The sequence below is a fragment of the Streptomyces coacervatus genome, from assembly GCF_029223485.1.
GTDB classification, from domain to species: Bacteria; Actinomycetota; Actinomycetes; order Streptomycetales; family Streptomycetaceae; genus Streptomyces; species Streptomyces coacervatus.
This window is the reverse complement of the sequence record NZ_JARHTP010000004.1, coordinates 394267-451417: the sequence shown is the minus strand read 5'-3', so window position 1 is coordinate 451417 and position 57151 is coordinate 394267. Positions and strand designations below refer to the sequence as shown.

General features: G+C 69.2%; 47 protein-coding genes and 6 pseudogenes (2 of these 53 running past the window's edge). 33 read left to right on the top strand and 20 right to left on the bottom strand.

Annotated elements, in window-relative coordinates; all coding sequences use genetic code 11:
* A protein-coding gene (locus tag P2Q00_RS12950; protein ID WP_275772501.1) for a helix-turn-helix transcriptional regulator crosses the window boundary here: on the bottom strand, positions 1 to 261 show its beginning. Its footprint begins 666 nt before the window's first position; 261 of the gene's 927 nt are visible here — the first part of the coding sequence; it begins with the start codon at positions 259 to 261; its stop codon lies beyond the left edge, outside the window.
* 146 nt (positions 262 to 407) lie between these two features.
* On the opposite strand from P2Q00_RS12950, the gene P2Q00_RS12945 reads away from it, so the two are divergent.
* A complete protein-coding gene (locus P2Q00_RS12945) occupies positions 408 to 1289 on the top strand; it encodes an aldo/keto reductase (RefSeq protein WP_275772499.1) in 882 nt (293 codons plus the stop codon).
* 238 nt (positions 1290 to 1527) lie between these two features.
* Here the strand turns inward: P2Q00_RS12945 and P2Q00_RS12940 are convergent, their stop codons facing one another.
* Together P2Q00_RS12940 and P2Q00_RS12935 are read right to left on the bottom strand one after the other, a co-directional pair.
* Positions 1528 to 2505: an aldo/keto reductase gene (locus tag P2Q00_RS12940; protein ID WP_275772497.1), complete on the bottom strand. Its 978-nt coding sequence runs from the start codon at positions 2503 to 2505 to the stop codon at positions 1528 to 1530.
* Positions 2506 to 2690: 185 nt separating this feature from the next.
* The gene (locus P2Q00_RS12935; protein WP_275772495.1) at positions 2691 to 3659 is read right to left on the bottom strand and encodes a helix-turn-helix transcriptional regulator; all 969 of its coding nucleotides are present in this window, start codon (positions 3657 to 3659) and stop codon (positions 2691 to 2693) included.
* A gap of 213 nt (positions 3660 to 3872) precedes the next feature.
* Here P2Q00_RS12935 and P2Q00_RS12930 point away from each other — a divergent pair, with 213 nt between their 5' ends.
* The 4 genes and pseudogenes from P2Q00_RS12930 to P2Q00_RS12915 form a co-directional block, all read left to right on the top strand.
* The gene (locus P2Q00_RS12930) at positions 3873 to 4442 is read left to right on the top strand and encodes an ester cyclase (RefSeq protein WP_275772493.1); all 570 of its coding nucleotides are present in this window, start codon (positions 3873 to 3875) and stop codon (positions 4440 to 4442) included.
* Positions 4443 to 4580: 138 nt separating this feature from the next.
* A complete protein-coding gene (locus tag P2Q00_RS12925; protein ID WP_275772492.1) occupies positions 4581 to 5348 on the top strand; it encodes an SDR family NAD(P)-dependent oxidoreductase in 768 nt (255 codons plus the stop codon).
* A 75-nt stretch (positions 5349 to 5423) separates the two neighbouring features.
* A complete protein-coding gene (locus P2Q00_RS12920) occupies positions 5424 to 6269 on the top strand; it encodes an SDR family oxidoreductase (RefSeq protein ID WP_275772491.1) in 846 nt (281 codons plus the stop codon).
* A 50-nt stretch (positions 6270 to 6319) separates the two neighbouring features.
* Positions 6320 to 6481 (top strand): annotated as a pseudogene (locus tag P2Q00_RS12915) (SDR family NAD(P)-dependent oxidoreductase); the annotation flags it as partial.
* 146 nt (positions 6482 to 6627) lie between these two features.
* On the opposite strand, the gene P2Q00_RS12910 reads toward P2Q00_RS12915, so the two are convergent.
* Positions 6628 to 6966 (bottom strand): hypothetical protein, encoded by a 339-nt coding sequence (locus P2Q00_RS12910; protein ID WP_275772489.1) that lies wholly within the window; start codon positions 6964 to 6966, stop codon positions 6628 to 6630.
* Positions 6967 to 7349: 383 nt separating this feature from the next.
* On the opposite strand from P2Q00_RS12910, the gene P2Q00_RS50760 reads away from it, so the two are divergent.
* Positions 7350 to 7559, top strand: a complete 210-nt coding sequence (locus tag P2Q00_RS50760; protein WP_338059310.1) for a hypothetical protein — start codon at positions 7350 to 7352, stop codon at positions 7557 to 7559.
* Positions 7489 to 7833, top strand: a complete 345-nt coding sequence (locus tag P2Q00_RS50755) for an MmyB family transcriptional regulator (RefSeq protein ID WP_338059309.1) — start codon at positions 7489 to 7491, stop codon at positions 7831 to 7833. The genes P2Q00_RS50760 and P2Q00_RS50755 overlap by 71 nt, the downstream gene beginning before the upstream one ends.
* 19 nt (positions 7834 to 7852) lie before the next feature.
* On the opposite strand, the pseudogene P2Q00_RS12900 reads toward P2Q00_RS50755, so the two are convergent.
* The 4 genes and pseudogenes from P2Q00_RS12900 to P2Q00_RS12885 all read right to left on the bottom strand — a co-directional run.
* Positions 7853 to 7993, bottom strand: a pseudogene (locus P2Q00_RS12900) (XdhC family protein); the annotation flags it as partial.
* A 73-nt stretch (positions 7994 to 8066) separates the two neighbouring features.
* A pseudogene (locus P2Q00_RS12895) lies at positions 8067 to 8654 on the bottom strand (xanthine dehydrogenase family protein molybdopterin-binding subunit); the annotation flags it as partial.
* A gap of 162 nt (positions 8655 to 8816) precedes the next feature.
* Positions 8817 to 9668, bottom strand: coding sequence for an aldo/keto reductase (locus P2Q00_RS12890; RefSeq protein WP_275772488.1), 852 nt, complete (start codon positions 9666 to 9668; stop codon positions 8817 to 8819).
* Between the two features lie 41 nt (positions 9669 to 9709).
* On the bottom strand, positions 9710 to 11158 hold the full coding sequence (locus tag P2Q00_RS12885) for an MFS transporter (protein WP_275772486.1): 1449 nt from the start codon (positions 11156 to 11158) through the stop codon (positions 9710 to 9712).
* 165 nt (positions 11159 to 11323) lie between these two features.
* On the opposite strand from P2Q00_RS12885, the gene P2Q00_RS12880 reads away from it, so the two are divergent.
* On the top strand, positions 11324 to 12238 hold the full coding sequence (locus tag P2Q00_RS12880; protein ID WP_275772485.1) for a helix-turn-helix transcriptional regulator: 915 nt from the start codon (positions 11324 to 11326) through the stop codon (positions 12236 to 12238).
* A gap of 4 nt (positions 12239 to 12242) precedes the next feature.
* On the opposite strand, the gene P2Q00_RS12875 is transcribed toward P2Q00_RS12880, so the two are convergent.
* Entirely contained in the window at positions 12243 to 13163 is a 921-nt protein-coding gene (locus P2Q00_RS12875; RefSeq protein WP_275772483.1) for a helix-turn-helix transcriptional regulator, read from the bottom strand.
* Positions 13164 to 13592: 429 nt separating this feature from the next.
* Here P2Q00_RS12875 and P2Q00_RS12870 point away from each other — a divergent pair, with 429 nt between their 5' ends.
* On the top strand, positions 13593 to 13853 hold the full coding sequence (locus P2Q00_RS12870; protein WP_275772480.1) for an aldo/keto reductase: 261 nt from the start codon (positions 13593 to 13595) through the stop codon (positions 13851 to 13853).
* A 584-nt stretch (positions 13854 to 14437) separates the two neighbouring features.
* Here P2Q00_RS12870 and P2Q00_RS12865 read toward each other — a convergent pair.
* Positions 14438 to 15229, bottom strand: a complete 792-nt coding sequence (locus P2Q00_RS12865; protein WP_275772478.1) for an alpha/beta fold hydrolase — start codon at positions 15227 to 15229, stop codon at positions 14438 to 14440.
* Positions 15230 to 15618: 389 nt separating this feature from the next.
* Between P2Q00_RS12865 and P2Q00_RS12860 the strand changes: the two genes are divergently transcribed.
* Both P2Q00_RS12860 and P2Q00_RS12855 read left to right on the top strand, forming a co-directional pair.
* The gene (locus tag P2Q00_RS12860) at positions 15619 to 15744 is read left to right on the top strand and encodes a tRNA wybutosine-synthesizing protein 4 beta-propeller domain-containing protein (protein ID WP_275772476.1); all 126 of its coding nucleotides are present in this window, start codon (positions 15619 to 15621) and stop codon (positions 15742 to 15744) included.
* 24 nt (positions 15745 to 15768) lie between these two features.
* Positions 15769 to 16659 (top strand): annotated as a pseudogene (locus tag P2Q00_RS12855) (Kelch repeat-containing protein); the annotation flags it as partial.
* A 545-nt stretch (positions 16660 to 17204) separates the two neighbouring features.
* On the opposite strand, the pseudogene P2Q00_RS12850 reads toward P2Q00_RS12855, so the two are convergent.
* Together P2Q00_RS12850 and P2Q00_RS12845 are read right to left on the bottom strand one after the other, a co-directional pair.
* A pseudogene (locus tag P2Q00_RS12850) lies at positions 17205 to 17985 on the bottom strand (BRCT domain-containing protein); the annotation flags it as partial.
* 166 nt (positions 17986 to 18151) lie between these two features.
* A complete protein-coding gene (locus P2Q00_RS12845) occupies positions 18152 to 18946 on the bottom strand; it encodes an AraC family transcriptional regulator (RefSeq protein ID WP_275772472.1) in 795 nt (264 codons plus the stop codon).
* 73 nt (positions 18947 to 19019) lie between these two features.
* Here P2Q00_RS12845 and P2Q00_RS12840 point away from each other — a divergent pair, with 73 nt between their 5' ends.
* The 8 genes and pseudogenes from P2Q00_RS12840 to P2Q00_RS12805 all read left to right on the top strand — a co-directional run bounded on the left by P2Q00_RS12840 (position 19020) and on the right by P2Q00_RS12805 (position 27627).
* Positions 19020 to 19838: a phytanoyl-CoA dioxygenase family protein gene (locus P2Q00_RS12840; protein WP_275772470.1), complete on the top strand. Its 819-nt coding sequence runs from the start codon at positions 19020 to 19022 to the stop codon at positions 19836 to 19838.
* On the top strand, positions 19835 to 20110 hold the full coding sequence (locus P2Q00_RS12835; protein ID WP_275772469.1) for a hypothetical protein: 276 nt from the start codon (positions 19835 to 19837) through the stop codon (positions 20108 to 20110). The genes P2Q00_RS12840 and P2Q00_RS12835 overlap by 4 nt, the downstream gene beginning before the upstream one ends.
* A gap of 48 nt (positions 20111 to 20158) precedes the next feature.
* Positions 20159 to 21712, top strand: a complete 1554-nt coding sequence (locus P2Q00_RS12830; protein WP_275772467.1) for an RICIN domain-containing protein — start codon at positions 20159 to 20161, stop codon at positions 21710 to 21712.
* Between the two features lie 330 nt (positions 21713 to 22042).
* Entirely contained in the window at positions 22043 to 23713 is a 1671-nt protein-coding gene (locus tag P2Q00_RS12825; RefSeq protein ID WP_275772466.1) for an extracellular solute-binding protein, read from the top strand.
* The gene (locus P2Q00_RS12820) at positions 23713 to 24765 is read left to right on the top strand and encodes an ABC transporter permease (protein ID WP_275772465.1); all 1053 of its coding nucleotides are present in this window, start codon (positions 23713 to 23715) and stop codon (positions 24763 to 24765) included. The genes P2Q00_RS12825 and P2Q00_RS12820 overlap by 1 nt, the downstream gene beginning before the upstream one ends.
* Positions 24762 to 25688 carry a carbohydrate ABC transporter permease gene (locus tag P2Q00_RS12815; RefSeq protein WP_275772464.1) on the top strand — a complete coding sequence of 309 codons (927 nt, stop codon included), beginning with the start codon at positions 24762 to 24764 and terminating at the stop codon, positions 25686 to 25688. The genes P2Q00_RS12820 and P2Q00_RS12815 overlap by 4 nt, the downstream gene beginning before the upstream one ends.
* Positions 25689 to 25732: 44 nt before the next feature.
* A complete protein-coding gene (locus P2Q00_RS12810; RefSeq protein WP_275772462.1) occupies positions 25733 to 26449 on the top strand; it encodes a glycoside hydrolase family 12 protein in 717 nt (238 codons plus the stop codon).
* Between the two features lie 130 nt (positions 26450 to 26579).
* Positions 26580 to 27627 (top strand): annotated as a pseudogene (locus P2Q00_RS12805) (LacI family DNA-binding transcriptional regulator).
* 70 nt (positions 27628 to 27697) lie between these two features.
* Here P2Q00_RS12805 and P2Q00_RS12800 read toward each other — a convergent pair.
* The 5 genes from P2Q00_RS12800 to P2Q00_RS12780 all read right to left on the bottom strand — a co-directional run bounded on the left by P2Q00_RS12800 (position 27698) and on the right by P2Q00_RS12780 (position 36477).
* Positions 27698 to 29464 carry a cellulase family glycosylhydrolase gene (locus tag P2Q00_RS12800; RefSeq protein WP_275772461.1) on the bottom strand — a complete coding sequence of 589 codons (1767 nt, stop codon included), beginning with the start codon at positions 29462 to 29464 and terminating at the stop codon, positions 27698 to 27700.
* 46 nt (positions 29465 to 29510) lie between these two features.
* A complete protein-coding gene (locus P2Q00_RS12795) occupies positions 29511 to 31022 on the bottom strand; it encodes a glycoside hydrolase family 43 protein (RefSeq protein WP_275772460.1) in 1512 nt (503 codons plus the stop codon).
* 41 nt (positions 31023 to 31063) lie between these two features.
* A complete protein-coding gene (locus P2Q00_RS12790) occupies positions 31064 to 33199 on the bottom strand; it encodes an alpha-galactosidase (RefSeq protein WP_275772459.1) in 2136 nt (711 codons plus the stop codon).
* Between the two features lie 16 nt (positions 33200 to 33215).
* The gene (locus P2Q00_RS12785; RefSeq protein ID WP_275772457.1) at positions 33216 to 35201 is read right to left on the bottom strand and encodes a beta-galactosidase; all 1986 of its coding nucleotides are present in this window, start codon (positions 35199 to 35201) and stop codon (positions 33216 to 33218) included.
* Between the two features lie 316 nt (positions 35202 to 35517).
* Positions 35518 to 36477 (bottom strand): expansin EXLX1 family cellulose-binding protein, encoded by a 960-nt coding sequence (locus P2Q00_RS12780; protein WP_275772456.1) that lies wholly within the window; start codon positions 36475 to 36477, stop codon positions 35518 to 35520.
* A 192-nt stretch (positions 36478 to 36669) separates the two neighbouring features.
* On the opposite strand from P2Q00_RS12780, the gene P2Q00_RS12775 reads away from it, so the two are divergent.
* Positions 36670 to 37629, top strand: a complete 960-nt coding sequence (locus tag P2Q00_RS12775; protein ID WP_275772454.1) for a hypothetical protein — start codon at positions 36670 to 36672, stop codon at positions 37627 to 37629.
* A gap of 11 nt (positions 37630 to 37640) precedes the next feature.
* Here the strand turns inward: P2Q00_RS12775 and P2Q00_RS12770 are convergent, their stop codons facing one another.
* Positions 37641 to 40529, bottom strand: a complete 2889-nt coding sequence (locus P2Q00_RS12770; RefSeq protein ID WP_275772453.1) for a glycosyl hydrolase family 95 catalytic domain-containing protein — start codon at positions 40527 to 40529, stop codon at positions 37641 to 37643.
* A 137-nt stretch (positions 40530 to 40666) separates the two neighbouring features.
* Entirely contained in the window at positions 40667 to 42898 is a 2232-nt protein-coding gene (locus tag P2Q00_RS12765; RefSeq protein ID WP_275772451.1) for an alpha-L-fucosidase, read from the bottom strand.
* Between the two features lie 379 nt (positions 42899 to 43277).
* Here P2Q00_RS12765 and P2Q00_RS12760 point away from each other — a divergent pair, with 379 nt between their 5' ends.
* The 12 genes from P2Q00_RS12760 to P2Q00_RS12705 all read left to right on the top strand — a co-directional run bounded on the left by P2Q00_RS12760 (position 43278) and on the right by P2Q00_RS12705 (position 54981).
* Complete coding sequence (locus P2Q00_RS12760; protein ID WP_275772449.1) at positions 43278 to 44342, top strand: sugar ABC transporter substrate-binding protein; 1065 nt, start codon at positions 43278 to 43280, stop codon at positions 44340 to 44342.
* 43 nt (positions 44343 to 44385) lie between these two features.
* Positions 44386 to 45948 (top strand): sugar ABC transporter ATP-binding protein, encoded by a 1563-nt coding sequence (locus P2Q00_RS12755; protein ID WP_275772448.1) that lies wholly within the window; start codon positions 44386 to 44388, stop codon positions 45946 to 45948.
* 4 nt (positions 45949 to 45952) lie between these two features.
* The gene (locus P2Q00_RS12750) at positions 45953 to 46996 is read left to right on the top strand and encodes an ABC transporter permease (RefSeq protein ID WP_275772713.1); all 1044 of its coding nucleotides are present in this window, start codon (positions 45953 to 45955) and stop codon (positions 46994 to 46996) included.
* A gap of 95 nt (positions 46997 to 47091) precedes the next feature.
* Positions 47092 to 48435 carry an L-fuconate dehydratase gene (locus tag P2Q00_RS12745; RefSeq protein ID WP_275772447.1) on the top strand — a complete coding sequence of 448 codons (1344 nt, stop codon included), beginning with the start codon at positions 47092 to 47094 and terminating at the stop codon, positions 48433 to 48435.
* Positions 48428 to 49330: an amidohydrolase family protein gene (locus tag P2Q00_RS12740; RefSeq protein ID WP_275772445.1), complete on the top strand. Its 903-nt coding sequence runs from the start codon at positions 48428 to 48430 to the stop codon at positions 49328 to 49330. Before P2Q00_RS12745 ends, P2Q00_RS12740 begins: the two co-directional genes overlap by 8 nt.
* Positions 49321 to 49758 (top strand): RbsD/FucU domain-containing protein, encoded by a 438-nt coding sequence (locus tag P2Q00_RS12735; protein ID WP_275772443.1) that lies wholly within the window; start codon positions 49321 to 49323, stop codon positions 49756 to 49758. The genes P2Q00_RS12740 and P2Q00_RS12735 overlap by 10 nt, the downstream gene beginning before the upstream one ends.
* Positions 49755 to 50798: a zinc-dependent alcohol dehydrogenase gene (locus tag P2Q00_RS12730; RefSeq protein WP_275772441.1), complete on the top strand. Its 1044-nt coding sequence runs from the start codon at positions 49755 to 49757 to the stop codon at positions 50796 to 50798. Before P2Q00_RS12735 ends, P2Q00_RS12730 begins: the two co-directional genes overlap by 4 nt.
* Positions 50795 to 51556: an SDR family oxidoreductase gene (locus tag P2Q00_RS12725; protein ID WP_275772438.1), complete on the top strand. Its 762-nt coding sequence runs from the start codon at positions 50795 to 50797 to the stop codon at positions 51554 to 51556. Before P2Q00_RS12730 ends, P2Q00_RS12725 begins: the two co-directional genes overlap by 4 nt.
* Positions 51553 to 52185, top strand: coding sequence for a bifunctional 4-hydroxy-2-oxoglutarate aldolase/2-dehydro-3-deoxy-phosphogluconate aldolase (locus P2Q00_RS12720; protein WP_275772435.1), 633 nt, complete (start codon positions 51553 to 51555; stop codon positions 52183 to 52185). The genes P2Q00_RS12725 and P2Q00_RS12720 overlap by 4 nt, the downstream gene beginning before the upstream one ends.
* On the top strand, positions 52182 to 53219 hold the full coding sequence (locus P2Q00_RS12715; RefSeq protein WP_275772433.1) for a sugar kinase: 1038 nt from the start codon (positions 52182 to 52184) through the stop codon (positions 53217 to 53219). Before P2Q00_RS12720 ends, P2Q00_RS12715 begins: the two co-directional genes overlap by 4 nt.
* Before the next feature lie 35 nt (positions 53220 to 53254).
* Complete coding sequence (locus tag P2Q00_RS12710) at positions 53255 to 54268, top strand: aldo/keto reductase (protein WP_275772431.1); 1014 nt, start codon at positions 53255 to 53257, stop codon at positions 54266 to 54268.
* Entirely contained in the window at positions 54259 to 54981 is a 723-nt protein-coding gene (locus P2Q00_RS12705; protein WP_275772429.1) for a FadR/GntR family transcriptional regulator, read from the top strand. The genes P2Q00_RS12710 and P2Q00_RS12705 overlap by 10 nt, the downstream gene beginning before the upstream one ends.
* A gap of 30 nt (positions 54982 to 55011) precedes the next feature.
* Here P2Q00_RS12705 and P2Q00_RS12700 read toward each other — a convergent pair whose 3' ends face one another.
* Complete coding sequence (locus P2Q00_RS12700; RefSeq protein ID WP_275772428.1) at positions 55012 to 56118, bottom strand: ricin-type beta-trefoil lectin domain protein; 1107 nt, start codon at positions 56116 to 56118, stop codon at positions 55012 to 55014.
* A gap of 332 nt (positions 56119 to 56450) precedes the next feature.
* Between P2Q00_RS12700 and trpC the strand changes: the two genes are divergently transcribed.
* Positions 56451 to 57151, top strand: partial view of an indole-3-glycerol phosphate synthase TrpC gene (gene trpC / locus P2Q00_RS12695; protein ID WP_275772426.1) — the 5' portion only. 85 nt of this gene lie beyond the right edge of the window; 701 of the gene's 786 nt are visible here — the first part of the coding sequence; it begins with the start codon at positions 56451 to 56453; the stop codon falls past the right edge of the window.

Genomic DNA, 57151 nt, shown 5'->3' with positions numbered 1-57151 from the left:
GAACAAATGCTCGGTCTCGGCGTCATTCATCTTCAGGGTGCGGGCAAGCGACCGCAGCACGCTCTCGGAGACTCCACGGAGGTTCCCGCGCTCCATCCGCGTGTAGTACGCCGTGCTCACTCCGGCGAGCTGTGCGACCTCCTCGCGGCGCAGTCCGGGGACCCGGCGCTCGCCGCCGAAGACCGTCACACCGGCCTCCTCTGGAGTGAGGCGTGCCCGCATCCTGGTGAGGAACTGCTGAACGTCTCCGCCAAGGTCCATGCAATCGACCGTAACCGCGCGGTGGCCTGCGTGGGAGTGTCTGTCAGTGTCCCCCAGCGCCGGCGCCGCCCGCATACGGGCGATCATGCGCGGGGGATAACGGCAGTGACTCTCACTCGTGCCCGACTCGTGCCTACCGTCGAGGCATGCCCAAGAACACGATCACTCTGAACAACGGTGTGGAGATGCCGGCCCTCGGGCTCGGTGTCTTCCAGACCCCGCCCGATGTCACGAGCGCCGCGGTCGAGGAGGCCCTTCGCCTCGGCTACCGCCACATCGACACGGCCGCCGCGTACCTCAACGAGCGCGAGGTCGGCGAGGGCTTCGGACGCTCGGGTGTCGCCCGCGATGATGTCTTCATCGAGACAAAGGTCTGGATCAGCGACTACGGCTACGACGCCACCCTGCACGCCTTCGACAAGAGCGCCGTCAAGCTCGGCGTCGACCAGCTCGACCTGCTGCTCCTCCACCAGCCGCTGACCTCTGCTTTCGACCGCACGCTCGACGCCTACCGGGCGCTGGAGAAGCTGCTCGCCGACGGCCGGGTCCGCGCCATCGGTGTCAGCAATTTCATGCCCGAGCACCTCGGCCGCCTTCTGGCCGAGACGTCCGTCGTGCCCGCCGTGAACCAGATCGAGTTCCACCCGTACTTCCAGCAGACCGAGCTGGAGCAGGTGCATGCCCAGAACGGCATCGTGACGCAGGCCTGGTCGCCCATCGGTGGTATCACCTCCTACCGCGGTGGCGAGAAGAGCACCATCGACGACCCGACGCTGCTCGACATCGCGCGCAGCCACGGCAAGTCGGCCGCGCAGGTGATGCTGCGCTGGCACCTGCAGCAGGGCCGCTCGGTGATCCCGAAGTCGACCAAGCCCGCGCGCATTGCCGAGAACTTTGACGTCTTCGACTTCGAGCTCACCACGGAGCAGCTTGCCGCGATCGACGCGCTGAACACCGGCGTGCGGGGTGGCCCCGAGCCCGACAGCATCACCCTCGAAGCGTTCGGCATGGAGATCCCCGAGGCGTAGGGCCACTCGGGGCGCGTGCGCCGCACCGCCCGTCTTACCGGCCTCTGGTCAGTCCTGGATCCGTTCGTCGTAGCGAACGCGGGCCGCTGGGATGGTGCCGGCACGATCCACAGCTTCTGGGCCGGGTGTCCTCCGGGGCGGGGCGACTTGGCTTCCCGGTTCCGAGGGCGTCGATGGTGGCCACCTCGTCGGAACGTTCCCCGCATGGCCGTGCTGTGCCGGAGGCGGGCAAGCCGGGTCAGCGCTCCAGGAGCCGCATGCCCGCCTCGTTGTGGCTGTCGCCGGAGGCCGGGGTGAGGTTGTCGAGCTTGGCGATCTGCTCGGTGCTCAGTTCGATGCCGTCGGCGGCGGTGTTCTCCTCGACGCGCTCGACGCGCTTGGTGCCAGGGATCGGGGCGATGTCGTCGCCCTGGGCCAGCAGCCAGGCCAGGGCCACTTGCGCCGGGGTGGCGCCGACCTCGTCGGCGATGGCCTTGACCTCGTCGGCCACGCGCAGGTTGCGCTGGAAGTTCTCGCCCATGAAACGCGGGTTGGTCTTGCGCCAGTCGTCGTCGGCGAGGTCCTCCGTCGAGCGGATCTGACCGGTGAGGAATCCGTGGCCGAGCGGCGAGTACGGCACGAAGCCGATGCCCAGCTCGCGCAGCACTGTCAGCACCTCCTCCTCCGGGTCGCGGGTCCACAGGGAGTACTCCGACTGCAGGGCGGTGACCGGGTGGACGGCGTGGGCACGGCGGATCGTCCTGACCCCGGCTTCGGAGAGACCGATGTGGCGGATCTTGCCCTCGGCGACCAGTTCCGCCAGCGCGCCAAAGGTGTCCTCGATGGGCGTGTCCGGGTCGACCCGGTGCTGGTAGTACAGGTCGATGTAGTCGGTGCCGAGCCGCTTCAGGGAACCCTCGACCGCGGTACGGATGCTCGCGGGACTGCTGTCCAGGGAGCCGGCGGCGCGGCCCGAGTGCGAAAGGAAACCGAACTTCGTCGCCACGACGACCTCGTCACGACGCCTCTTGACGGCCCGGCCGACGAGTTCCTCGTTGGTGAACGGCCCGTACACCTCGGCAGTGTCGATGAAGGTGACGCCCAGGTCGAACGCCCGGTGGATGGTACGGATCGACTCGACTTCGTCCTGGCTGTGTCCGGTGTAGAAGGCGTTCATGCCCATCGAGCCCAGGCCGATGCGGGAAACGTCCAGGGTCCCCAGCTTGATGTGCTTCATGAATGGTGCTCCGTGTCTCTCGGGTGTCTGCGGACGTCCGGTGCCGTACGCCGTGGCGTTCGCCCTACAAGGTCGAAAGGGATCTCTTCCGCCGGCCTGTGGGACGGGCCGGTCGCATGGCAGGCCGCGGTGTGCCTGGACCTCCCCGATGCCGTGACCGGGGGGCAGGGTCTGCGGCTTGTCGGTCAGTCGGCGGTCTCGGCCGATCCAGCCGACTCAGCCGGCTCAGAGTCGTCGACCGGCTCGGACTCGTCGATGTCGTCAGTGGTGGCGGCCCAACTGGCCAGCAGGTTCAGGGCGTCCTGCGAACGTGACGCGGGCTCAGCGGTGTAGGTGAGTAGGCTCTGGCTGGCGTCGCCCCCGAGAGGGAAGGTCTCGAAGGGCAGGTCGAGGTCGCCGACGACCGGGTGGTGGAGACGCTTCAGGCCGGTGGTGTGGATGCGGACGTTGTGGGCCGCCCAGCGGCGCCGGAAGTCCTCGCTGCGGGTGGACAGTTCCCCGATCATGTCCGTCAGCCGCCGGTCGTAGGCATCGCGGCCGGCCTCGGCGCGCAGCATGGCGACCACGTCGTTCGCGACCTCGTCCCAGTCGCGAAAGAACTCGGGTGCGTGCGGGTCGAGGAAGACGAACCGGGCGTTGTTCGGCGGCCGCGCCGGGTCGGCGTAGACCAGTGAGAACAGTGCCCGCCCGAGGGCGTTGGCGGCCAGGATGTCCAGGCGTCCGCTGAGGACGAACGCGGGGGTGCCGGTCATCGAGTCGAGGACGCGCTGCACCGCTGGGCGTACACGCTGCTGGGCGGGCTTGTGGCGCGGGGGACGGGTCGCGCCGGCGCCGCGCAGGAGGTCGAGCAGGTGGATGCGCTCGGCCTCGTCGAGTCGCAGTGCTTGCGCAATGCCGTCGATGACGCTCTCGGAGACGCCGATGGCGTTGCCGCGCTCCAGCCGGGTGTAGTACTCGCTGGAGATGCCCGCCAGCAGGGCCACCTCCTCCCGGCGCAGCCCGGTGACCCGCCGACGGTCTCCCCCGTACGAGGGCAGTCCGGCCTGCTCAGGGGTGACCCTGGCCCGTCGCGTGCCCAGGAATTCCCGGATCTCCGCACGGAAATCACCGCGGATATCGCGATTGGTGCCATAAGGGTCTTTTCTTCCTGCCATGTGCTCACTCTACGAACGCTTGCTGCTGGCTGGGAGTCCCTCTCAGTGACCCCCTCATCAGGGACTCCCACACGCCCGTGACAAACGGTTCTGTTGGTGGTGCACCGCGCACGGCGGTGTGAACGGCCCGGATACGGCGGCGCTTCTACAGCCGTATCCAGCCCCTCTGCGGCGCCGTCGGCGCTGCGATCCTCGTAATCAGAAGGACGAATCATGCGTCGATACCCCAAGTCGGCCGTCGTCGTCACGGCGCTGGGAGCGCTCGGCCTCGCGGCTTTCGGATCGGGTGCCGCGGACGCGGCCGGCGGCAACGCCGGCTCCGGCTCGTCGTCTCGCGTCGCGGCGGAGTCCGTCCCGTGGAACCACGGAACCGCGCAGGTGAACAAGCGCGTCATGCAGCGCTTCACCAGCGAGTTCCTGCCCACCGGCGACCCCGCGCTGGCGAGGAAGTTCATCAGCCCGGACATCGTCATGCACTTCGGCGGAACGACGCAGCAGGGCCGGGACACCTACCTCGGCATCGTCGCCGTCAACATGAAGGCCTTCCCCGACCTCAAGTGGACGGTGGAGGACATGCGGGCCGAGGGCGACACCGTGGCCATCCGCTACACCATGACCGGCACGCACGAGGGACCCTTCGCCGGAGTCGAGGGCACGGGCAAGAAGATCCACGCGGAGAGCTTCGCCTTCTACCGCCTGTCCCACGGCAAGATCGTCGAGGAGCGCGCCCAGCTCGACATGCTCGGCATCCTCCAGCAGATGGGCGCCATCCCCGCCGGATAGCAGCGGAGCGCCGCGCTTCCCCCGCCGTCCCCCTACGCCATTGCAATGACCGGCGCTCACCGCGCCCGTCGGCACGTACGGATTCCCCGTCGGCCCCACGCCGCACATCCAGAGAACGAAGAAGAACAGGACACCCCCATGGCAACGAAGCTGACCGGTACCGTCGCGCTCGTCACGGGCGCGAGCAGCGGTATCGGCGCCGCCACCGCCCGCCGGCTCGCCGATGACGGCGCCTGTGTCGCCCTCGTGGCCCGCCGCAAGGACCGCCTGACCGACCTGGCCGCCGAGATCGAAAAGGCAGGCGGCACCGCGCTCGTCGTGGAAGCGGACATCACCGACCGCGCCCAGGCCGAGGCCGCCGTACAGCGGACCGTCGAGCACTTCGGACGCCTTGACACCCTGGTCAACAACGCCGGCCTGATGCTCCTGGGCCCCGTCGTCGGCGCGGACGCCGACGAATGGGAGCGCATGATCGCCGTCAACGTCCAGGGCCTGCTCTACACCACCCGCGCCGCCCTCCCGCACCTGCTCAAGGCCGCCGAGGACGGTCCGCGCCGAGTCGCCGACATCGTCAACATCAGCTCCATCGCAGGCCGCGTCGCCTGGAACGGCTACGGCGTCTACAACCTCACCAAGTTCGGCGTGAACGGCTTCACCGAGTCCCTGCGCCAGGAGGTCACCCAGCGCCACGTCCGCGTCGGCGTCCTGGAGCCGGGCGGTGTGGACACCGAGCTCGGCTCGCACAACGACCACAAGCCCGAGGTCCGCGAAGCGATCGGCACCTTCTACGAGCAGACCGAGGTCCTCGCCCCCGACGACATCGCCGACGGTGTCGCCTACATGGTCACCCGCCCCCGCCACGCCTCCGTCGGCGAACTGTGGATCATGCCCACCGACCAGGCCTGACCCACAGGCACACGCACACCTCACCACCACACCCCACTGAGCGCCGGGTCACGGCGCCTGAAAAAGGAACCCCTCATGAGCAAGGTCATTCTCGTCACCGGTGCCGGACGCGGTCTGGGCACGGACATCGCCCGCGAGGCCCTCGCCACGGGCCACCAGGTCGTCGCCACCGGCCGCCGCCCCGAAGAGGTCGAGAAGGCCCTCGGTGGGCCGCAGGACAACCTGCTGGTCACCAAGCTGGACGTCACCAGCCTGGAGGACGCCGAGGCCGCCGCGCAGGCCGCCGTCGACCGCTTCGACCGCATCGACGTCCTGATCAACAACGCCGGCAATTTCTTCGCCGGCTACTTCGAGGAGATCACGCCCGCGCAGATGCGCCAGCAGATCGAGACCAACCTCTTCGGCCCGATGAACGTCGCCCGCGCCGTCCTGCCCGTCCTGCGCAAGCAGCGCGCCGGGCACGTCATCACCCTCTCCTCCTCCGCCGGCATCATCGGCCAGGAGTTCTGCGTCGCCTACGCCGCCTCCAAGTTCGGCGTCGAGGGCTGGATGGAGTCACTGCGCTACGACGTCGAGCCCTACGGCATCCACACCACGGTCGTGGAGCCCGGCTTCTTCCGCACCGAGCTGCTCGTGGACGCCTCCACCACCTGGCCCGAGCCGACCATCGACGACTACGCCGAACGCACCACCGCCACCGTCGCGGCCTGGAAAAGCATGAACGGCCAGCAGAGCGGCGACCCCGCCAAGCTCGCCCGCGCCCTGCTCACCATCGCCGACCAGGACAAGCCTCTGCAGCGCTTCGTCGCCGGAGCCGACGCCATCGAAGGCGTCGAGGCCAAGGCACGTGAACTCCTCGCCCAGGCCGAAGCCTCCCGCGAACTGGGCGGCAACCTGGGCTACGACGACACCAGTGCCTGACACGCCCGGACCCGGTCTTTGACCGGCCGATGACCGGAGCGACGCACACCATGAACCCGACCTACGACTTCGAGAACAAGGTGGCGCTCGTTACGGGCGCGGCGTCAGGCATGGGACTCGCGACGGCCCGCGCCTTCGCCGAGGCCGGAGCCGCCGTCGTGCCGGCGGACGTCGGCAAGGAGGCCGTGAAGAGCGCGGCCGGGGAACTCGCCTCGAAGTACGTCCGCCGCGCCGCCAGCAGGGGCCCAGATCGCATTCGGCATCCCGTGATCGCCCCGGGAGCTGCGGGGACACGCGAACGGCCCCGCCGGAGCGGGGCCGTTCACTGGGGGGGCGATGTACCAGCGCGGGCTCGGCTTCAGCAGGGCGGCAGCGGGTTGGTCTCGTCGTAGACGTCGCTGTCCTTCACGAAGCCCCAGCCGCCATGGCTGCGGTGCGGACTGTCGGCGAGCGTGTAGATCCAGCGGAAGGGGTGAGGACCGCCGCCGCCCGTGTAGTCGCCTTCGTATCGGCAGGTGAACCAGTTGGTGGTGCTGTTGAGGTAGCCGACGGTCTCTCCGTCCCACTCGACACGGATTCCCGCCTTGTTGTTGCACCACCAGTGGTTGGTGGCGTTCTCATCGCGCAGGCAGTTGGACGCGGCCGCGCGGGCGGCAGAGTCGCTCCCGGAGGGCTGTGCGACGGCAGCACTCGTCAAGGTGCTGACAAGGATGAACGCGCAGGCCACGGAGCCTGCGAGTCGGCCGGCACGGGGCGAGGTCCTGGTCATGAGCATCCCGAGGTAGGTGACGTGGACAGCCCTCAACCTCGCAGTTCTGCGCGCGACTTGCCATCACTTCAATCGTCGTCGAAAAGCGTTTACCGAGGTGCGCGCACGTAGTCCCGCATGCGGCGGCGTGGGCCACCCCCGCCGGGGTGAGCATCGACTACTACGTCCGCCTGGAACACGGCAGCGAGATCTACCCCAGCCCAGCCGTCCTCGACGCCCTCGCGTAGGCGTTGCGTCTCGGGGAAACCGAGCACAAGCTCTTGGACGACCTTGGCTTGCGCCCCGTCCCGGCCCGCGTGCTCAGCTGCACCATGGACCTGCTCGCCTCCAACCTGGGAGGACTGCGGACGCTGACCGGCATCGAACGCCGGCCAGTCAAGCAGCGCAACATCGCGAGGTACGTCTTCCTCCCCCCCGATCGCCCGCGAGCTCTTCCCCGACTGGGAGGTGATGACCCGTGGCTGCGTCGCCCGGCTGCGTGCCCTGGCAGGCACGGACCCGGACGCTCCCGATCTCGCTGAGCTCGTCGATGAACTGCTCCTCAAGAGCCCGGAGTTCACCCAGTTGTGGGAGTCCTACGACGAGAGGGCGTTCGCCCACGGGCACAAGACACTGCAGCATCCTGAAGTCGGCGCTCTCACCCTCCGCTATCAGTCCTTGTTGATCGAAGGCACCCCGGGCCATTGCCTGGTGACGTACTACGCCCTGCCGGACACGCCCGATTACGACGCTGTGGTTCTCGACCAGGCGGATCAAGGTCGCGGTGCGACCCCCACAGGGAAGTACCCGGGCTGAGCAGTGGGCGTTCTCAGTCAACCGCGCTGCCGTCGACATCCACGGCCAGGGCGGTGCCGACGGGCATCGGTGCGCTGCCGCTGACCTCGACCACGGTGGCGAGGGCGAAAGGGCGGGCCTCGCGGCACCAAGTGCTCAGCGTGTCCGCGATATTCAGCATGGGTGGGTCTCCGGGAGGGACGGCTCCGGGGCCCGGGCAGCGGTGCGGTCACCGGCCGCTGCCCGGGCTCGGCTCAGAGCAGGGACTCGGCTGTGATGGGCAGTTGCCGCACCCGTCGGCCCGTGGCGTGGAAGACGGCATTGGCGATCGCGGGTGCCACACCCACCAGGACGACCTCGCCGAGGCCCTTGACACCGAGCGGGTCGGCCTCGTCGTCCCTGCCGTCGACGTAGATCGCCTTCAGGTCCGGGACGTCGGCGTTGACCGGGACCAGGTAGTCGGCCAGATTGGCGTTGACGATCCGGCCGTCGCGATGGTCGGTGACCGTGTGCTCCAGCAGAGCCGCGCCGATACCGCCGACCATGGCGCCGATGGCCTGGCTGTCGGCGAGCTTGGGGCTGATGATGCGGCCCGCGTCGAAGACGCCGAGCATCCGCCGCACCCTGACCAGGCCCAGGCGGGCGTCCACACCGACCTCGGCGAATACGGCTCCGTACGCGTACATCGAGGACCGGGACTGCCCCGGTGTCCAGGAGCCGAGGGCTTCGAGGTGCGTGCGGTTGTTGCGGGTGAGGAGCTGTCGGTATGTCTCCCCGCGCGCAGGGTTGTTCTTGACGTGCAGTCGGCCGCCCCGTACGACGATGTCCTCGGCGTCGACGCCGTCGGTGATGTTCTGGGACATGATCAGGCCCTCGTCCGTGAGGTGGGCGTCGCCGTGAGGACGGCGACGAGACGGAGGACCCTCCCGTGCGGGTGCCTCGGTCCGGACGGGCGAAGGCACCCGCACGGGTGAGTCATGGAGCGGCTGCCGCCGCTTGCCGGGTCAGCCGTCCAAGCGCCGCGCGCTGAGCCAGCTGACGATGGCCGGGTCGTGGTGGTCGAAGAACAGCGAGGCGCCGGTTTCCAGGGTGGCGATGGATGCCATCTGGTCGTCGGTGAGCTCGAAGTCGAAGACGTCGAGGTTCTCCGCCATGCGGTCGGGGCGCACGGACTTGGGGATCGCGACGACGCCGCGCTGGGTCAGCCAGCGGAGCACGACCTGCGCCACCGACTTGCCGTGCTTCTCGCCGATCCCGCTCAGGACCGGATTGGTGAAGAGGTTGTTCTTGCCCTCGGCGAAGCCGCCCCACGACTGGATCTGGACGCCGTGCTCGCGCATCAGCTCCTGGTAGTCGGCGCGCTGGAAGAAGGGGTGCGTCTCGATCTGGTTGACGGCGGGGGTGACCTCGTTGTTGATGATGAGGTCGAGGAGCCGGTCGGGGTAGAAGTTGGCGACGCCGATCGCCTTGGCGCTGCCCTCGTGGTGGAGGGCCTCCATGGCGCGCCACTGGCCGTACACGTCACCGTAGGGCTGGTGCATCAGATACAGGTCGAGGTAGTCCAGGCCGAGTTTGTTCAGCGAGGTCTCGAAGGCGCGCTTGGTGTTCTCCTCGGCGGGCGCGTCCTGGACATACAGCTTGGTGGTGACGAACAGTTCAGCGCGCGGGATGCCGCTGGCCTTGATGGCGAGACCGACGGACTCCTCGTTGCCGTACGAGGCGGCGGTGTCGAGCAGCCGGTAGCCGGCCGCGAGCGCGTCGGTGACGGCCCGCTCGGTCTCCTCCGCCGGGATCTGGAACACGCCGAAGCCGAGGATCGGCATCTCGACGCCGTTGTTGAGGGTGACGGTCTGCATGGATTTTTCCTTCTGTACGGAAGAGGGGGGGAGGTGGCCGGTCAGCGTTCGATCAGGCGTGAGCCCGGTTCGGTGGCATTGGCCGGGGTCTGGTGAGGGACTCGGGCACGGAGCAGCACGGTGGCCAGGGTGCTCACCGCCACGGTTGCCGCGGCGATCAGCAGGCTGGTGTGCAGACCGGAGACGAACCCGGTCCGGTCGGCGACCAGTGCGCCGAAGACCGCGACGGCCAGGGCGCCACCGAGCTGGCGGGCAGCGTTCAGCACGCCGCTGGCGACACCGGCCCGCTCGGCCGGCACGTTCTCCAGCAGCAGCGACACCAGCGCGGTCACGGCCATCGCGCCGCCGGCTCCGACCGGCACCATCAGCGCCACCGACAGCCACACGGGCGCGTCGGCGGGCAGCGTCACCATCGCCAGCAGACCCGCCGCCATCAGGCCCTGGCCGATGACCACCGGTATACGCGCTCCGAAGCGTGTCGCGAGGCGGGCGGCGACAGGACCCATGAAGGAGGTGAGCACGGTCATCGGCAGGAAGGCCACGCCGGTGGCGAGCGTGCTCAGGCCGTGCACCTGCTGGAGATACAGGCCCAGCAGGAAGATCATTCCGTAGAACCCGACGTTCAGGGCGAATCCGATGGCGGCAGCGAGCGACATCGTCCGGGAGCGCAGCAGCGGCAGCGGCGTCATCGGATGCCGTCCACGGGCCTGTGCGACCAGGTAGACCACGGCCGCCACGATCGCCACCGCGAAGGCGACCAGGACTCGCCCGGCGCCGAATCCGTCGGCACCGGCCTCGATGACCGCGTAGGTGAGCGCGCCCATGGCTGCGACGGCGGCCAACTGGCCGGTCCAGTCGAACGGCACCTCCCGCCGCGGGGAGCGCGGCGCGCGCTTGAGGAGCAGCAGGGCCACCGCGCCGACGGGCAGGTTGACGAAGAAGATCATCCGCCAGTCGATGAGGGTGAGCAGTCCCCCGGCCACGGGCCCGGCTGCGGCGCCCACAGAGCCGCCCACGCCCCAAAGGGCGATCGCCTTCGCGCGGGCCGCCGGGTCGGGGAAGGTCTCGCGCAGCAGGGCGAGGGAGGACGGGACGACGAGCGCGGCACCGGCTCCCTGCACCAGCCGCGCCGCCACCAGAACGCCCAGATTCGGCGCCATCGCGCAGACCGCGGATGCCGTCACGAACAGACCCAGGCCCCAGGCGAACGCCTGTCGGGCGCCGATACGGTCACTGACCGCGCCCGCGGACAGCAGGAACGCGGCGAAGGCGAGGGTGTAGCCGTCGACCACCCACTGCAGCCCGGTCATCCCGCTGCCGAAGCCGCGTCCGATCGAGGGCAGCGCCACGTTCACGATCATCGCGTCGACCATGATGGTGAAGAAGCCGAGCAGTACGGCGGCCAGCGCAAGGCGCGCGCCGGACTTGCTCTGCGGCGGCGGACCGGCCGCGCCGACTGGGGGCGACGTGGGCGAGGCGGACGTGGACAAGGGGTTCTCCTGCACTGGGAAGGCCGGATGTGCTGTCGGAAATCGAGCCTCGCGCCTTTCCGGCGCCGGTGGCAGGCCGAGCTGTGCCAGGTACCGGCGTTCAGGGGTGCGACAGGGCCCCCCACACGACTGCCACGCAGGTCAGCGCGGGGTGACACTGGCGCTATGGCATCCGAGCAGAGCAGCAGCAGCGCCGACGTGGAACTCGGCCGGTTCCTGCGCGCCCGTCGCACCCAGACCAGCCCTGACCAGGTCGGCCTCACCGTGGGCACGGGCCTGCGCCGGACCCCCGGTCTGCGCCGTGAGGAGTTGGCGACGCTGGCCGGCATCAGCATCGACTACTACGTCCGTCTGGAGCGCGGCAAGGAGACCCGTCCCAGTCCCTCCGTGCTCGACGCCATTGCCCGCGCCCTTCACCTTGACGACGCCGAGCACCAGCACCTGCGCGGGCTGGCCGCCCGAGCGGCCAGGTATGCGCCCGAGCCTTCGCCGCCGCCCAGCCGAACCGTGGGCCCGCACCTGAAGCTGGTGCTGGAAACCCTGCGACCGAGCCCGGCCTACATCGTCAGCCGCAGCATGGACCTGCTCGCCTGGAACCCCGGCGGCCTCGCCCTGTACGCGGGCCTTGCCGACTGGCCCGCCACCCAGCGCAACCTGGCGCGCTACCTCTTCCTGCACCCCACGGCGCCCACTCTCTTCCCCGACTGGGACAACCAGGTCCGCGGCTGCGTCGCCCGGCTCCGCGCCGTGGCCGGCACCGACTCGGACGCCCCGGATCTCACGAGCCTGGTGGGTGAGCTCCTGCTCAAGAGCCCGGACTTCGTCAAGCTGTGGGAGCGCTACGACGTCGTCGGGCGCAAGAAGAGCCAGAAGACCTTCCATCACCCCCAGGTCGGAACCCTCACCCTCAGCGGCCAGAGCATGCAGCTGGAGGAGACCCCTGGCCAACGCCTCGGCGTCTACACCGCCGAACCCGGGACCCCCGACCACGACGCCATGCTCCTGCTCGACATGACCGCACCGCAGTCCGCCGGGCAGCTCGATACGCAGGTCGAACAGCAACGACGCACGCAGGCCTGACAGTTCAGGTAGAAGACGACGTGGGTTCTTCTTCGGAAGACGTCGGTTCGTGATCGTGAGGCGTCGGCTGGGCGCCGAGCATGTCCAGGAGGACGAGGGCGTCGTAGTCGGCGGTGCCTGGCTCGGCGTAGTACGTGATGAGCCGGTGGCCGGGGGTGTCTTCCAGTTCCATGGTCTGGTAGCCGAGGGTGAGGTCGCCGACCTCCGGGTGGTGGAAGGTCTTACGGCCGTAGGGGTTGCCCTTGATGTCGTAGCGCTCCCACAGGCGGGCGAACTCCGGGCTCTTCAAAAGGAGTTCACCCACGAGCCGGGTCAGGTCGGGAGCGTCCGGGTCGGTGCCGGCGAGCGCGCGCAGGCGGGCGACGCAGCCTCGGACCTGGGTGGCCCAGTCGTGGAAGAGGTCGCGGGCCGCGGGGTGCAGGAAGACGTAGCGGGCGATGTTGCGCTGCCTGACCGGCCACTCCTCGATTCCGGCCAGCAGCCTCAGCCCGCCGGGGTTGGCCGCGAGCAGGTCGTTGGTACGGCTGACCACGTGCGCGGGGTTCGGCCGAAGACTCTCCAACAGCACCTTCACGCCCGGCCTAATGGTCCGGCTGGGCGGCGCCGGGGGTTCCGGCGCGGTGCGGGCGGCGAGGACGGCAAGGTTGCGCAGGTGCTCGTGTTCGTCCTCCTCCAGACGCAGGGCAAGGGCCAGGGCATCGACGACGGACGGGCTGGGCCGGGTTTCCTTGCCGCGCTCCAAGCGGTTGTAGTAGTCGATGCTGATGCCGGCGAGGGTGGCCACTTCCTCACGGCGCAGACCGGGGGTGCGGCGCAGTCCCGGGCCGACGGTGAGACCGGCCTCGGCGGGGGCGATCCGGACCCGGCGGGCGCGCAGGAAGCTGCCCAGCTCGGTGCCCCCGCCGGCGGGCTGCTCACGTGTCATGCCTTCGAGTGTGCGGGCGCAGGTGACCTGCCGGTAGGCGCGTGGGGGGCCCTGTCATGCCCCTGAACGCGGTTCCCTGGCACAGCGCGGTCTGGCTCGTGACGCGTGCGCGGGGGAGCGTTGCGGGTGTCGGGAACCCAGCCCTGACCGTCTTGTACACGGAGTGGCCGAGTGCCATGAGCGCGAACGTGCGGCCCGAGGACATTGCGGAGGAGGAAGCCGCAGCCAGGCAGCCCTCCCGCGCCTTACGCCCACCCCGCCACCGACGAGGAAGACCACCACAATCGCCCACAGGAAGCAGGCAGAGTTCATGCGCACGACGACACTCGGGACCAACGGCCCGGAAACCGGTGTCCTCGGCCTGGGCTGCATGGGAATGTCGTTCGGCTACGACATGGCGACCCGCGGGACGAGGAGACGTCCGTCTCCGTGATTCACCAGGCGATCGACCTGGGCATGACCCTGATCGACACCGCCGACATCTACGGGCCGTACACCAACGAGGAGTTGGTCGGCCGGGCGCTGGCCGGCGGCTACCGCGAGCGGGCGGTCCTTGCCACCAAGGCCGGTGTGACGGCCCGCGACAACGCCACGGACATCGCACTTCGGCATCACGCTGTCGGCCTGCAGCAGGGCGAGCTGTCGACCCGGCTCGGCACCGACGACCCGCATCGTCGGCGGGAGCGGTGACGTGCGGGACGGCGCGGCAAACTGTTTGCTGACGGGTCGCCACGTAGTCTCGGCGGACACGCCGGTCTTTAGATGGATTCAGCGTCAGGACATCGGCCCGCCTCCCCGGTCCGGACTCGGGATGGCTTTCGACCCGGCGCGTGGCGTGGCCGTTCTGTTTGGCGGTCAGTCCAGGACAGCGCTCTTCGGCGACACGTGGGAGTGGGACGGCGTCTTCTTGTCGACGGTCACGTATTTCCCCATGGCGAACGTCATGTAATTCCCCCCCCTCGCGTCGTCGATCAGGTGGCCGGAAGAGTCTCTGTGGGGTTCTTGCGTCGCCTGTTCGGCCGGTGGCTCGGGCCGTTCGTGATGACCTGGTGGCTGGTGTTGCTCAGCCGGTCCAGGAGCGACTTGGCGACGAGGTTGGGGAGAGCGGTACCAGTCGCTGGGAGCGCGATTGATGGGGACGGTCAGGGACCAGCCCTGCCGCTCGCTGACCGGCTCGTAGAGGTCGTCGGCCTGGCCGCGGCGGGTGCCGAGCGGTGTGGTCGACGGGCGCGAATGTCCCGGCTGGCAGCTGCACCGCCGCGTTCGACCGCGGCTCACTGAGCCAGGTGTCGCTCCAACGCAGCGAGGAATGCGTCTGGGTTCTCGAGGTGGCAGGCGTGGTCGCCGGGCAGTTCGAGAACCCGGGTATCGGGCAGCCGTTCGTCAAGGACGGCGACGACTCGCTTGAGCCAGTCGGTGGTCGCGGAGCCGTGGACCAGGAGGACAGGGCACCGGATGTCGGCGAGTTCGGCGACGTCGCGGTCGGGCCGGTCGGCCTGCTCCGAGCTCCAGGACAGGGCCATCCGGTGCGGGACCCAACGCGGCCAGGCAGGGTGGTCACGGGCCTGGTCCTTCGACGGCGCGAGTCCGGCGAGTTCGAGGAACTCGGCCAGGTCATCCTCGCTCACGTCCTGCCCGGCCAGCGCATGCAGGAACTGGTTCAACCGGGCGACCTCGGGGTCGGACTCGCCGAGGCCGTCGAGGATCCAGTACGCCGCAGGCTCCACGAGCGTCAGCGTCCTCACCCGCTCCGGATGGGCCAGGGCGAACTCGATGAGGGCTCGTCCGCCGCCGGACCACCCCGTGAAGTCGGCCGTCTCGACCCCGAGGGCGTCCATAGTCATGAGCAGCGATTCACGCTCGATCGCCGCGGTGTACTCGGCCTCCCCGCGCTCGCCGGCCGAGCCGAGCTCGTTGTGGATCGGCTGCACCCTGACGGTCCTCCGTCTCGCCGACAGGGCGTCCGCGAGCGGCGTCCACGACACCCATCCGGTGAGTCCGCCAGGTACCAGGACGACCGGCGGTCCCTCACCCTTCACCTCGTTGACCAGGACCCTCGGTTTCATCGTCCACCTCTGATGGGTTGACAGCAGATCCCATCAACGTAACGACGATCCAGACTTCGCGCAGAGGATGTCGGCTGCGAAAGGTTCGAAGCATCAGAAGTCCGCGTCGCTCATCGGCGGCGCGGCCGGGGTCATCCCAGCCGCCTCCGACAGCACCAGGTACTTCCTGATCGTCTTGTGGTCCATCCCGAGGGAGGCAGCGAGCTGGCTCCTCGAGCGGTCCGCGGACCAGTGGACGTAGCGGCGGCCCGTCCGCGACCGCCGTCCCCATGGGGAAACGTGACTACGAGGGTGGGGAAATGCGTGACGCTGATCACGCAGATCGTGGGGGATTCCGTGACCGCTGACACTTCTGGACACAGGTCGCTTCGATCGGACCCGCAGCCCGCGTGGGGCACACGCTGACCTATGACCTCGCGCGCAACCGATGCGTCCTCTTCGGCGGCACCGGTGAAGGGACGCTCGGCTTCGGCGAAGTCACGCTCGCCGACACCTGGGCCTGGGACGGAACCTAAAGGACCCAGCTTGCGGACACAGGGCCGGCTGGCCGTTCGCATCACGCAGCGTCCTACGACTCCCTGCGCAAGCGCCTGGTTCTGTTCGGAGGTCAGGAACGGGGAGGTGAGCTGAGGGGCGACACCTGGGAGCATGACGGGCGGGACTGGGTGCAGGTCGCGGAAACGGGTCCGGCACCCCGGAGCTCCCACTGGATGGCCTTCGACCCGGCTGCTCAGGAAATGCTGGTCTTCGGAGGCAATACGGCCTCGGGCGCTGTCGCCGACATGTGGGCGTGGGATGGACTGACATGGACTGAGGTAGCCGATACAGGACCAAGCCCTCGTGTTGGAGCGGTGTGGGCAGGAACGGGGACCACGCTGGTACTGCACGGCGGCCGCGCCTCATCTGCGGATGCCGAGGGCTCAGCGCTGGCTGACACCTGGCAATGGATGCAGGGACAGTGGACGCAAGTGCAGAACCTCGGACCGCCCTCCCGTGCCTTCCACGGCCTGGTCAACGACGGTCTCAGACAGCGACTCGTACTGTTCGGGGGCACTGGAGTGGCCCCGTACGGCGACACGTGGGATGCAGATCCTCCGGCCGGCGGCGTACGGGTGTACGGCGTGACGGTCAGTCCGACCACCGTGTCCCACGATGGAGAGGTCACCTTGACCGTCCGCCTGAGCGACGACCCTCGTGGCGTCGATGTGTCCTCGTGGATCGGTTCCGCCAATGACCTTGTCCACACGCCACTCATCGAACTCGAAACCAGCCCATACACGACGTCCGTCAACACCATGCCTTCGATGCAGGTTTCCCAGATCAATGAACGGATGGCGACAGGCTGGGGCGCGGAGTATCCATGGGTCCGGTTCTGGGCCGGAGTAGGCGGACAACCAGAAGCCCACGCCGATCTGCTGATCTTGGAATGACATCTCCGGCTCAGCCGGACCGCTGCGGTCGGGTCGACTGGTCCACTCTCGCTGGTGCCGCCACTCCGCAGCTGCACGACAATCCCGCTCGATGTCCGCGGCCGCAGGGATCAAGCCCGCGTCATCGCCCGCTCCGTTCAGGCCGTTTCGACCACCTGCCAGCTGTTGTCCGCGCGCTGCGAAGGGTGCCGCCGACCGCCTTCCTGGGCAGGGCGTACCGAGTTCCGGGCCGCCGACACCAGACCAGAGCGCCCACGGCGGCGGGCATCCCGGCACCAGCGCCATCACCAACGCACAAGAGCCCCGGCTGGACGGGGGAGACCAGCCGGGGCCGCAGGCGGTGGCGTACGGAGGGCGGTCGCCTCTCGGCGAAAGGCTCCATGGGGCTTCAGCCGGACGATCGTCCCCATGGGCTATTGGTGAGGCCCGGGGACACTGTCCCCTCCGCCAGCCACATGTAGATGAACGGTCAACCGTCTCGGGTTGTTCCCGGGCAGGCCCGACTGCACGTGTGAGCTACAGAACACCCCTTTGTGGAGGCCGCAGTTGAGGTAGTCGGCGACCAGGGCGGCGAATTCGTCCGGGGTCGCCAGGCGGATACCGAGGTCCTCGGCCTTGGCGCGCTTGGATCCCGCGCCGTCTCCGGCGACGACCAGGTTGGTCCTTTGGAGACGCTGGAGGAGGAGCGGCCGCCGGCTCGTTCGATGAGCTCATTCATCTGGTTGCGGCTGAGCTTTTCCAGGGGGCCGGTCATCGCGCCGGTGACGACGACGGTCATCCCGGCCGGCGGCCCGCCCGCAGGCTCAGTGTCCTCGTCGCGGCCGCCGGCGTTGCCGTCGTACCAGGTGGGCGGAGTGGCGCCGGGCTCGGTCATGTTCACCCCGGTGGCGGCGAGCTTGTCGATGAGCGGGGTGAGTTCGGTGAGTTCGGCGACGATCGAGGGGGCCTTCTCGATGCCGATGCCCTCGACCTGCTGCATCGCTGCCGTGTCGGCGGCGCGGATGGTGTCCGTGGCGGCGAAGTGCCGGGCGATCCGGCGGGACATGGACCGGCCGGTGCCGCGGATCCCGAGCGCGCACAGTACCCGCGACAGCGGCTGCCCCTTGGCAGCGGCGATGGCGGCGAGGAGGTTGTCGGTGCTGGTTTCGCCCATCCGCTCCAGGTCCAGGAGTTGTCCGCGGGTGAGGGCGAACAGATCGGCGAGATCAGCCACCAGGCCGCCGTCGACGAGCTGAACGACAGGGTGTGGCCGAGGCCTTCGATGTCGAGCTGGTCGCGGCCGGCCGCGTAGGACAGGGCGGCTACCAGGTGGCAGTTGCGGCCGACTGCAGTCGGCCCGCGAAAATGTGCAACAGATGTGCAACGGGGTCCCGTCCTGTGGGGCTGCCGCACAGGTCAGAAGCGGTCTGTAGGTGTGAAGCGATGTTCCCGGGAGGACACTTCGTTCGTGCCGGTGACTGCCTGGGGCTGAGCCGCACGCCTGCTGACCCCCTTACGGTCCGGAGCCGTCCGGCCCCGCAGGGGCCGCCACACGTACGTCACGCGGGCTCGCGCCGAGTTCAGGGCGGCAGGCCTTGTTGAAGGCCTGGAGATCGGCGATGCCCACGGCCGCGGCGACGGCGGTGATGGACAGAGTGGAGGACAACAGGAGGTGGCGGGCGCGTTGAAGGCGTCGGTGCCGGATGTACGACACGACCGTGAGGCCGGTTTCGGCACGGAACACGCGCGTGAGGTGTGTGTGGGAGATTCCGACGGCGCGTGCGACGTCCGGTACGGACAACGGGCCGGCCAGGTGTTCCTCGACGTAGGCTTGTGCGGCGGCCACGAAGGGGTGGCGGCGCCCGGCTCCATCGCCCCTCGGCAGCTCGGCGATGCGCCACAGAGCGGTCCAGACCTCGGCCGTGGCGCGCGGGGGAGAGGTCGGCATGGCCGCCACGGCGTGCCGGAGCAGATCGGCCAGGCGTGTGCTCTCGGCCGCGGCGTCCTGCATCACCGGCAGCACCCGCGCGGTTCCGCCGTCGTGCAGCCGTAGATGGACGTAGAGATGCTCCGATCTGCCCCGGTAGTGAAAGTGCACCTCAGTGTTCGGCGGCACCAGGCTGACGTGGCCGGGGCGTATGGGGTGGACCGTCTGCCCGAGGGACAGCGCACCCTCGTAGTTGTAGAGGTGCAGCTGCCACAGGTCGGGCAGCCGGAAGACGTCGTGGGCGGTGGAGACGCCGTGCACCCCGATGCCCGCATTGACCACGGTGGGCGCCTCGTCGAGCCGTACTGTTGCGTGTTTCACGAGGACGGAAAATTACCAGCACTGGACGATTTCAGCCCACGACCGATCCGTACTGGGCACGTACGTTCGTCGCATGTCAACCAGCAAGCAACTCCTGACATCGGTTCAGGTGGCGCGCTTTGTCGCGCAGGGATTCCTGCGACTGGACGGGGTGGTGCCGCAGGAGATCAACGAACAGGCCGTCGCGGCCTTGACCGAGGGTCTGCCGGGAGTGTCCTACGGCACTCCGCTGGACACGGCGTTCGCGCCGGACACCTTCGTCCACGAGCTGCTCGCCCTGCCGGTCGTCGCAGGCGCCGTCGAGAGCCTGGTCGGCCTCGAGCCGACCGTCGACCACCATGCGGTTCATGTGCGAGAGCCGCACGAGGGACAGGCGCAGCCGCTCCACGGAGACGCGATCATCGATGTGCGACCGGATGCGTTCGACATCCAGCTCATGTACTACCCGCACGAGGTGACCGCCGAGATGGGCGGCACCCTCAGTGTGCCCGGAAGCCATCTGCGCAGGATCAACGAGACGGACGTCGGCCGCGTCCAGAACCTCAGGGGGCAGACCCGTCTGACCTGCCCGGCAGGCACGGTCGTTCTCCTGCACCACGGCATCTGGCACAGCGGCCGCCGCAACGACACCGCGGGCCGTCGCTACATGTACAAACTCCGCCTCAACCCGACCGTGCCGCAGGTGCGTCTGTGGGACGTCTCCGACCTGCACGACCCTGCTGTGGCCGCGGAACTCAACACGTACTTCCCCTGGTACGAGCAGGCCACGGCCCGACTGGAGATCTACAACCGGGTCCTGCTGTGGCGGGCCCTGACCGGTGACGACTCGTTCGATGTCGAGTACTGGGTCACGCGCGTCAGCAACCGGCCGACCCTGAGGAGTCACGCATGAGACAGCAGGTTCTGGTCCTCTATCTCGCGTCGTCGGCGCTGGACTCCGCCGTCGTGGGCTGGTCCCGGTACGACGGGACCGGCCGGACCCGTCCGACGACCGGGGACAGCGACGAGCCGCCCTACTCCACAGGGCTTGCCGCCCTGCACGACGGGTGGCGCCTGTTCCAGGCCTCCCAACTACTGCCGCCTCAGTCCGGCCACGAGTACGACGTCTCCTTTCTCAAGCACGAGTTCTTTTTCGAGAAGGTGGAGGACGGTTCTGGCCTCTGACCCGGAGCCGGCCACTCAGGGAAAAGACATCCCACGAAGGGCATGTATATGACATTCAGGGTTCTGCGGCGGAGATGCGGCAGGCGTACGGGGGTGCTCACCGCGGTGACCGTCCTAGTGGCGGCGCTGTTAACCGCCCTGGGTACCGTCGGGACGGCGCAGGCGGCCACCGTGGACACGAGCGCGTGGTACGTGCTGGTCAACCGCGGTAGCGGCAAGGTGCTCGATGTGGCGAATGCGGGCACGGCCGACGGGGCGAGTCTGACGCAGTGGCCTCAAACCGGCGGCGCCAACCAGCACTTCCAGTTCGTGGACTCGGGCGGCGGTTACTACCGGCTGAAGGCGCAGCATTCCGGCAAGGTGCTGGACGTGCTCAACTACTCCACCGCCGACCACGCGGACATCGCACAGTGGAGCGATGCGAACGGCACCAACCAGCAGTTCCGGCTGGCCGATTCGTCGGACGGTTACGTCCGTCTGCTCAACCGCAACAGCGGCAAGGCCGTCGAGGTGGACAACGCCTCGACCGCGGACGGCGCCAGGGTCGTGCAGTTCACCGACTGGGGCGGGGCCAACCAGCAGTGGCAACTGGTCCGCGCGACGGGAGTGCTGGCGCAGGTCCACACCGCGGGGCGGGTCAAGGACTCCGGAGACACGGTGCAGTACAGCTGGCCCGGCGTGTACTTCGAGGGCCGGGTCAGCGGCACCGGCGTCGGCATTGTGCTCAACGACTCGGCTGCCGACTACGACGTCCAGATCGACGGAGCCACCGTCGCCACGCTCGTCACGCCCGGCAACACCACCCACTGGATCAACGGCCTGTCCAACAGCACGCACACAGTCCGGCTCGTCAAGCGCAACGACACCCCGGGGGACACCAGCACGTTCGGAGGCTTCGTCGCCGCGCCCGGAGGTGCCGTGCTGAGCAAACCGGCCGCCCTCAGCCGCCAGATCGAGTTCATGGGCGACTCCCTCACGGTCGGCTACGGCAACCTGTCGACCTCCCGCACCTGCACCTCGGACCAGCTCAAGCGGAACACCGACTCCGATGTGAGCTACGGCGCCCTCACCGCCCGGCAACTGAACGCCGACTACCAGATCAACGGTTACTCGGGCCTCGGCATGGTGCGCAACTACAACGGAGGCCGGACGGACGTCACCTACCGGACCTTCTACGACCGTGCCCTGCTGAACGTGCCCGGCGACGTCTGGCAGAACCCCGGCACCTGGCGCCCCCAGGTCGTGGTGGTCAACCTCGGCACCAACGACTTCTCGACCGCCATCAACCCCGGTGAGCCATGGACGCCCGACAGCCTCGCGGCCGCCTACCGCAGCGCCTACGGCGACTTCATCCAGAAGCTGCGCACACGCTACGGGGCCGACACGACCATCGTGGCGGTGGGCGCCGGCCAGTACGCGGCCCATGTACAGCAGGTGGTCAAGGCACGCAACGACGCCGGCGACAGCCGGGTCCGCTACTGGTTCCTCGACGACACGGGCCTGGACTTCCTCGGCTGCGACTGGCACTACTCGGCCCACGACGACCGACTCATCGCCGACCGGCTCACCTCGTTCATCGCCGGTCTGCCGACAGGCTGGTGACGGCACCGACCGACCAGGAGCATCCGACTCCTGGTACCGGAGCCACACATGGGATGTTCTTGAGGTAAGCGCCATGCTTGTTCGAAGCGCTTCGACCGTGGGCGTCAAGTGAGATAGGCACCGGTTGCTTCCAAAACATGGGAGGAATCTTGGAAGCGACCCTTGTGCACCCCAGGTGTTCACTTAACCTCACAGCAACATCGAAGCGCTTCGACTGCGAGCCACATCGAAGTAATGGGATGTCTGCTTCCAGCTCAGCCGATTCCACTCAAGACACCGCAGCCGACGGCCACCGCCGGGTGTCCTGGTGCGCCACGAAGGGTTGACGCAATGACGCCGAACGCCGCCTCCACCTCCTCAGGGCCCAGCCGGAGAAGCTTCCTCGCCTCCACAGCGGTCGCCACCGCAGCGGTGGCCGGCGGGATGGCTCTGCTCACCGCCTGTGGCGGGTCGGACAGCAGGTCGGGCGAGGGGACCACATCGGGCAAGGCCGCCGACAAGCTCCTCCCGGCATACGTCGCCAGTACGGTCGCCAAGCCGGATCTTCCGTCGAAGAACGGATCGTCGGCCGGCTTCACCAGCAAGGTCGACCTCGCGGCTCTCCAAGCCTCGGTCCCGAAAAAGCTCGGCACCGGCGCTCCCTTGAAGATCATGTCCCCGCTCTGGGGCACCCCGCCGAAGGACGGGTGCGCCTACTACAAGGCGGTCGACGCGGCGGCGGGCACCAATGTGACCTGGCAGAACCAGGACGGCAACACCTACGCCCAGAAGCTCGGCGCCGTCCTCGCCTCCAGCTCCATACCCGACATGGTGGTCGTGCCGAGCTGGATCCTGGTCAGCAACAAGCTCCCCAGCGCGGTCAACGCGAAGTTCATGGACCTCGGCCCCTACCTGGCGGGCGACAGGGTCAAGAAGTACCCGAACCTCGCCGCGATCCCCTCCGACTCCTGGCGCATGAGCATCTTCGGCGGCGCGCTGCGCGGCATTCCGATGCCGTCCGCCCCCGCGTCCTTCATCATGCCGTACTACCGCAAGGACATCTTCGACAGGAAGGGCTACTCCGTACCCAAGTCGGCCGACGAGTTCCTCAGTTGGGCCAAGGACGCCACCAGCGCCAAGGCCAAGGTGTACGCCTGCGGGGACATGAGCTGGGTCTCGGGGAGCATCTTCGGCGCCGCCCCCGGCTGGAACATCGATGCCGACGGCAAGCTGCGGTACGGCATCGAACGGCCCGAATACCTCGAAGCCCTGGAGTGGACCCGCAAGCTCTTCGACGCCGGCGTGGTCCATCCCGACGACAAGGCACGTACCGGCGACGCGGGCCAGCGCTTCACCGCCGGACAGATCCTGGTCTTCAACAGCGACTCCTCCGCCTGGTACACGAAGACCGCCGAACAGGCCCACGCCAACCCGGACTTCCGGATCGAGGCCATGGACATCTTCGGAGCCGACGGCGGCAACCCGACCCTGTACGCCTCCGCGCCCGCCACCATCTGGTCGATGATCCGCAAGGGCGCCTCGAAGGCGACGGTCGAGAACGCGCTGGCCGCCGCCGACTTCGCGGCCGCCCCGTACGGCACCAAGGAGCGCATGCTCGTCGACTACGGCGTCGAAGGCACCCACTACACGGTCAAGAACGGCGTCCCCGTCAAGACCGACCAGGGCAACTCCGAGGTGATCAACGCCTGGACGATGCTGGCGGCCCCGGCTCCCTACTTCGCCCACCCCGACTTCCCCGAGATCGCCCGCAAGCAGGCCGAGTGGCAGCAGCGGATGGGGGCCTTCATGAAGAAGACGTCCACGTACGGGATGAACATCGTCGAGCCGACCCGCTATGCCAGCCTCTCCAGCCAGTTCGAGCAACTGCAGATCGACTACGTGCGGGGCAACAAGAAGCTGTCCGACGTGCAGGCGGCCATCTCCACCTGGAGGTCCTCCGGCGGCGACAAGCTGCGCGACTGGTACAAGGAGCTCCTCGACAAGAACGGCAGCGGCAACTGATGTCTCTCACGGCCCGGAGCAGGCCCGACGGGGCTCGTCCCCCCGGGGCCGTCGAGGAACCGACGGTCGCGGCCGCCACCGCGGGGACCAAGGTGCGAGCGCCACGCAGGACGAGCGAGGCAGGCAAGGTTCCCTGGCGGATCCGGCTGCGCCGTGACCGCGCGCTCATCCTGATGACGCTGCCCGTCATCGTGCTGCTTCTGCTCTTCAACTACGTCCCGCTGCTCGGCAACATAGTCGCCTTCCAGGACTACGACCCGTACGTCTCCAGCAACGGCGTCACGGCCATCCTCCACAGTCCGTGGGTCGGCGTCGAGCAGTTCTCGCGGATGCTCGACGACCCGCTGTTCTGGGACGCCGCGAAGAACACCCTCGTCCTGTTCGTGCTCCAACTGGTGTTCTTCTTCCCGATCCCGATCGCTCTTGCGCTGCTCATCAACAGCGTGATCCGGCCCCGGGTGCGAGCCGTGGCGCAGGCGATCATGTATCTGCCGCACTTCTTCTCCTGGGTCCTCGTGGTCACCGTCTTCCAGCAGGTTCTCGGCGGCGCCGGCATCGTCGCCCAGACCCTGGAGAACCACGGGTGGAGCGGCTTCGACCTGATGACCAACTCGAGCCTCTTCAAGTACCTGGTCATCGCGGAGGCGGTGTGGAAGGACGCCGGCTGGGGGATCATCGTCTTCCTCGCCGCGCTGGCCGCCGTCAGCACCGACCTGTACGAGGCCGCCGCCATGGACGGCGCGGGGCGCTGGCGACGCATGTGGCACGTGACGCTGCCCGCGCTGCGTCCGGTGGTCGCGCTGCTGCTGGTCCTGCGGGTGGGCGACGCGCTCAGCGTCGGATTCGAGCAGTTCCTGCTCCAGCGGGACGCGGTCGGCGCAGGGGCCAGCGAGGTCCTCGACACATACGTGTGGAACATGGGCATCAAGAGCGGCGACTTCAGCTACGCGGCCGCGGTCGGCCTGGCCAAGGGACTCATCGGAGTCTGTCTCGTCCTGGGCGCGAACAAGTTCGCGCACCTGCTGGGCGAGCAGGGGGTGTACCAGAAGTGAGCCTCAACACGCAGCTCATCCGCAGCCTGCAGGCTCCCGCCCGCCCCGTGTGGGAGGAGCCCCCGAACAAGGCAGGACTCACCGCCAAGAGCGGCTTCCTCCTGCTCTGCTGCCTGGGAGTGCTCGGCCCGCTGTGGATCGTGATCGTCACCAGCCTCTCCCCGAAGCCGGTGATCGACCGGGTCGGCGGCCTCGTCGTGATCCCCCAGGGCATCACCTTCGTCAACTACACGGAACTGCTCAGCGGTGGCCAGGTCAGCCGGGCGATCATGGTCTCGGTCGGTGTCACGCTCTTCGGCACGCTGTTCTCGATGACGGTGTCGGTGCTGGCGGCCTACGGCCTGTCGCGACCGGGAAGTCTGGGCCATCGGTTCTTCCTGATGACCATGATGGCCACGATGTTCTTCGGGGCCGGACTCATTCCGACGTACCTGCTGGTGCAGACGCTGGGCCTGACCGACACCTATCTGTCCCTGGTCCTGCCGAGCGCGGTCAGTGTCTTCAACATCCTTGTCCTGCGGGCCTTCTTCATGGGTATCTCGCCCGAACTCACCGAGTCCGCCCGCATCGACGGGGCCAGTGACCTGCGCATCCTGCTGACCATCATCATGCCGCTGTCGCGCGCGGTGCTGGCTGTCATCTCGCTGTTCTACGCCGTCGGCTACTGGAGCGCCTGGTTCAACGCCTCCATCTACCTCTCCGACCAGGAGATGATGCCGCTGCAGAACGTGCTCATCCAGCTGGTCCAGAAGAACACCGAGGCCCCCACGGGCTTGCAGCAGGCGGTCCGTACCGGACAACTCTCCTCCCTGGGCCTGCAGATGGCCGTGATGGTCCTCGCCCTGATCCCCGTCGCAGTGGCTTCCCCCTTCGTCCAGCGGCACTTCAAGAAGGGCATGCTCACCGGGGCGATCAAGGGCTGAGCCCAGCAACCCCCACATTTCCCCCCACCCGTGGAAGGGACACCATGGTCAAAAGGAAGATACGCAAGATCACCATGGCGGTGCTCGCGCCGGCGATGGCTCTCGGTGCCACCGTCGGCCTCGCCTCCGCCCCCGCTTCTGCCGCCGTCTGGAACTCCTGCGACCGGTGGGCCGGCACCAGCCTGGACGGCTACAGGCTCTACAACGACATCTGGGGTTCCGGTGCGGGCGCCCAGTGCATCTGGGCCAACTCCGGGACCGGCTGGGGTGTCTGGGCCGACCACCCCAACACCGGCGGCATCAAGTCCTACGCCAACTCGACGAAGTCGATCAGCAAGTCCATCGACACCCTCAGCTGGCTCACCAGCAACTACGACGTGAGCGTCCCGTCGTCCGGCGCGTACAACACGTCGTACGACATCTGGGACAACGCCCACCAGTACGAGATCATGCTCTGGGTCAATCACACCGGAGCCGTCGGCCCGATCGGCAGCTGGCAGGCCAACGTCACGCTCGGCGGCCACAACTGGGACGTCTACAAGGGCACCAACGGGTCGAACCAGGTGTTCTCGTTCCTGCGGACGTCCAACTCCAGCGCCGGCACCGTGGACGTCAAGCAGGTCCTCAACTGGATTGCCTACACCAAGGGTTGGATGCCCGGTAGCGAGATCATCGGCGACGTGCAGTTCGGCTATGAGATCACCTCGTCGTCCGGCGGGCTCAACTTCAACACCAACAACCTGACCGTCAGCGGCGGCTGACCCGTCATCAGGCCCGCAGTCCGTTTGCGGTCTCCTTCCCCGGCCTTCCGGAACGCTCCCATGCGTTGTTCTGTCGCGGACTGTAGGACAATGGCCGCCACAGCAGGCGAGGGGAGGGGGAAAGGCGACCGTGCCGGACAACCGAGCGGGCACACCTTCGACGGGAGAACACGGTCAACGCGGCGAGGGCCCCCCATCGGTGACGATCGCGTACATCGCCGAATCCGCGGGCGTCTCCGCGCCCACCGTGTCGAAGGTGCTCAACGGCCGGTCGGGGGTGTCGGACGAGACCCGGGCCCGCGTCGAGCAGCTCATCCACCAGCACGGTTATCGCAAGCCCCCGAAGAACCGCAGCAATCTCGTGGAGCTCGTGTTCCGCGAACTGGAGAGCATGTGGGCCGTGGAGATCATCCGCGGTGTCGAGCGCGTGGCCCGCAGGAACCGGATCGGTGTGCTGGTGTCGGAGTTCGGACTCCATGACACCTCGGGCATGACCATCGACGACACGGTCGGTCGGCGCCCGCGATGCGTCCTGTCGGTCGCCCAGCTCTCGGAAGCCGAGCGGGAACAACTGACGGCGAAGGGCATCCCCTTCGTCGTCTTCGACCCGATCGACGAACTGCCCGACCACGTGCCGTTCGTGGGAGCCACGAACTGGAGAGGCGGGCAGGCGGCGACCCGGCATCTGGTCGGACTGGGACACCGGCGCATCGCCATGATCAGCGGGCCGGACCACCCCTTCTGCCTCGCCCGGCTGTCCGGCTACTCGTCCGCTCTCGCGGAGGCCGGCCTGCCGATGGAGCCCGACCTGATCGTGAAGACCCAGCTCACCCGCGAGCACGGGTACGCCGCCGCGCGGCAGCTGCTGTCCCGCCCCGATCGCCCCACCGCCGTGTTCACCGCCAACGACATGCAGGCGCTCGGTGTCTACCAGGCCGCGCGAGCTCGGCCTGCGCGTCCCGCACGATCTCAGCGTGGTGGGCTTCGACGACGTACCGGCCGTCGCTTGGATGGATCCGCCCCTGACCACGGTCCATCAGCCTCTGGCCGAGATGGCGTCGGCCGCCACCGAACTGGCCCTGGCGCTCGGCCGCGGCGAGGAAGTGCCGCAGGTGGGACTGGAGATCGCGACCACCCTCACCGTCCGGGAGAGCACGGCTCCGCCCAAGGAGGAGTGACCCGACCGCGCGTGAAAGAGGCGGTGCCCTGGTTGCCGGTAGGGGCAACCAGGGCGAGAGGGCCGGTCGTTCAGGAAGTCGTGCCGGTGACCGAGCCTTGGGACTTGGTCACGTGGTAGGTGACGGTGGCGCCGCTGTGGAAGTGGAAGGTCAGCGTCACCGATTGGCCGTCGTGCAGCGCGTTCAGGAAGTCGGGAGTCAGAATGATCGTGCCGCCCGGGTAGTCCGGTGAGAAGGCCGAGTTGAACTCCTGGTACGGAGTCCAGCCGGCCTGACCCGCGTTGCTGCCGTCGGCATACCTGGCCTCCATCGTCGCCAGTACGTCACCCCGGTACTGAGTGGGAATGGTGAACGAGCCAGACGTACCCGTGGCGTTCGACAGCACCGGAGTGTCGGACGTGATCACGTCGATCGTCCAGGGCAGCCCGTGGGAGAACCGGGCCTGCAGCGTCGCGTTGACCCCGTACCGGCGATCGCCGGTCAGCCGGGTCAGTGCGCGCGCCGTGAAGGTGAGCTGGTTGTCGGTGACGGTGTAGTCCAGCTTCGGAGTGAGCGGGGTGCTGCCCTGCCACAAGCCGCTGAACTTGGTGCCGTTGGGGTTCAGAGTGAGTGTCTTGGCCGTGATCGGGCTGGACTTGGGCACGAAGACCTTGTCGAAGGAGGCGGTTCCCGAGCGGGTGGTCCAGCTCGACTTGATCCAGGCGAACAGGGCGGGGTCGGTCCACTTCAGGGTCTCGCGGTTCAGGTAGGCGAACGTTCCGGGGTCCCACAGGGCGGTGGTGACACCGGCGACGCGCGCCGCGTAGCCGAGGTGCTCGAAGTACTTCAGTGCCTCACCGCGCTCCACGCGGTCCGGATGGTTGTGGTCCGGCCAGGCGAGCAGACCGTACTCGCCGAGGTAGACCGGGATGTTCTTGACGACGAACGTGTCGTGCATCCGGGCGAAGGCCTCGTTCAGGTCCTTCTGGGCGGACTCGTCGTACCGGGTGCCGCCCGCGATGTTCACGCTGAACGGGTAATAGCTGTAGTAGTGCACGGTGGCGACCAGATTGCTGTCGTGCAGCGCGCCGATCGTGGCGGACAGGGCGTCCATGAAGTTCTGGGAGGGCGTGCAGCCCACCGTGGGCAGGACGAGCAGGCGGTTCGCGTTCCCGCCGCCCGAGGAGCGGACGACCTTGTGGAACGAGGTGTTCAGCTCGTTCAGGAGCTCGGTCTTCTGCGCGTCCGTGGCATTGTCGAAGGCCGGCTCGTTGACGCTCTCGAAGAGCAGGGTGCGCGGCTCGTCGCGGAACGCCGAGGAGATCTGGGTCCAGCCGGCGTTGAAGCGGGCGAGTACGTTGTCGTGGTCGGTGGGCATCTTCGAGATCCACTGCCACGAGTCGTGGTGGACGTTGAGCACGACGTACAGGCCGTCGGCCTGAGCCCAGTCGACCACCTGCTTGACGCGGCTCATGAAGGTGGCGTCGATGGTGTAGGGGGCGGTGGCGGACTGGTGGTCGGTCCAGGACACCGGGATGCGGACGCTGCGGAAGCCCTGCGCGCGGATGGTGTCGAACAGGTCCTTGGTGGCCTTCGGGTTGCCCCAGGACGTCTCGTCCGGGATCGCGTCGAGGGTGTTGCCCAGGTTCCAGCTGGGCTGCATCGCGGCGACCGCGTCCATGGCTCGGGCCGGAACTCTGACCGTCGACGATGCCGGTTTCGCCGTGTTGTCGGGCGCGGCGATCGAGGTGCCGGTACCGGCGGACAGTCCCAGGATGACGAGCAGCGCCATAAGCAGGCCGGTCAGACGGCCGGGTCCGCGCCGGCGGTGGCGGGCGGGTAGCCGTATGTCCTTCATGTTCTTTCCTTTCGTTCGGTCGTGCCTTCCGGTCGGTCGTTCGGGTTCAGCCGTCGATGGGCTCGTAGTCGAACCAGTCGAAGTGGACGGTGCCTGCCGTGGCGTACATGCCGATGACCCGGCCGGTGAAGCCGCCGGCCACCTCCGTCGACAGGTAGCGACCGTCGAGGGTCGCGAGCTCGGTGATGGTTCCGTCCGGGGCTTCGATGCCAAGAGAGACGACGTCAGGGCCGGTGCAGGGCCCGTGCGGTGACGGCGGGTCAGCGATGGTGACGGCGAGGACCACAGGCCCGGCGGGCACGGACGTGGCGGCCACGACCGTGCGCAGGGAGCCGACCCGCGCGATCACCTGGACCTCAGTGCCGGACGCCTCGATCGCGTAGTGATGCCGCTCGTCCAGCCGGACGGCAAGGCCGCCGCGCCCCTGACCCGGATCGACCAGGGTGCGTGCCCGGCAGGTGTGGTGCTGCTGGCGGCGGCCGGTGAACACCACGTCGGGCTCGTCCAGGGAGCCGCCCCGCGCGCGGAGCGTCAGCCAACCTGGGCGCTCCTTGGTGGTGCAGAGCTCGGCGGGGCGGTCCCGCACGGAGATCCAGGCCGGCCCGAGTTCGCTGAGCTCGAAGTCGTCGCGCCGTTCCTCGGCGGGTGCGGGGGTCAGCGGCCAGGGGAGCGCGGGCAGGTCCAGGGCGACCTCGCCGACGACCGGCCAGCCGCCCTCCCAGGTCACGGGGGCCAGGAAGGTCTCCCGGCCGAGTACATGCCAGCCGGGGGTGCCGCCGCGCGGCCGTACCCCGAGCAGGACCATCCACCACGAGCCGTCGGGGCCCTGGACCAGGTCCGCGTGTCCGGTGTTCTGCACGGGGTGGTCGGTGCCGCGGTGGGTGAGGATCGGGTTGGCCGGGTGCGGCTCGAACGGGCCGGTCGGCGTAAGGCCGCGGGCGATCGACACGCCGTGGCCGCGCTCGGTGCCGCCCTCGGCGATGAGCAGATACCAGTAGTCGCCGATCCGGTACAGGTGCGGCGCCTCCGGAGCCTTCGCGCCGGGGCCGCCGGACCAGAGCCTGTGTGGAGTGCCGTGCGTTTGTCCCGTGGACGGGTCGATACGGATCTGCGACACCCCGGCGACCGTGCACCAGCAGGTACCGTCCTCGTCCCAGGCCAGGTCGGGATCGATACCGGGCACGCCCGGCGCCCAGATCTGATCCGACCACGGCCCGGCGGGGTCGGTCGCCGTGACGATCAGGTTGCCGCCGCCCTCGCTGCAGTTGGTGACGATCAGCCAGAAACGGCCGTCGTGATGGCGCAGGGTGGGGGCGTAGATGCCGCCCGAGGACGCCATCGCGGCCGGTAGACGCAACTGCTCCGGCCGGTCCAGGACGTTGCCGATCTGCCGCCAGTTCACCAGGTCACGGCTGTGGAAGAGAGGTACGCCGGGGAAGTACTCGAAGCTGGAGCAGGCGAGGTAGTAGTCGTCGCCGACCCGGCAGATGCTCGGGTCGGGGTGGAATCCGGGGAGCACGGGGTTGGTGGCGCGGGCGGGCGGGTTCTGGGCGGTCACCCTCGGTCGTCCTTTCGTCGGGTGGGCGGCAGGGCCAGCGTTCAGGGAGCATCCGGTTCCGTGCGGGTGATGCGGAGCAGCACCGCGGACGGCGCGGTGGGCAGGGTCACGGTGAGGTCGGCGGTGTCGGGGTTCCAGACGGCAACGGCTTGACGTCCGGCCGGGTACAGCACCTCGACGCAGGCTGCGCCGCCCGCCCGTTCAGGCACCCGGAGGGTGGTAGTGGCCTCGCCGCCCGGGCGGCGCCAGACGGTGAGGTACGTGGTGGCGGGGGTGTGCAGGGCGAGAGCGACCCAGGGGTCGTCCCAGCCGGGTAGCCCGAGTGGCCAGGACGGCACGGCCCGGGGCAGGTCGGCGCGGACGGCCTTGTACACGGCGATTGCCTCGTGGACCAGGGCGCGGGCCTCGGGCCCCAGCTCCGGAAGGCGGCCGGAGAGGTGGATGCGACCGAGGAGGCCGCTCGCCATGGTGAAGGCGACCTCGTCGAGTGAGTCCTCCGGCTGCGGATATGTCCACACTGCGCCCTGTTCTGGGGTGACGGCGGTGGGTGTGGAGGCCGCGATGGGCGCGTAGCGGTGCAGGTTCTGCTGGTCGCTGGTGGACTGCAGTTGCAGCCGCGACAGCAGGGCGTCGTCCCAACGCATGCCGCCCGAGGCGCAGTTCTCCACCACCAGGTGCGGATGGCGGTCCAGGATGCCGTCGAGCCAGTCCAGGTGCGCCCGGTTGTGGCCGAGCAGTCCGGCGCCCGGACTCTCGCCGGGGTGGGCGCTGGTGCCGGAGCCGGGGTCGATGTTGTGGTCGAGCTTGAGGTAGCCGACGCCCCACTCGCCGACCAGACGGTCCACGACCTGGTCCAGGTGGGCGCGGGCGGCCGGGTGGCGCAGGTCCAGGTGGTACCGGCCGGACTCCGTGACCCGGACGCCGTCGCGGCGGAAGAACGCCTCGTCGGGCAGGGACTTGGCCATGGGGCTGCGGACGCCTATCACCTCCGGCTCCAGCCACAGGCCGGGCACCATGCCGCGCTCCCGGATGCGGTCCAGCACCTCGTGGATGCCCTTGTCACCGGGGAAGCGTGAGGCGGCCGGTTCCCAGGCGCCGACGGTGGTCCACCAGCCGTCACCGCCGTCGTCGTACCAGCCCGCGTCGATGACGAAGTACTCGGCGCCGGCCTCGGCCGCCGCGTCGATCAGCGGCAGCAGTTTTTCGGTGGTGGGGTCTCCCATCAGGCAGTTCATGTAGTCGTTGAAGATGACGGGCAGAGCCCGGTGGTCGGGATGCGGGCGGCGGTGGGCGCGTCGGTAGCGGGTCAGCGCGGCGAACGCGGCGTCGGGACCGCCGTCGGCGCTGAAGGACAGAGCCACGGGTACGGTGCGGAAGACGGCGCCGGGTTCCAGCGGCTGCCGCCAGCCGTGGTGGAGGTCGGTGGGCCCGAACAGTGCCAGGTAGGCCGTCTTGTCACGCTCGGCGCACTCCCAGCGCCAGCCCCCGCCGTTGTGCTCGATCTGCCACACCCAGGTGCGGCCGGTGTGCCGGTCCGTCAGGCCGCCCATGGGCAGGTGCCCGCAGCTGGACCAGGCTCCCTGTCCGGTCAGGGCGAAGCCGGAACGGCCGTTCGCGTGCCTCACGCGTCCTGAATGGTCCGGTGTGGTCAGCCGCAGCGGCCGGCGCTGCCAGCGGCATTCGGCGAGCCAGTCGTTCTCCGCCCACAACAGGTCGGCGGCGTCCAGGTCCGCCGGGCCCGGCGCGGTGAGGCACCCCATGGCGAACGAACTGACCGACTCCAGGTGGAGCGTGTCCTGCCCTTCGTTGCGCAGGGTCACCTCGCCGCGGAGCACGGGTATGCCGTCCGGCGACCGGTAGGTCACCTCCGCGACCAGACCGGTGTCCGGATCGTGGAGGTGGACGGTCAGGGTGTGCCAGTCCCCGTCGCGGGCCGCACGGTGGGTCCGGTGGCGCAGCCGCTCGCCGATCGCCGTCTGGACCAGGCGGCTGCCCGACCAGTCGCGCCCGTGACCCGTGGCCGTCACCTCCACCAGGGGCAGGGATCCACGGGGGCCGTTGGCCGCCTCGCCCGGCAGTCCGAGCTGCGTCAGGCGGGCGTTGCCGTCGTCGCCGAGGGCGAACTCGAGGTGCAGGGCCTCATGACCCCAGCCGAAGCTCCGCTGTTCCGATTTCATGGTGGCCTTTTCCGGGTCAGTGGCCGCGCAGAACCGCGCAACCGCCGGGCGGCAGTTCGTGGGCCGCCCGGCCGGTGAGCAGGTCGTGGGCGGGATCCGGCAGGGGCACGGCGTCCTCGGTGTGGTTGATCAGGACGTGCCAGCGGCGGCCGTCGGCCGCGTGCCGGGTGACGGCTTCCACCCCGGCCGGCAGGTCCGGCAGCTCCGGCTCGACACCGGCCTCCTTCAGGAGCCGTCCGAGCAGGGCGCCGTAGTCGGCCTCGTCCAGGCGGGTGGAGAGATACCAACCCTGCCCGGTGCCGAAGCGGTGCCGGGTCATTGCAGGGCTGTCCGCGAGCATGCCGTGGCTGTAGGCGGCGAGCGTTTCGGCGCCCTCGGCGCGCACGGACTCGCTCCAGACGGTGCCGTGCGAGCCGTCAGACAGGGTGATCCGCTCGTCGGTCCGCAGCGGCCGGTGCTCCTCGACGCGGATGCCCAACGCCTCGCGCAACGGTGCGGCCGGGTAGCCGCCGAGCCGGGCGTGCATGCGGTCGTCGACGTAGCCGGCGGCGTGCTGGACGAGGAGCGTTCCCCCACCCTCGACGTAACGGCGCAGGTTCTGGGCGCCCTTGTCGGACAGCAGGAACAAGGAGGGCGCGATGACCAGCCGGTAGCGGCTCAACTCGTGCTCCGGGTGGGCGAAGTCCGCCGTGACGCCCGCGTCCCACAGCGCGCGGTGCGCCCCGGCGAGCGGTGCGTGGTAGTCGAGGCGGGAGGAGGGCAGGCCGTCCACCTCCAGTGCCCACATGGCGTCCGGGTCGTCGAGCACGGCCACCTGCGCCGTGACCGTCGATCCCGCCAGCTCGCCGAGCCGTGCGACTGCCTCACCGGTCTGTGTGACCTCGCGGAAGATCCGGCTGTCGGGGCCCGCGTGCGGCAGCATCGCCGAGTGCCAGGTCTCGGCGCCCGACCGGGACTGCCGCCACTGGAAGAACAGGGCGCCCTCCGAACCGCGCGCGATGTGGCCGAGGCTGTGGCGCAGAACATCCCCCGGCTCCTTGCCGATCACCTGCTCGCCGTCGTAGACCGTGCTGGTGCCCTGCTCCATCAGCAGCCACGGGCGGCCGCCGGCCAGGGAGCGGGAGCGGTCGGCGTAGAAGGCCGCATGTGCGGCGCCGTCGAGGCCGTTCGCGTCCGGGTACTGGTCGGAGCTGACGACGTCGAGTTCGCGGGCGAACGCCCACACGTTCAGCCGCAGGTCGTAGGGCAGCATCAGGTTCGTCGTCACCGGACGGTCGCTGTGCTCGCGGATCGCGTCGCGCTGCTCGCAGTAGGCGGCGATGATCTCGTCGCCCCAGAAGCGGTGGAAGTCCACTGTCTGGCCGGGGTTCTTGTGGTACTGCGTCGCGCGCGGGGGCAGGACCTGCTCCCAGGAGGTGTAGCGCTGGCTCCAGAAGGCCGTGCCCCAGGCCTCGTTGAGGGCGTCCAGCGAGCCGTGCCGGGCGCGCAGCCACACTCGGAACGCGGCCGCCGCATGGTCGCACCAGCAGAGCGTGCCGTACTCGTTGTGCACGTGCCACAGCGCGAGGGCGGGGTGGTTGCCGTACCGTTCGGCCAGCGTGGAGGCGATCCGGCGGGCCGCGCTGCGGTAGGCGGGCGAGGCGAGGCAGTAGGTGTCGCGGCTGCCGTGGACGAGGCGGGTGCCGTCGGCCTGGACCGCCAGTGCGTCTGGGTGGGCGAGGGTGAACCAGGGCGGCGGGGAGGCCGTCGGGGTGGCGAGGTCGACGGCCACGCCGTTCGCGTGGAGGCGTTCGATGTGGGCGTCCAGCCAGATGAAGTCGTAGCGTCCCTCCTCCGGTTCGAGCAGCGCCCAGGAGAAGACGCCCATCGTGGCCAGATTGACCCTGGCCCGGCGCATGAGTTCGTCGTCCTCCTTCCAGACCGGCTCGTCCCACTGCTCGGGGTTGTAGTCGCCGCCGAAGGCGAGGCCGCTCAGGCGGTCGGTGATACTGCGTGCCGTCATGAGGCTTCCTTGGGTACGGAGGGACGAGCGACTCTCTGACGAAACGTCAGGACGGGTCCTCGGCAGTTGTCGAAGCGCTTCACATCGCAGGCGAAGGTAACGGAGAAGTTTCGTGCGAAACAAGAGCTCCTGCGCCAAGAAACTTTCCTACCCTGGCCCATTGACAGCTTCTCAGGGTGGACGGCGCTGTCGATGCGCTTCGACACTGCGGCCTCTATGGCTGAGATTCCGTGCGAGAAACGCAGATCGCCGAAGCCCTGCTGGGTCGACTGCTCCTTGACCAGCAGGGCTTCGGCGTGGCCGACGAGGGCGAGTGTCAGTGCCGGGCGAACTGGACCCGGGTCGGCTGCACGACGTTCGGCCGCAGGGCGATCCCGCCGACGGTCAGCTGTTCCCCGTAGATGTCCGTGATTCTGATCGTGCTGCCGCACCCACTGCCGTCGGCGGATATGAAGTAGTTGTAGGAGGTGCGGGACAACTGCCGCCAGCCGCTCCCGGTGTGGACCTCCAGCCGTGTCACCGGATTGCGTTGGCCGATCGTCTGGATGCCGCACCAGTAGGGGTTGGACCCGGTCTTGTACCTGATGGACACCATCTGGGACGTGCTCGGGCTGACCAGGCTCCAGGTGATCGGGATCCGGCCGACCTTGAGGTCCGCGAGTTTGGCGAAGGCCTGTTGGCTGAGATCGAGTTGCCCGGGTGCGCAGGGCAGGGGGCACTCGTTGGTGATCCGTACCGTGATGGAGGCGCCGTTCGCCGCGCGGACGTGTACATACGCGCCGCACGCCCTGGACGTCTCGTAGTCGGTGGTGTTCATCGCCGCGATCATCATGTCGTCGCTCGGGCCGAACCCACAGGCGCCGTCTCCGTCGCCGGCCTCGTAGGCGGTGGCGACCCCTGGGTAGGTGGTCCCGGGCCGTATCCGCCCTGTCGACGATGCCGTGGTCGAATTCGTTCGCGCGGCATGCGGGGCGGACGCGGCCGACGGTCGCTTCGACGGGGTGTGTGCCGAGGCCTTGGGCGTCGGCGAGCCTGTCGCGGTCGGCGTGCCGGTTGCGGTGCCCGTGGGACTCGGGGTGCCTGTCGGGGGCGTGGGGCTCGCCGGGGTGTCGGCGGCGCGCGCGACCGCGACCGACGTCCCATCGGTCCCGCGGTCGGGAAGCAACGCCATGACCAGGGCGGCGACGACCGCCGCGGCGCCCAGCGCCACCGTGGTGACCACCAGCAGCCTGTGTCTGCGCCTGCGCTGCCGTGCGGCCTGCCGTGCTGTCTTCATGCCTGTCCGTTCGGAGGGTCGAGTCGACTGTGCACTGTTCAGTGGTCACAGGAAGCGCAAAGGTTGCCGACATTTTTTCGGACGGCGGCGGTCCGGCCTGTCGGCGGGGGTGGTCCCGCTGGTCGGCGGAGTGAACTCCGAAAGCGCCCGCGATGGGATGGAGGTGCGGACCAAGACCATGAGGAGTGCGGAATGAGCAGAGTGAGGCGCGCGTGGACGGCGGCCCTCGGCCCGAGGAACGGGCGCACCTCGGCGACGTCCGCGGCCGGTCTGCGGCGATTGACCGGGCTGTCCGGGCTGGGCCTTGCCCGGCGCAGCCGGCCGCTCACGGTCGACTGCCGGGTGATGCCTGGAGGCTCGCTCGCCTTCGAGGTGTCCGCCGGTCAGTCGGTGCCCCGTAACTGGCAGTTGGCCCTGCACCCCCGGCACGAAAACATGGCCGCCACGCCGAGGATCGAGTTCGAACAGCCCGACACGGGCGGCGACGGCAGCGTACGGGCTGTCCTCGACAAACGTCACTGGGAGCTCGCCGAGGGCGACTGGGACGTGTTCCTCCGATGCGCGGGCGGCAGCAGGTCGCGCCCGGTCCGAGCGGGGCTCGTCGAGACGGCGCGCCTCCAGGATCCCGCGGCCCTCCGTCCGCCGGACGAGCGAGGGCGCACGTGGATCCCGTACGCGACCGAAGACGGAGGACTCGCCGTGCGCACCTGGCTCCGGCCTGCGCACGCCGAGGTCGTGTCCGTCGAAGTGCACGACGATGCGATCCGCTTGAAGGGCTTGCTCCACGGAAGGACAGCGCGGGCGTACCACTACCGCTTCCTGGCACGGCTCCAGGACAACGGCAGGCATCTCATCGACGCCACTTGTTTCGTGGATCAGCATGGCGACTTCCGCATCACCCTGCCGGTCGACGCGGTGGCGGAACTCCATCCTGGGGGAGAGGCGCTGTGGGATCTGCGCCTGAGCGCGTACGGCGGGCCGGAGATCCGCCTGGCGATGCTGGCCGGCGATCTCGTCGACCGCCGGGACGTCAGCGTGTTTCCGGCCCTCCGGTGCGCGGGCCCCGGCGGCGGGCTGTCGCTGCGGCCCCAGCTGACACGTGATCACGACCTGGTGCTCAGGACCGCCGATACGGTACCGGGCCGACCGTAGAGCGGCGACGGTCAGAGGGCGACCAGCCGCCACTGCTGGTTGGTTCCGTCACCGACCGGCCACTGGATCACCTTGGCGCCGTTGTCCGCCGATCCGCCCTCGACGTCCGCGCACAGGTCGTTGCGGACGTTGACGAGCCGGACGTATCCACCGCCTGCGTCGACCACCTTCCAGTGCTGGTTGTCGCTGTTGCCGTCCGGCCACTGGATGAGCTGGGCGCCCTGTCCGGAGCCCCCGGGGCTGTCGACGACCTTGCTGCTGTGGCGGGCGACGAGGCGGAAGGAGCCGTCGGCGTCGGGCTGGAGCCGCCACTGCTGGTTCTGGCTGCCGGACCAGCCCCACTGGATGAGGCCTGCGCCGTCGGCGGTACTGCCGCTGGTGACGTCGAGCACCTTGCCGCTGCGCCGGTTTTCGAGCCGGAAGAAGCCGCTGAGCAGCGAGACGGTGATGTCGGTGCGCTGCCCGGCGGTCAGGGAGACCTTCCTGGCGTGGGTGCCGAGGGAGGAGGGCGTGACGGTCGCGGTCGTGGTCACGGAGGTCATGCCGCGGCGGCTGATCAGCGTGACGTCCTGGTTGACGTCGGAGGTGATCGACAGGGTGGCGGTCCGGGCGTTCAGGTCCCAGGCGAAGCTGTGGATCCGGATCCGGCCTCGCGCCCGGACCCCGGTGATCGTGCCCTTCGGCAGCTGGTCGGGCAGCGCGGGCAGGATCTCCAGCACTCCGGGCCGGCTGTAGATGAGGGCCTCGGCCAGCACGCCGGGGATGGCGTTCGCGGCGTCGGCGTTGTAGATGTCGAGGTTCGGGTTGTGGGAGGTCATCAGCGACTTGAAGACCATGTTGTTGCCGAGGATCTTCCGCAGGTTGCCGTAGACCTGTCCGCCGTCCTTCAGCCGGGCCCAGGCCAGTGCCCGGTGCAGGCTGCCGTGTGCGGAGATGTTCTGGTCGCCGCGCAGCTCCAGGGCCCGCTGCGCCGGGCGGACCAGGGAAGGCTCGTTCTCGGGGTTGATCTCATGCAGCGGCCAGGCGCCGTACAGGTGTTGCACATGCCGGTGGTTGTAGTTGTCGGTGAGGCTCGGCCAGGACCATTCGGCCAGCGCGTTGTCGCCGTTGATGCGGTAGTCCGGGAATTTCTTCAGCAGCGCCGTCCAGCGGGCGACGCCCTGGCCGCCGCCCTGTTCGACGCCGAGGGTGTTGGCTGCGTCGATGGCGGCCTGGAGGGCGTGCTTGCCGGCCATGATGTCGCCGGTGGCGTTGATCGAGAGGTACACGCCGGTGTTGCCGGGGGCGTTCTCCATGGAGAAGGACGGCACGAAGACCGCCTTGCCGTTCGCGTCGGTGCGGGTGAGGAAGTCCTCGTAGAACAGGGCCAGTTCCATCAGAGCCGGGCCGAGCTTGTCGTGCAGGAACGCCTGGTCGCCGGTGACCTGGTAGTACTCCAGGAGCGGGTGGAGCAGCCAGTCGGCGCCGCCGGTCCAGCAGTGGCCGGGGAAGGTGCCGTTGTTGAAGTGGAGCATGTGGCCGTACTCGCCGTCGGTGCGGGAGGGGGCGAGGAAGCCGCGGGCTCCGTAGAGGTTCTTCGCGTTGGTGCGCCAGTCGTTCAGCTGGCTCAGGATCAGGTCGAAATAGCCCTGCATGGGCTCGGTCAGGTCGAGGATGTTGCCGCCCGCGACCTGGAGGTTGACGTTGGCGTCGGTGGTGAAGTCGTCCGCCCAGGCGGCGCCCCACGATCCGGCCCAGATGCCGGTCAGGCGGGGCGGCAGAATGCCGCTGGAGCTGAGGAAGAGATAGCGGCCGGAGTCGTAGAGCCGTTCCAGCAGCGCCGTGTCGATGACCGTGCGGTCGGCGTTCTGACGGGCGATCAGTTCACTGACGGAGAGCTGCCGGTCGGCGGCCGACACGTTCAGGTCGAGGCGTGAACGGTCGTAGACAGGGGTGTGCAGGGCGGTGTGCCGCGAGAGCAGTGCGGTGTAGTCGGTGCCGAGCGCGGCCAGTTGTGTGTGCAACGGCTGGGAGTCCCAGCCCGTGGACGACTCGTAGCGGCCCAGTTTCGTCAGCAGCAGCACCTTGGCCGCCTTGGCCACCACGATCGTGGAGCCGTTGACGGTGACCGTGGCGCCGGTGCCCGAGGCGACGACGCGGGTGACACCCTCGTAGCCGAAGGCGCCCTGCCCGGAGGGGTAGGTGCCACGCAGGTTCAGGTAGCCGGAGCCGCCGGTGACGGTGGCCCGCGTGGTGAAGCTCATGCTGCTGGGAACCCCGGTGAGCGCGGTGTTGGCGCTCAGCGTGGTGTCGACGGTCCGGCCGGAGGCGGGTGTCAGCTCATGGACGATCACCTTGTCGGCCCGTGAGACGAACGCCCGCCGGGTCCAGGTGCCGAACTGGTCCGTCCAGCTCGAACTCACCTCGCCGGTACGGAAGTCGGTGACCCGTGCGTAGTTGTCGACCGTGGTCATGCCGGGCGTGTCGATCTGCAGTTCGTACGCGGGGTGGTAGGCCTGCGTCCAGCGCAGCGACCAGCCCGCGGCGAAGTCCCGGTTGGCGCCCGCGTAGTCACCCGCGAGTGCTTTGTCGCGGGCGCCTTCCAGACGGCCGGAGATCACCGGCGGGGTCAGGTCACGGGTCCCGTTCGGCAGCACCAGCCGCTGATAGTTGAAGACCACCTTCTCCAGGGCGGGAGCGCCGTGCAGCACGGCCCCGTACTCGCCGTTGCCGGTGAGGAAGCCGTCGGTCCAGGAGGAGGCCGGGGACGTGTCGTGGATGCCGCGCTCGGGGAGGGTGACCTGCGGGGGGACGGCCGCCTCCGCCCTGCCCGGGAGGAGGCCGCCGGGCAGGGCCGCGGCTCCCGCGGTCAGTGCGGCTGCGGTGAGGAAGCGTCTGCGGTCTATGGCGCTGTCCGTCAAGGGGGACTCCTGTGTCCGGTCGGCGGTGCGTGGGGCGGGGGGAGGGGAGGGGAGGGGAGGTCCAACCGTCGTGGTTGCCCACCGCCGCCCGGTCGGCTTGGAATCCGGGCGGCGGCGGGCGGCTGGGGAAAGAGAGATCAGACGGCTGTGAAGGACCACAGCAGGTTGGAACTGCTGCCGTACGTCCACTGCTTGGTGACGGAGCCCGAGGCGACGTTGCCGCCGCCGTCGAGGGCCAGGCCGGTGGTGCGGTTGGTGATCGAGTAGCGGTCGCCGCCCCGGGGGGTGATCTTCCACTGCTGGTTGCTGCCGCCGTTCCAGGGGGCCTGTCGGGCCGGAGAGCCGTTGTCGGTGGCGCCCCAGCCGTCGGCGACCATGCCGTTCGTCCGGTTGATCAGCCGGTAGTAGCCGCCCCCGACCGCCTCCGCCTGCCACTGGAGGTTGGAGCTGCCGTTCCAGGTCCACTGCTTGAGGTTGGAGCCGGAGGCCACGCCGCCGCCGCTGTCCAGGGCGAGTCCGTCGGTGGCGTTGGTGAGCCGGAAGTAGGTGGCCGGGTTGAACTGGACCCGCAGCGAGGCGATCTGGTCGTTGTTGCCGGTGACCCGCAGGTCGGGGTTCTCGGCGGTGAATGTCCAGGAGGTGCCGCTGTAGTTGTCCCCGGAGTAGCCGATCACCTGGTAACCGGGAGCCGGCCGGAGGGAGGAGATGCTGCCCGCGCCCAGCCCGGCCGAGGTGAGGTCGGCCGTGGTGTAGTCACCGACGGTGAGTACGGCCGAGTTGCCGCTGTAGTTGACGTCCGTGGCGGCGAGGGCGCCGGCGAGCGGCCGCAGGCCCGGGATCGTGCCGGAGAAGGCGAGCTTCAGGACGTAGGCGTTCGCGCTGTACGGCGCCGAGGACGGCAGGGTGACCGTGAGGCCGGAGGAGCTCTGGGCCGGCGCGGGCAGGTCGATGTAGGTGCCCGCGGTGGTGCCGAGGAGCTTCACCGAGGTCAGCGACGAGAGGTTGATCCGGTCCGAGCTCAGGGTCTTGATCGTCAGCGAACTGCCGGGCCAGCCCAGCACGGTGGCGTACAGGACGTTGTTCGCCTTGTTGCGGGTGAAGCGGATGTCCTGGGACGTGCCGGCGTGCGGGGTGCTGAACGCGCCGCCGCCCATCTTCGTCGGGCCCTCGCCGTATGCCGTCCAGGCGCGCGTCGAGTACAACGACTCGCCGAAGCGCTTCAGGTGGTCTCCGATACCGAGCAGGATGTCCTTCTGCGCCTGGGGGATGGTGCCGTCGGCCATCGGCGCGATGTTCAGCAGCATGTTGCCGTTCTTGCTGACCCGGTCGATGAACGAGTGCAGCATCTCCTGGATGGTGTAGTAGCCGATGCCCTGGGTGTAGCACCAGCTGGAGCTGGAGATGCTGTCGTCGGTCAGCCAGTACGGGGTGGTGATGTCGGCCGGGCCGCCGCGCTCGTAGTCGAACACCTCGCCCTTGGCGTCCATGCCGTCCTTGTAGGTGGCAACTACCTCTTTGCCCCACGAGTTGGCCTGGTTGTAGTAGTACGACAGGAAGTTCAGGCGCTGTGTCTCGTCGACGGCGTCCATCTTGAAGTCCTGCCACAGGATGTCGGGCTGGACCCGGTCGATGACCTCCTTGAGCTTGTCGTACCAGAGCTGGTTCTCCGCGGTCGAGCCCAGCTGCCCGTAGAGCTTCTTGAGGCTGGGGTCCGTCTGGGCGGGGGCGAACTCGTAGAAGCCGTTGAAGTGGTACGCGTGGTGCATGGCCACCAGCAGCTTGAGGCCCTTGGCGCGGATGGCCGTGGAGAACAGCCGCAACAGGTCGAGCCCCGGGCCCTTGTTCACCGAGTTCCACTCGTTGACCTGGCTGTCCCACATGGAGAAGCCGTCATGGTGCTCGGCGACCGGGCCGGCGAACCTGGCGCCGGCGTCGACGAACAGCTGCACCCACTCGTCGGGGTCGAAGTTCCCGCCCGCCGACTTGAGCTTCGGCGCGAACTTCACGAAGTTGCCCGCCAGGTCCTGCGCCCCGTTGATGAAGTTGTGGTACGGCCATGCCGACGGCTGGCCGTAGGTCGCGATGTGGTGCTGGTTGGCGTTGCCACCCGCCTGGTACATGTTGCGCGGGTACCACTCGCTCTCGTAGGCGGGGACGCTGAAGACGCCCCAGTGGAAGTAGATCCCGAACTTGCAGTCCTGGAACCACTCCGGGGCCGGCGGGTGCTGGTCGACCGAGTTCCAGTCGGGCGTGTACGTGCTGGGCGCCGCCTGGGCGATGCCGGCACCGAACACGCCGCCGGCAACGGCCGCCGCGGCGACGCAGGTGGCACCGGCCAGGAAGTGGCGTCTGTTGATCGAACTCGACATGGAGACATCCCTGATGCAGAAGGGGACAGGGGAGGGCAGGGCGCCGCTTGTTACGCATGAAGGTCTGCCATGTCTCCCTGGGATGTCAACCGGTGTGCAGGGATGAAAAGCACCTGACGGCCGGGTAGTTGGCCCTATTTGAGGTGAGTCTGTCGCAATTTGCGATTGGCCAAACATGGCATGTCTGTCAGGGCTCCATGGCCGATTCGGATCATCCAGGCGCAAGGATTGATGGGATGGATCTTGCCTTTTTGGCGTCACCTTGTAGACAGGGAGCCAGTGGCACGCCTATAAACATCCCATCTCTATTGCGCGGCGATACACAGATGTCGTCGAGGCGAAACATCTCCCGCTACGGGACCGGCGCGAGGAAGCACCGATGAGAGTCAGAACCGCCCTCTGTTCAGCCGTCTCCGCCCTGTCCGCACTGGCGTTGCTCAGCGCCTGCGGCAGTGGCTCCACCAGTGGTACGTCGTCGAGTGGCGCGCCGCTGGTCGGCGTCGACTACCCGCGCTCCGACACCGACTTCTGGAACTCCTACATCAAGTACACGCCCCAGTACGGCAAGCAGCTGGGCCTGGACCTGAAGACGACCAACTCGCAGAACGACGTCGCCAAACTCACCGCCAACGCGCAGACGTTCATCAGCCAGGGCGTCAAGGGCATCGCCATGGCCCCGCAGGACACCGCCGCCATCGCGCCCACCCTCGCGCAGCTGGAGGCGAAGAAGATCCCGGTCGTCACCGTTGACACCCGCCCCGACAGCGGCAAGGTGTTCATGGTCGTACGCGCCGACAACCGCGCCTACGGCGAGAAGGCCTGCCAGTACCTCGGCACCAAGCTCGGCGGCAAGGGCAAGGTCGTCATGCTGGAGGGCGGTCTGGACTCCATCAACGGCCGTGACCGCACCGAGGCGTTCAACGACTGCATGAAGAAGAACTACCCGGACATCAAGGTGTTCGGCGAGGCCACCAACTGGGACGGCGCCGTCGCCGCACAGAAACTGCAGACCGACCTGACGGCCAACCCGGACATCAAGGGCGTCTACATGGAGGCCAGCTTCGCGCTGTCCGGCACGCTCCAAGTCCTCAAGCAGAAGGGCCTGTTGGTGGGCCCGAAGGACAAGAAGCACGTGTTCGTCGTGTCCAACGACGGCATCCCCGAGGAGCTCAAGTCCATCGCCGCGGGCAAGATCGACGCCACGGTCTCGCAGCCGGCCGACCTCTACGCCAAGTACGCCCTGTACTACGTCAAGGCCGCGATCGACGGGAAGACGTTCAAGCCCGGCAAGACCGACCACGACAGCACCATCATCCAGGTCCGCGACGGCGTGCTCGAGGACCAGCTCTCCGCCCCGCTCGTCACCGCCGACGGCGCCACCTACGGCGGCGTGCCCAGCGTGAAGAGCGACGACAAGGCGCTGTGGGGCAACAACCTCGGCTGATTGGTCTTCCGGAACAACGGCCCACAAGAACAAGGCGGTTGAGATGAGCGACGGGGAGCGAGCAGTCACTCCCGCGCCCGTCCCGGCGGACGACGGGCGGGCCCCCTCGGACCCGCCCGTCGTCGAGGCGACGGGCATAGTCAAACGATTCGGTCCGACGGTGGCCCTGAACGGCGCCCGGATCACCATCAGGCCCGGCGAGACCCACGCACTCGTCGGCCGCAACGGAGCCGGCAAGTCGACCCTGGTGTCGGTCCTCACCGGCCTTCAGGCCCCCGACGAGGGAACGGTGACCTTCGGCGGCGAGCCCGCCCCCCGGCCCAGCGACCGTGACGCCTGGCGTCGACGCGTCGCCTGCGTCTACCAGAAGTCGACGATCATCCCCACGCTGACCGTCGCCGAGAACCTCTTCCTGAACCGGCACGACCACGGACAGAGCAGGCTCATCAGCTGGCAGGGCACCCGCCGCCGCGCACAGGAGCTGCTGTCGACCTGGTCGGTGGACGTCGACCCGCAGACCCCGGCCGGTGATCTGAGCGTGGAGCAGCGGCAGTTCGTCGAGATCGCCCGCGCGCTGTCCTTCGGGGCCCGGTTCATCATCCTCGACGAGCCGACCGCGCAACTCGACGGGGCGGCCATCAACCGCCTCTTCGATCGCATCCGCGACCTGCAACGCCAGGGCGTGACCTTCCTGTTCATCAGCCACCATCTCCAGGAGATCTACGAGATCTGCGACATGGTGACGGTGTTCCGCGACGCCCGGCACATCGTGACCGCGCCGGTCGCGGACCTTCCCCGTGCCGACCTCGTCGCCGCCATGACCGGCGAGGCGGCGGCCGACCGGCGCGAGGAACGCACGAGCGCCCTCGACCCCGGTGCCACGGCCGCGCTGAGCGTCAGCGCGCTGCGGGGCGACGCGTACGACGACGTCAGCTTCCGGATCGGGGCCGGCGAGATCGTCGGCCTCGCGGGGGCCGCCGGCAGCGGCCGTACCGAGGTCGCCGAGACCGTCGTGGGACTTCGGACGGCAGCGGCAGGCGAGGTGGAGGTCGCCGGGCGCCGGCCCCGGCCGGGCAGCGTGCCCGCGGCGCTCGCCGCAGGCGCCGGGTTCGTCCCCCAGGACCGGCACCACCAGGGCTTCGTTCCCGACATGTCGGTCGCGGACAACGCCACCCTGTCCGTTCCCCGCAGGCTCGGCGCCAACGGCTTCCTCAGCCGCAGCCGCCGGGACCGGCTCGCCGAGGGCATGATCGAGAACCTCGCGATCAAGACGCCCGGTCCCGAACTGCCCGTCTCCGCCCTGTCCGGAGGCAACCAGCAGAAGGTCGTCATGGCCCGCGCCCTCGCCGACGACCCCCGGCTGCTGGTCCTGATCAACCCGACCGCGGGCGTGGACGTGCGCTCCAAGGAGTTCCTCCTCGGCAAGGTCGAGGAGACCGCGGCCACCGGCACCGGAGTGCTCATCGCCTCCGACGAACTCGACGACCTGCGTATGTGCGACCGGGTCCTGGTGATGTTCCAGGGCCGTGTGACCTCGGAAATCGCCCGCGGCTGGCACGACCACGACCTCGTGGCCGCGATGGAAGGAGTGGACTTGAATGCCTGAAGTGATGCCTGAATCCGTCCTCGCGGACACCGCTGCCGCCAAAGGCACGGAGCCGGCGCCGAAGCGGACCGTGCTGCTCGGCGGCCGGATACCCCTGGCCCGCCTCCGCGACCTCGCACTCGTCCCGGCCATCGTGGTCATCGCGATCGTCGGACAGATCGTCAACCCGGTCTTCCTGCAGGCCGACAACCTCATCAACGTCCTGCAGACCATGTCCGAGATGGCCCTGCTGGTCCTGGCCCAGACGATGATCCTGATCGTCAAGAAGATGGACCTGTCGCTCGAGTCCACCATGGGCCTCGCGCCCGGCGTCGCGGCCTGGCTGGTCGTGCCGGTCGGCGCGGGCCACGGACTCGGACTGCTCCCCGGCGCGTGGTCCATTCCTGTCACCCTGGCCGTGGGCGCGCTCGTCGGCGTGATCAACGCCCTGCTGATCATCCGCTTCGGCCTCAACGGCTTCATCGTCACCCTCGGCATGCTGATCGTGCTGCGCGGCGTCCTCACCGGCATCTCCGGCGGCCAGACCTTCTTCCAGCTGCCGCAGTCGATGCTCTACCTCGGCACGGCCGAATGGTTCGGGATGCCCGCGTCGATCTGGGTCTGCCTGGTGCTGTTCGCCGTCGCGATCGTGGTGCTCGGCTGGACCAGCTTCGGCCGCTCGCTGTACGCCATCGGCGGCAACGTCGACGCTGCGAAGGCGGCCGGCATCCGCACCGACCGGGTGCTGTGGATCGTCATCGTCACCGGCAGTGTCCTCGCCGCCCTCGCCGGACTGATGCTCTCCGGACGCCTGGCCTCCGTCGCCTCGGCGCAGGGCAACGGCTACATCTTCACCGTCTTCGCCGCCGCCGTCATCGGAGGCATCAGCCTCAACGGCGGCAAGGGCACCATGTTCGGCGCCTTCAGCGGCATCCTGTTGCTCTTCATGATCCAGAACGTGCTCACGCTCGCGGGTGTCCCCGCGCAGTGGATCGGCGCCCTCAACGGCCTGATCATCCTGGTCGCGCTGACCATCTCGCGTATCACGGGCGGCAAGGTCCAGGAGTGAAACCGGCGGCCGTCCAGGACGCCCGGCACCCTCCGCCGCACCCTCATCTCGTCGCCAGGGGTCGTATCGCCCCGCACCTCACAGGAGTTGCCGCCATGTCATCCGCCCTGTCCACTTCCCAGGCATCCCCCGCCGTGGCCCGCATCACCGCCCTGGACGTGCTGGACGTGCGCTTCCCGACGTCCGAGCACCTGGACGGGTCGGACGCGATGAACCCCGAACCCGACTACTCCGCCGCCTACGTCGTTCTGCGCACCGACGCGGGCGACGGCCTGGAAGGCCACGCCCTGGCCTTCACCACCGGCCGCGGCAACGACGTCCAGGCCGCGGCCATCGCCGCTCTCGCCCCGTATGTGGTGGGCCTGTCGGTCGACGAAGTCTGCGCCGACCTCGGCACTTTCTCCCGCTCCCTCGTCCACGACCCGCAACTGCGCTGGCTGGGCCCGGAGAAGGGCGCCATCCACATGGCAACCGGCGCGGTCGTCAACGCCGCCTGGGACCTCGCCGCCAAGCGGGCCGGCAAGCCCGTCTGGCGCTTCCTCGGCGAGATGTCACCCGAGGACCTGGTCGCCCAGGTCGACTTCCGCTGGCTCTCCGACGCCCTCACCCCCGAGGAGGCCCTGGAGATCCTGCGCCGCGCCGAGCCCGGCCGCGAACAGCGCATCGGCCGCCTGCTCCACCAGGGCTACCCCGCCTACACCACCACCCCCGGCTGGCTCGGCTACTCCGACGAGAAGCTGTCCCGCCTCGCCCGCGAGGCCGTCGCCGACGGCTTCACCCAGATCAAACTGAAGGTCGGGGCGGACCTGGACGACGACATACGGCGCATGCGCACCGCGCGCGAGACGGTCGGCGACGGAATCCGCATCGCCGTCGACGCCAACCAGAGATGGGACGTCCAGGCCGCAATCGACTGGATGAGCGCACTGGCCCCTTACCAGCCGTACTGGATCGAGGAGCCCACCTCCCCCGACGACATCCTCGGCCACGCCGCCGTGCGCAAGGCCGTCAGCCCCATCAAGGTCGCCACCGGCGAGCACATCGCCAACCGGGTCGTCTTCAAGCAACTCCTGCAGGCCGGCGCGGTGGACATCGTGCAGATCGACTCCGCACGGGTCGGCGGCGTCAACGAGAACATCGCCATCCTGCTCCTCGCTGCGAAGTTCGGCGTCCCGGTCTGCCCGCACGCGGGCGGCGTCGGCCTGTGCGAGATGGTCCAGCACCTGTCGATGTTCGACTACGTCGCCGTCACCGGCACGGTCGAGGACCGCGTCATCGAGTACGTCGACCATCTGCACGAGCACTTCGTCGACCCGGTGCGCATCGTCGACGGCCACTACCTGGCGCCGACCCTGCCCGGGCTGAGCGCGCAGATGCACCCCGCGTCCCTCAAGGAGTACGCCTACCCCGACGGCCCCGTCTGGACCGCTCGTGTCTGAGGCCCAGGCCCTCGTCGACGCCCACCACCACGTCTGGGACCTGGACGTCCGGCCGCAGCCCTGGCTGGACGAGCCGGGGCACGAGCCGATCCGCCGCAACTTCGGCCCGCACGCCCTGCGATCGGCCGCGACCCGGCCGATCGCCGGACGGCGACTGACGAGCACGGTGGTCGTCCAGTGCATCGCCTCCGTGCCCGAGACCCGCGACCTCCTCGCCCTGGCCGACATCGACCCGCTGATCGGGGCCGTGGTGGGCTGGGCGGACCTGACGTCCCCCGCGATCGGGGACCTGCTCGACGAGTTGCTCGCGGGGCCGGGCGGCATGTATCTGCGGTCCCTGCGTCATCTCGTGCAAAGTGAGACGGATCCACACTGGCTCCAACGACCCGACGTGGAAAGGGGGTTGCAAGCGGTCGGGGAGCGCGGGCTCGGATACGACGTGCTGATCCGCAGCCACCAGCTTCCGCAGGCGATCCGGCTCGCGGAACGGCTCCCCGAGCTGCCGCTCGCCCTGGACCACGCCGGCAAGCCGCCGATCGCGCGGCGCGAACTCACTGACTGGGCACAGCAGTTGCGGATGCTGGCCAGGCATCCCCAGGTCCGCTGCAAGGTGTCGGGGCTGATCACCGAGGCGGACCACGAGAAGTGGACCGTCGACGACATCCGCCCCGTGTGGGACGTCCTGCTCGCCGCCTTCGGCCCCGACCGGCTGATGTTCGGCTCCGACTGGCCGGTGGCGAATCTCGCGGGCGGCTGGAACCGCTGGGCCGCCACCGTCGAGGAACTCCTGAACGGCTGCTCCGACACCGAGATCCACGCGGTCCTCGCCGGCACCGCGACCGCCTTCTACCTCCTGACCCCCGCCCCCACGAAGGAGGTGACACCGTGCTCCTGACGGAACTGCTGCATCCCGGGATCCTCGAATCCCTGGCCGGAGCCGGTCACGGCTCCCGTGTGCTGCTCGCCGACGGCCACTACCCCGCGAGCACCGCCACCGGCGAGCGTGCCCGCACCGTCCACCTCAATCTCGCCCCCGGCCTGCTCGACGTCACCACCGTGCTCGAGGTCCTGCTGCGTGCCCTGCCCGTCGAGGCGGCCCACGTCATGGTGCCGCCCGAGGGCGAAGCGGAGCCGTCCGCCATTGCCGAGTACCGCTCGATGCTGGCGCCCCTCCCGGTCGACACGCTCGGCCGCTTCGAGTTCTACGACGCTGCCCGCTCGCCCGACCTGGCGCTGGCGATCGTCACCGCCGACACCCGTACCTACGCCAACCTGCTGCTGACGATCGGCGTCCGCGCTGAAGGGACCCTGAGAGCACGATGACTCTTGCCGTCCGTTACGTTTCCGCCCGCTCCCTGGACACGGCTCCCGCAATCGGTGTGCCGCCCGGTCCGGGTGAGGTGGAGCTGGCTCCCGCCTTTGTCGGTATCTGCGGCACCGATCTGCACATCTTCCACGGCGACATGGACGCCCGGGTCGATGCGCCGGCCGTCCTGGGGCATGAGATGTCCGGTCGCGTGGTGCGGGTCGGGCCGGGCGTGGAGGGCTGGCAGCCCGGTGACGCGGTCACGGTCATGCCGCTGCGCTGGGACGACACCTGTCCGGCCTGCCGCGCCGGCCATCAACACATCTGCCAGCACCTCGACTTCATCGGCATCGACTCCCCGGGCGCGATGCAGCAACGCTGGACGGTGCCCGCCTCCACCCTGATCAGGCTGCCGGAGTCGCTCGCCCTGGACCGGGCCGCCCTCGTCGAGCCGACCGCGGTCGCCGTGCACGACGTGGGCCGCGCCGCCGTGCGTGAGGGCGAGAAGGTCGTGGTGGTCGGCGGTGGCCCGGTCGGCGTCCTGATCGCGCTGGTCGCACGCGCCGCGGGTGCCGAGGTCCGGCTGGTGGAGCTGAACACCCACCGTCGGCTGCTCGCCGAGGAGTTGGGTCTCGCCGCCTGGGACCCGGCCGCCGAGGACGTGTCCGAGGCGGTGCGGCAGTGGACCCAGGACGCGGGCGCGGACGTCGCCTTCGAGGTGTCCGGTGCGGCGGCCGGCGTCGACACCGCCGTGGAGGTGTTGGGAGTGCGCGGCCGGTTGTGCCTGGTCGCCATCCACCCCCGCCCGCGCGAGGTCAACCTGCACCGCTTCTTCTGGCGCGAACTGACCCTGGTGGGCGCCCGGTTGTACGACCGCTCCGACTTCGAGCGTGCGGCGGCCCTGGTCGCCGACGGCACCGTCCCGGCCGAGCGGCTGATCAGCAAGGTCGTCCCGCTCACCGAGGCGCCCGCAGCCTTCGAGGCCCTGGAGAGCGGCGGCGACGTGATGAAGATCCTCGTGGACTGCACCGACGACGCCCAGGGAGCCGACGCATGACCGCCTTCGACCTCACCGGAAAGCTCGCCGTCGTCACCGGGGCCCGGCGCGGCATCGGCCGGGCCATGGCCCGCGCGCTCGCCGAGGCCGGCGCCGACGTCATCGGCGTCAGCGCCACCCTGGAGGAGTCCGGCAGCGCGGTCGAGAAGGACGTCCTCGCCGCCGGCCGCACCTTCGAGGCGATCCGGACCGACTTCGCCGACCCGGAAGCCGTACGAACCCTGGGCGCGGACCTCGCCGGCCGTGAGCGTCCAGTGGACATCCTGGTCAACAACGCGGGCACGATCCGACGCGCCCCGGCCGCCGAACACGCGGACGCGGACTGGGAGTTGGTGCTCCAGGTCAACCTGAGTGCGCAGTTCGCGCTGACTCGGGCGGTGGGTGCAACGATGGTGGCCCGCGGCCAGGGGAAGGTCATCTTCACGGCGTCACTGCTCAGTTTCCAGGGCGGCATCACGGTCCCCGGCTACACCGCCGCCAAGCACGGCATCGCCGGTCTGACCAAGGCCCTGGCCAACGAATGGGCCCCGCACGGCGTGAACGTCAACGCGCTTGCGCCGGGCTACATCGCCACCGACAACACCCAGGCCCTGCAGGACGACCCGGTACGCAGCAAGGCGATCCTGGACCGGATCCCGGCCGGCCGCTGGGGCAACGCCGACGACCTCGCCGGCGCCACCGTCTTCCTCGCCTCCGACGCCGCCGCCTACATCCACGGCACCGTCCTGCCCGTCGACGGCGGATGGCTGGGCCGATGACCGGCACCGACCTGGCTTCCGTACTGGCCGGAGCCCGCCTCCTGCCGGTGCTGACCGTGCCGTCCACCGCGACCGCCGGCCCGCTGGCCGACGCGCTCGCGGCGGGCGGCGCCCGGTGCGCCGAGGTCACCTTCCGCACCCCCGACGCCGAGCGGGTGCTCAAAACGATGGCGGCCCACGGTGGCCTGGCCGTCGGTGCCGGCACGGTCCTCACGCCCGAGCAGGCGGAACGGGCCGTTGCGGCCGGGGCCCGCTTCGTGGTCTCTCCCGGCTATGACGAGGAAGTCATCGCCACGTGCCGGGAGTTGAGGGTGCCCGTGGTGCCCGGCATCGCCACTGCCACCGAGCTGATGCGCGCCCTGAAGGCGGGCCTCGACACCGTCAAGCTCTTCCCCGCCGAGCCCCTTGGCGGGCTGCGTACGCTCCGCGCGCTCGCAGCGCCGTTCCCGGGAGTGCGCTTCGTGCCGACCGGCGGGATCGCCGCCTCCCGTCTGACCGCCTACCTGGCCGATCCGGCGGTCCTCGCGGTGGGCGGCAGCTGGATGGCCACAGCTGCCCATCTGGAGCGGGGGGACTACCAGGAGATCCGCCGGCTGACGGCGGACGCGGTGGACAGGAGCATGACGTGATCGACGTGGTGGCCCTCGGCGAGGTGATGCTGCGCCTCGACCCGGGCGAGGGACGCATCCGCACCGCCCGCTCCTTCCAGGTCTGGGAGGGCGGCGGTGAGTACAACGTCGTCCGCGGGCTGCGGCGCTGCTTCGGGTGGCGGACGGCCGTCGTCAGTTCGCTCGCCGACAACGCGGTGGGCCGGCTCGTCGAGGACCTGATCCTCCAGGGCGGCGTCGACACCTCGCTGATCCGCTGGATACCGGACGACGGCATCGGCCGCACCGCCCGCAACGGCCTGAACTTCGTCGAACGCGGCTACGGCATCCGCGGCGCACTCGGCGTCAGCGACCGCGCCCACACCGCCGTCTCCCACCTACGGAAGGGGGACTTCGACTGGGACGCGGTGTTCTCGGCCGGCGTGCGCTGGTTCCACACCGGCGGCATCTTCGCGGGCCTGTCCGACACCACGTTGGACGTCGCCGACGAGGCGATGGCGGCCGCCCGCCGTCACGGTGTCACCGTCTCCTACGACCCCAATTACCGCCCCAGCCTCTGGGCCGGCCGTGGTGGACCGGAACGGGCCCGCGAGGCCGACCTGCGGCTCGCCCGGCACGCCGACGTCATCGTGGGTGCACTGGGAATGGCCGGGACGTACCCGGGGCAGACGCGCATCGGGGACGACGAAGTGGCGGACACCCTCGCCGAGTTGGCCGGTCTGCTCCCCGCGGCGAAAGTACTGGCGACGACCCTGCGCGGCGTGCCGTCTGCCGGCGTCAACGACTGGTCCTCGGCCGCCTGGTCCGCCGAAACCGGCTTCATCCCCGGACCTCGGATGGCCGGCCTGCAGGTCCTTGACCGCATCGGCTCCGGCGACGCCTTTGCCGCCGGCCTGATCCACGGACTGCTCGCCGGTGCCGATCTGGGGAGCGCCCTCGCCTACGGCACCGCCCACGGTGCGCTCGCCATGACCACGCCCGGAGATGTCTCCATGGCCTCGCTCGCCGAGGTCGAGGCGCTCATCGCGGGCGGGTCGGCCCACGTCAGACGCTGACCACACCCGCATCGCCCGTATCCCAGGAGCACGACTTGCACCAACGGAAGATCCAGAACACGTCCGTCGCACTCACCGGGCTCGGCTTCGGGGCCTCCGTGATCGGCAACCTCTACCGCATCACCCCGGTCGAGGACGCGACCGCCGCGATCGACGCGGCCTGGGACGCCGGCATCCGCTACTTCGACACCGCACCGCACTACGGCCTCGGCCTCTCCGAGCGCCGTCTGGGCGCCGCCCTGAAGGGCCGCCCGCGTGCCGAGTACGTCATCTCCTCCAAGGTGGGCAGGCTGCTGGTGCCCAACGAGGAGCCACGCGGTGTCGACACGGAGGGCTTCGTCGTACGGGACGACCTGCGGCGGCAGTGGGACTTCAGCCGTGACGGCGTACTCCGCTCCATCGAGGACACTCTGCAGCGCACCGGCCTGGACCGGCTGGACATCGTCTACCTGCACGATCCGGACGACCACTGGCGACAGGCGGCGGAGGAGGCCATGCCCGCGCTCGCGGACTTGCGCGACCAGGGGGTGATCGGCGCGATCGGCGCCGGCATGAACCAGTCGGCGATGCTCGCCCGCTTCCTGCGCGAGACCGCCGCCGACGTGGTGATGCTGGCCGGGCGCTACACCCTCCTGGACCAGTCGGCGCTGGACGACGTCCTGCCCGCCGCACGGGACCTCGGTAAGAGCGTGGTGGCGGTGGGCGTGTTCAACTCGGGCCTGCTCTCCCGTGAGTGGCCCGCCGAGGGCATGAAGTACGACTACCAGGACGCCCCGCCGGCGCTGGTCGCCCGTGCCAGGGCGATCGCCGAGGTCTGTGCTGCGCACGGGACCAGCCTGCCCGCCGCCGCGATCGCCTTCCCGTACACCCATCCCAGTATCATCAACGTCACCCTCGGCATGCGGACTCCGCAACAGGTCGGACGAAACGTGGAACTCCATGATCAGCACGTCCCGGACGGCCTCTGGGACGATCTGAGCGCGCAGGGGCTGATCAGGTCGGACGTGCTCGCGGGGCACGGTGGAGGGAGGGATGTGCGGTGTCTCTGACGGACAAGGCCATCGAGCAGATCCGTGAGCTGATCCGGACCGGTGCCCTTCCTCCGGGCTCGAAGCTCCCACCGGAGCCGGACCTGGCCGCTCAGCTGGGCCTGTCCCGCAACCTCGCCCGCGAGGCGGTCAAGGCGCTGGCCGTAGCGCGGGTCCTGGAGGTCCGGCGCGGGGACGGCACGTATGTGACCAGCCTCCAGCCGAGCCTGCTCCTGGAGGGGCTCGGCGGTGCGGTGGAGCTCCTGCAGGGCGACTCGGTTGCCCTGCAGGACCTCATGGAGGTACGGCGGCTCCTCGAACCCATGGCCACGGCCCTTGCCGCCACACGGATTTCCGATGAGCAGCTGGCCGAGGTGAAGCGGCACCTGGACGCCATGCGCGAGGCCCGCGACGACGTCGAACGGCTCAACGCCCACGACGCCGCCTTCCACCGCGCCGTCGTCTCGGCCACGGGCAACGAGACCCTCCTCACCCTCCTGGAAGGGATCTCCGGCCGCACCCTGCGCGCCCGCATCTGGCGCGGTCTGGTCGACGACAAGGCCGCGGGCCGCACCCTCGCCGAGCACGAGGCCATCTTCAACGCCCTGTCCACCCGTGACGCCACCCTCAGCCAGGCAGCGGCACTACTGCACGTGAGCAACACCGAGCAGTGGCTGAGGGAACACCTGCGCTCGGGCGAACCGCTCCCCTTCGGGACGACGGCGGGGAAGTGACGGGCGGGCGCCGCCCGCCCGTGCCCGGGGTCACCCGGCGGTCAGCGTGGTCCACTTCTGGTTGGAGCCGCCGTTGCAGTCCCACAGCTGGAGTTGCGTGCCGTCGGTCGTGGAGAAGCCCGGAACGTCGAGGCAGCGGCCGGAGGCGGGGTTGCGGTAGCCGCCGTTGTAGGGCTGCCAGACCTGGTTGGCGCCGCCGTGGCAGGCCCACAGCTGCACCTTGGTGCCGTTGGCGGTGCCCCAGCCGGAGGCGTCGAGGCACTTGCCCATCGAGCGCAACGTGCCGTCGGTGTAGGCGGACCACAGCTGGTTGGCACCGTCGCCGCAGCTCCAGGTCTGGACGGCGGTCCCGTCGGCGCTGTTGGCGCCGTTGACGTCCAGGCACTTACCGGCGATGCCGGACTGCACGCGTGCGGCCGCGGGGGCGGGGTCCCTCAGCCACCCGGCGCTGTCCGCGGCCTGGATGCCGCGGTGGAAGGCCTCGGCCATCTTCTGGTAGCCCGAGTCGTTGGGATGCAGGTTGTCCGCCAGGTCGGCCGTGGTCAGGCTGCTCATGTCGACGTATGCGACGTGCTTGCCCCCGGCCTGTTCGTCCCTCACGATCTGGGGGATGGCCTGGTTGTACGCGGCACGGTACTGCTCCTCCGAGCCGCTGGTGGACACCACCAGGGAGGCCACGAGGACGGTCGCGTCGGGGGCGGCGGCGGTGACCTGGTCGACCAGCGACCTCAGCCGGTCGGTGGCGGTGGAGACCTGGTAGCTCTCGTTGAGGTCGTTGGTGCCGATGTGCAGCGTCACGACGTTGGGCCGGTAGCGGGTCAGCGACGCGTCGGCGAGCGTGGCGATCTGGCCGATCCTGTACCCGGAGTGGCCTTCGTTGTCGGGGTCGGACATCGAACCGTTCCGCCCCGTGCCCACGAAGTCCAGCGGATGGCCGTCCGCCGCAAGCTCGTTCCACAACGGCCCCCGGTAGCCGTTGCCCGTACTGCTGCCCACACCCCAGGTGATGGAGTCACCCAACGGCATGACCCGCAAGGGCGTGTTCGAGGCGGCGGAGGCAGGGGTGACATCTGCCGCGGTCACCCCGAGCGCGGCAGCGACGAGCGTGATCAGAGGTAAAGCCCAAGGCTTTCTCATACGACGTCCTTTTCTGCGGGTGGTTTTCGCGCACCGGTATAGATACCACGATCCCCGGCTGGAACATCCCATGAATTCAGGGGATTTTCGGGAAGTAGGGGGCCGGTGGCGCGGGGGCGTACCTGGCCGGAAGTCATCCAAGGACGCTTCTACGGGGGCGGGTTGGCCGCCAAGGGCACCCCTGGTCTCGACCGATAAACATCCCATGTATGTTGCCGACCGCGAGTTCACTTCCGCGCCGCGTGGCAGGCCGGTGCGCACGCCATGATCGATCCGAATAACCTTCTTCGAGCACGACCTGGATGTGCGGACGAATCGACAGGGAGATGACGATGAGCGTTCTTGACGGAATCCTTGAGGGAGTTCGCGAGGACTTGGAAGAGCGCAAGCGTGCGACGCCGCTGGCGGAGCTGCGCTCCCGGGCGGCTGACGCGGCACCCGCACTCGACCCGCTGCCCGAATTCCGGGCGCCCGGCGTGTCCATCATCGCCGAGGTCAAGCGAAAGAGCCCCAGCAAGGGGTCGCTGGCAGACATCCCCGACCCGGCATCCCTCGCGGCCCAGTACGCGGCCGGCGGTGCCGCTGCGATCAGTGTGCTCACCGAGCGCAGGCGTTTCGGCGGCTCGCTCGCCGATCTGGACGCCGTACGTGCCCGGGTCGACGTGCCAATCCTGCGCAAGGATTTCATCGTCGACCCCTATCAGCTGTGGGAGGCCCGCGCGCACGGCGCCGATCTTGCGCTTCTCATGGTCGTGTCCCTGGACGATGGTCAGCTCGCCGACCTGATGGGGCTGTGCAAGGAGTTGGGCCTCACGCCGCTGGTGGAGGCGCACACGGCCGAGGAAGTGCGGCGCGCTGTCGCTGCGGGAGCCGAACTCCTCGGCATCAACGCGCGGGACCTGACAACGCTGGATGTGGATCGCAGTGTGTTCGCCGACCTCGTGACGGCCATCCCGGAAGGCACGGTCAGGGTCGCGGAATCGGGCGTGACCGGCCCGAAGGACGTGGCGGAGTACCGCGGTTGGGGAGCCGA

Bases quoted from the DNA above. Each gene is read 5' to 3' on its own strand.
- P2Q00_RS12945 (WP_275772499.1), top strand. From the start codon at position 408: ATGCCCAAGAACACGATCACTCTGAACAACGGTGTGGAGATGCCGGCC.
- P2Q00_RS12940 (WP_275772497.1), bottom strand. From the start codon at position 2,505: ATGAAGCACATCAAGCTGGGGACCCTGGACGTTTCCCGCATCGGCCTG.
- P2Q00_RS12935 (WP_275772495.1), bottom strand. From the start codon at position 3,659: ATGGCAGGAAGAAAAGACCCTTATGGCACCAATCGCGATATCCGCGGT.
- P2Q00_RS12930 (WP_275772493.1), top strand. From the start codon at position 3,873: ATGCGTCGATACCCCAAGTCGGCCGTCGTCGTCACGGCGCTGGGAGCG.
- P2Q00_RS12925 (WP_275772492.1), top strand. From the start codon at position 4,581: ATGGCAACGAAGCTGACCGGTACCGTCGCGCTCGTCACGGGCGCGAGC.
- P2Q00_RS12920 (WP_275772491.1), top strand. From the start codon at position 5,424: ATGAGCAAGGTCATTCTCGTCACCGGTGCCGGACGCGGTCTGGGCACG.
- P2Q00_RS50760 (WP_338059310.1), top strand. From the start codon at position 7,350: ATGGACCTGCTCGCCTCCAACCTGGGAGGACTGCGGACGCTGACCGGC.
- P2Q00_RS50755 (WP_338059309.1), top strand. From the start codon at position 7,489: ATGACCCGTGGCTGCGTCGCCCGGCTGCGTGCCCTGGCAGGCACGGAC.
- P2Q00_RS12890 (WP_275772488.1), bottom strand. From the start codon at position 9,668: ATGCAGACCGTCACCCTCAACAACGGCGTCGAGATGCCGATCCTCGGC.
- P2Q00_RS12880 (WP_275772485.1), top strand. From the start codon at position 11,324: ATGGCATCCGAGCAGAGCAGCAGCAGCGCCGACGTGGAACTCGGCCGG.
- P2Q00_RS12875 (WP_275772483.1), bottom strand. From the start codon at position 13,163: ATGACACGTGAGCAGCCCGCCGGCGGGGGCACCGAGCTGGGCAGCTTC.
- P2Q00_RS12865 (WP_275772478.1), bottom strand. From the start codon at position 15,229: ATGAAACCGAGGGTCCTGGTCAACGAGGTGAAGGGTGAGGGACCGCCG.
- P2Q00_RS12840 (WP_275772470.1), top strand. From the start codon at position 19,020: ATGTCAACCAGCAAGCAACTCCTGACATCGGTTCAGGTGGCGCGCTTT.
- P2Q00_RS12835 (WP_275772469.1), top strand. From the start codon at position 19,835: ATGAGACAGCAGGTTCTGGTCCTCTATCTCGCGTCGTCGGCGCTGGAC.
- P2Q00_RS12830 (WP_275772467.1), top strand. From the start codon at position 20,159: ATGACATTCAGGGTTCTGCGGCGGAGATGCGGCAGGCGTACGGGGGTG.
- P2Q00_RS12825 (WP_275772466.1), top strand. From the start codon at position 22,043: ATGACGCCGAACGCCGCCTCCACCTCCTCAGGGCCCAGCCGGAGAAGC.
- P2Q00_RS12820 (WP_275772465.1), top strand. From the start codon at position 23,713: ATGTCTCTCACGGCCCGGAGCAGGCCCGACGGGGCTCGTCCCCCCGGG.
- P2Q00_RS12810 (WP_275772462.1), top strand. From the start codon at position 25,733: ATGGTCAAAAGGAAGATACGCAAGATCACCATGGCGGTGCTCGCGCCG.
- P2Q00_RS12800 (WP_275772461.1), bottom strand. From the start codon at position 29,464: ATGAAGGACATACGGCTACCCGCCCGCCACCGCCGGCGCGGACCCGGC.
- P2Q00_RS12790 (WP_275772459.1), bottom strand. From the start codon at position 33,199: ATGAAATCGGAACAGCGGAGCTTCGGCTGGGGTCATGAGGCCCTGCAC.
- P2Q00_RS12785 (WP_275772457.1), bottom strand. From the start codon at position 35,201: ATGACGGCACGCAGTATCACCGACCGCCTGAGCGGCCTCGCCTTCGGC.
- P2Q00_RS12780 (WP_275772456.1), bottom strand. From the start codon at position 36,477: ATGAAGACAGCACGGCAGGCCGCACGGCAGCGCAGGCGCAGACACAGG.
- P2Q00_RS12775 (WP_275772454.1), top strand. From the start codon at position 36,670: ATGAGCAGAGTGAGGCGCGCGTGGACGGCGGCCCTCGGCCCGAGGAAC.
- P2Q00_RS12765 (WP_275772451.1), bottom strand. From the start codon at position 42,898: ATGTCGAGTTCGATCAACAGACGCCACTTCCTGGCCGGTGCCACCTGC.
- P2Q00_RS12760 (WP_275772449.1), top strand. From the start codon at position 43,278: ATGAGAGTCAGAACCGCCCTCTGTTCAGCCGTCTCCGCCCTGTCCGCA.
- P2Q00_RS12755 (WP_275772448.1), top strand. From the start codon at position 44,386: ATGAGCGACGGGGAGCGAGCAGTCACTCCCGCGCCCGTCCCGGCGGAC.
- P2Q00_RS12750 (WP_275772713.1), top strand. From the start codon at position 45,953: ATGCCTGAATCCGTCCTCGCGGACACCGCTGCCGCCAAAGGCACGGAG.
- P2Q00_RS12745 (WP_275772447.1), top strand. From the start codon at position 47,092: ATGTCATCCGCCCTGTCCACTTCCCAGGCATCCCCCGCCGTGGCCCGC.
- P2Q00_RS12730 (WP_275772441.1), top strand. From the start codon at position 49,755: ATGACTCTTGCCGTCCGTTACGTTTCCGCCCGCTCCCTGGACACGGCT.
- P2Q00_RS12725 (WP_275772438.1), top strand. From the start codon at position 50,795: ATGACCGCCTTCGACCTCACCGGAAAGCTCGCCGTCGTCACCGGGGCC.
- P2Q00_RS12720 (WP_275772435.1), top strand. From the start codon at position 51,553: ATGACCGGCACCGACCTGGCTTCCGTACTGGCCGGAGCCCGCCTCCTG.
- P2Q00_RS12700 (WP_275772428.1), bottom strand. From the start codon at position 56,118: ATGAGAAAGCCTTGGGCTTTACCTCTGATCACGCTCGTCGCTGCCGCG.